At 39.3% G+C, this 57,671-nt stretch carries 50 protein-coding genes, 1 tRNA gene and 1 pseudogene (1 of these 52 running past the window's edge); 24 read left to right on the forward strand and 28 right to left on the reverse strand.

The features are described from left to right. Nucleotides 1-4,802, reverse strand: a 4,802-nt coding sequence (locus WNY98_RS16765) for an Ig-like domain-containing protein (RefSeq protein ID WP_342878448.1), incomplete at its 3' end; no start/stop codon positions are given. A gap of 361 nt (nt 4,803-5,163) precedes the next feature. Here WNY98_RS16765 and WNY98_RS16770 point away from each other — a divergent pair. Continuing rightward, nucleotides 5,164-6,399 carry a TMEM143 family protein gene (locus tag WNY98_RS16770; protein WP_342878449.1) on the forward strand — a complete coding sequence of 412 codons (1,236 nt, stop codon included), beginning with the start codon at nt 5,164-5,166 and terminating at the stop codon, nt 6,397-6,399. Nucleotides 6,400-6,476: 77 nt separating this feature from the next. Here the strand turns inward: WNY98_RS16770 and WNY98_RS16775 are convergent, their stop codons facing one another. From WNY98_RS16775 to WNY98_RS16795, 5 genes are all read right to left on the reverse strand, one after another. Further along, nucleotides 6,477-9,623 carry a CusA/CzcA family heavy metal efflux RND transporter gene (locus WNY98_RS16775; protein WP_342878450.1) on the reverse strand — a complete coding sequence of 1,049 codons (3,147 nt, stop codon included), beginning with the start codon at nt 9,621-9,623 and terminating at the stop codon, nt 6,477-6,479. Between the two features lie 8 nt (nt 9,624-9,631). Then, complete coding sequence (locus WNY98_RS16780) at nt 9,632-10,879, reverse strand: efflux RND transporter periplasmic adaptor subunit (RefSeq protein WP_342878451.1); 1,248 nt, start codon at nt 10,877-10,879, stop codon at nt 9,632-9,634. Continuing rightward, on the reverse strand, nt 10,876-12,138 hold the full coding sequence (locus WNY98_RS16785; RefSeq protein WP_342878452.1) for a TolC family protein: 1,263 nt from the start codon (nt 12,136-12,138) through the stop codon (nt 10,876-10,878). Before WNY98_RS16785 ends, WNY98_RS16780 begins: the two co-directional genes overlap by 4 nt. Nucleotides 12,139-12,270: 132 nt before the next feature. Then, nucleotides 12,271-12,579: a hypothetical protein gene (locus WNY98_RS16790; RefSeq protein ID WP_024600694.1), complete on the reverse strand. Its 309-nt coding sequence runs from the start codon at nt 12,577-12,579 to the stop codon at nt 12,271-12,273. A gap of 73 nt (nt 12,580-12,652) precedes the next feature. Next, nucleotides 12,653-13,471, reverse strand: a complete 819-nt coding sequence (locus WNY98_RS16795; protein ID WP_342878453.1) for an AraC family transcriptional regulator — start codon at nt 13,469-13,471, stop codon at nt 12,653-12,655. 112 nt (nt 13,472-13,583) lie between these two features. Here WNY98_RS16795 and WNY98_RS16800 point away from each other — a divergent pair, with 112 nt between their 5' ends. After that, on the forward strand, nt 13,584-16,670 hold the full coding sequence (locus WNY98_RS16800) for a beta-galactosidase (protein WP_342878454.1): 3,087 nt from the start codon (nt 13,584-13,586) through the stop codon (nt 16,668-16,670). 56 nt (nt 16,671-16,726) lie between these two features. Here the strand turns inward: WNY98_RS16800 and WNY98_RS16805 are convergent, their stop codons facing one another. After that, entirely contained in the window at nt 16,727-17,173 is a 447-nt protein-coding gene (locus WNY98_RS16805; RefSeq protein ID WP_170072678.1) for a DoxX family protein, read from the reverse strand. Between the two features lie 361 nt (nt 17,174-17,534). Beyond that, nucleotides 17,535-18,680, reverse strand: coding sequence for an iron-containing alcohol dehydrogenase (locus tag WNY98_RS16810; protein ID WP_197186107.1), 1,146 nt, complete (start codon nt 18,678-18,680; stop codon nt 17,535-17,537). 184 nt (nt 18,681-18,864) lie between these two features. Between WNY98_RS16810 and WNY98_RS16815 the strand changes: the two genes are divergently transcribed. Continuing rightward, complete coding sequence (locus WNY98_RS16815) at nt 18,865-19,749, forward strand: AraC family transcriptional regulator (protein WP_076925329.1); 885 nt, start codon at nt 18,865-18,867, stop codon at nt 19,747-19,749. A gap of 24 nt (nt 19,750-19,773) precedes the next feature. Here WNY98_RS16815 and WNY98_RS16820 read toward each other — a convergent pair whose 3' ends face one another. Both WNY98_RS16820 and WNY98_RS16825 read right to left on the reverse strand, forming a co-directional pair. Continuing rightward, entirely contained in the window at nt 19,774-20,592 is an 819-nt protein-coding gene (locus tag WNY98_RS16820) for a hypothetical protein (RefSeq protein WP_197186108.1), read from the reverse strand. 193 nt (nt 20,593-20,785) lie between these two features. Next, on the reverse strand, nt 20,786-21,205 hold the full coding sequence (locus WNY98_RS16825) for a VOC family protein (RefSeq protein WP_002962853.1): 420 nt from the start codon (nt 21,203-21,205) through the stop codon (nt 20,786-20,788). A 273-nt stretch (nt 21,206-21,478) separates the two neighbouring features. On the opposite strand from WNY98_RS16825, the gene WNY98_RS16830 reads away from it, so the two are divergent. From WNY98_RS16830 to WNY98_RS16845, 4 genes are all read left to right on the forward strand, one after another. Then, nucleotides 21,479-21,784, forward strand: a complete 306-nt coding sequence (locus WNY98_RS16830) for a hypothetical protein (RefSeq protein ID WP_002962854.1) — start codon at nt 21,479-21,481, stop codon at nt 21,782-21,784. Continuing rightward, nucleotides 21,781-22,170, forward strand: coding sequence for a hypothetical protein (locus WNY98_RS16835; protein ID WP_342878455.1), 390 nt, complete (start codon nt 21,781-21,783; stop codon nt 22,168-22,170). The genes WNY98_RS16830 and WNY98_RS16835 overlap by 4 nt, the downstream gene beginning before the upstream one ends. Nucleotides 22,171-22,339: 169 nt before the next feature. Then, complete coding sequence (locus WNY98_RS16840) at nt 22,340-22,822, forward strand: DUF3015 domain-containing protein (RefSeq protein ID WP_024589733.1); 483 nt, start codon at nt 22,340-22,342, stop codon at nt 22,820-22,822. Nucleotides 22,823-22,901: 79 nt separating this feature from the next. Continuing rightward, nucleotides 22,902-24,740 carry a DUF4105 domain-containing protein gene (locus WNY98_RS16845; protein ID WP_342878456.1) on the forward strand — a complete coding sequence of 613 codons (1,839 nt, stop codon included), beginning with the start codon at nt 22,902-22,904 and terminating at the stop codon, nt 24,738-24,740. A gap of 11 nt (nt 24,741-24,751) precedes the next feature. Here WNY98_RS16845 and WNY98_RS16850 read toward each other — a convergent pair whose 3' ends face one another. Both WNY98_RS16850 and WNY98_RS16855 read right to left on the reverse strand, forming a co-directional pair. Next, nucleotides 24,752-25,573 (reverse strand): sterol desaturase family protein, encoded by an 822-nt coding sequence (locus WNY98_RS16850; protein WP_342878457.1) that lies wholly within the window; start codon nt 25,571-25,573, stop codon nt 24,752-24,754. Beyond that, nucleotides 25,570-26,016, reverse strand: a complete 447-nt coding sequence (locus WNY98_RS16855) for an SRPBCC family protein (RefSeq protein WP_342878458.1) — start codon at nt 26,014-26,016, stop codon at nt 25,570-25,572. The genes WNY98_RS16850 and WNY98_RS16855 overlap by 4 nt, the downstream gene beginning before the upstream one ends. A gap of 97 nt (nt 26,017-26,113) precedes the next feature. Here WNY98_RS16855 and WNY98_RS16860 point away from each other — a divergent pair, with 97 nt between their 5' ends. From WNY98_RS16860 to WNY98_RS16870, 3 genes are all read left to right on the forward strand, one after another. Further along, nucleotides 26,114-27,118 carry an AraC family transcriptional regulator ligand-binding domain-containing protein gene (locus WNY98_RS16860; RefSeq protein WP_342878459.1) on the forward strand — a complete coding sequence of 335 codons (1,005 nt, stop codon included), beginning with the start codon at nt 26,114-26,116 and terminating at the stop codon, nt 27,116-27,118. A 100-nt stretch (nt 27,119-27,218) separates the two neighbouring features. Further along, the gene (locus WNY98_RS16865) at nt 27,219-27,992 is read left to right on the forward strand and encodes a transporter substrate-binding domain-containing protein (protein ID WP_197186113.1); all 774 of its coding nucleotides are present in this window, start codon (nt 27,219-27,221) and stop codon (nt 27,990-27,992) included. A 347-nt stretch (nt 27,993-28,339) separates the two neighbouring features. Further along, complete coding sequence (locus tag WNY98_RS16870) at nt 28,340-29,437, forward strand: polysaccharide lyase family 7 protein (protein WP_197186114.1); 1,098 nt, start codon at nt 28,340-28,342, stop codon at nt 29,435-29,437. Here WNY98_RS16870 and WNY98_RS16875 read toward each other — a convergent pair whose 3' ends face one another. Continuing rightward, nucleotides 29,438-29,839: an NUDIX hydrolase gene (locus WNY98_RS16875; protein ID WP_309169021.1), complete on the reverse strand. Its 402-nt coding sequence runs from the start codon at nt 29,837-29,839 to the stop codon at nt 29,438-29,440. It abuts the gene before it with no gap. Between the two features lie 182 nt (nt 29,840-30,021). Between WNY98_RS16875 and WNY98_RS16880 the strand changes: the two are divergent. From WNY98_RS16880 to WNY98_RS16890, 3 genes and pseudogenes are all read left to right on the forward strand, one after another. Then, a pseudogene (locus WNY98_RS16880) lies at nt 30,022-31,906 on the forward strand (propionyl-CoA synthetase). Nucleotides 31,907-32,081: 175 nt separating this feature from the next. Next, complete coding sequence (locus WNY98_RS16885; protein WP_342878460.1) at nt 32,082-32,939, forward strand: MBL fold metallo-hydrolase; 858 nt, start codon at nt 32,082-32,084, stop codon at nt 32,937-32,939. A gap of 181 nt (nt 32,940-33,120) precedes the next feature. Then, the gene (locus WNY98_RS16890; RefSeq protein WP_342878461.1) at nt 33,121-33,354 is read left to right on the forward strand and encodes a hypothetical protein; all 234 of its coding nucleotides are present in this window, start codon (nt 33,121-33,123) and stop codon (nt 33,352-33,354) included. A 182-nt stretch (nt 33,355-33,536) separates the two neighbouring features. On the opposite strand, the gene WNY98_RS16895 is transcribed toward WNY98_RS16890, so the two are convergent. The 3 genes from WNY98_RS16895 to WNY98_RS16905 all read right to left on the reverse strand — a co-directional run bounded on the left by WNY98_RS16895 (nt 33,537) and on the right by WNY98_RS16905 (nt 35,438). Next, nucleotides 33,537-33,881: a PDZ domain-containing protein gene (locus WNY98_RS16895; RefSeq protein WP_342878462.1), complete on the reverse strand. Its 345-nt coding sequence runs from the start codon at nt 33,879-33,881 to the stop codon at nt 33,537-33,539. A 377-nt stretch (nt 33,882-34,258) separates the two neighbouring features. Then, nucleotides 34,259-34,387, reverse strand: coding sequence for a hypothetical protein (locus tag WNY98_RS16900; protein WP_342875810.1), 129 nt, complete (start codon nt 34,385-34,387; stop codon nt 34,259-34,261). 133 nt (nt 34,388-34,520) lie between these two features. Continuing rightward, on the reverse strand, nt 34,521-35,438 hold the full coding sequence (locus tag WNY98_RS16905; protein WP_216351716.1) for a LysR family transcriptional regulator: 918 nt from the start codon (nt 35,436-35,438) through the stop codon (nt 34,521-34,523). Nucleotides 35,439-35,518: 80 nt separating this feature from the next. Between WNY98_RS16905 and WNY98_RS16910 the strand changes: the two genes are divergently transcribed. The 4 genes from WNY98_RS16910 to WNY98_RS16925 all read left to right on the forward strand — a co-directional run bounded on the left by WNY98_RS16910 (nt 35,519) and on the right by WNY98_RS16925 (nt 39,111). Next, the gene (locus WNY98_RS16910; protein ID WP_342878463.1) at nt 35,519-36,658 is read left to right on the forward strand and encodes an alkene reductase; all 1,140 of its coding nucleotides are present in this window, start codon (nt 35,519-35,521) and stop codon (nt 36,656-36,658) included. Between the two features lie 382 nt (nt 36,659-37,040). Next, on the forward strand, nt 37,041-37,298 hold the full coding sequence (locus WNY98_RS16915; RefSeq protein WP_197186119.1) for a hypothetical protein: 258 nt from the start codon (nt 37,041-37,043) through the stop codon (nt 37,296-37,298). A gap of 376 nt (nt 37,299-37,674) precedes the next feature. Further along, the gene (locus WNY98_RS16920; RefSeq protein WP_197186120.1) at nt 37,675-38,439 is read left to right on the forward strand and encodes a DUF6515 family protein; all 765 of its coding nucleotides are present in this window, start codon (nt 37,675-37,677) and stop codon (nt 38,437-38,439) included. Nucleotides 38,440-38,610: 171 nt separating this feature from the next. Continuing rightward, nucleotides 38,611-39,111 carry an RDD family protein gene (locus WNY98_RS16925; RefSeq protein WP_076925276.1) on the forward strand — a complete coding sequence of 167 codons (501 nt, stop codon included), beginning with the start codon at nt 38,611-38,613 and terminating at the stop codon, nt 39,109-39,111. 90 nt (nt 39,112-39,201) lie between these two features. Here the strand turns inward: WNY98_RS16925 and lptG are convergent, their stop codons facing one another. Both lptG and lptF read right to left on the reverse strand, forming a co-directional pair. Next, nucleotides 39,202-40,269 (reverse strand): LPS export ABC transporter permease LptG, encoded by a 1,068-nt coding sequence (gene lptG, locus WNY98_RS16930; RefSeq protein ID WP_342878464.1) that lies wholly within the window; start codon nt 40,267-40,269, stop codon nt 39,202-39,204. Next, the gene (lptF, locus tag WNY98_RS16935; RefSeq protein ID WP_007587281.1) at nt 40,266-41,378 is read right to left on the reverse strand and encodes an LPS export ABC transporter permease LptF; all 1,113 of its coding nucleotides are present in this window, start codon (nt 41,376-41,378) and stop codon (nt 40,266-40,268) included. The genes lptG and lptF overlap by 4 nt, the downstream gene beginning before the upstream one ends. A 309-nt stretch (nt 41,379-41,687) precedes the next feature. On the opposite strand from lptF, the gene pepA reads away from it, so the two are divergent. The 3 genes from pepA to WNY98_RS16950 all read left to right on the forward strand — a co-directional run bounded on the left by pepA (nt 41,688) and on the right by WNY98_RS16950 (nt 46,713). Continuing rightward, nucleotides 41,688-43,199: a leucyl aminopeptidase gene (gene pepA, locus WNY98_RS16940; RefSeq protein WP_024604878.1), complete on the forward strand. Its 1,512-nt coding sequence runs from the start codon at nt 41,688-41,690 to the stop codon at nt 43,197-43,199. Between the two features lie 158 nt (nt 43,200-43,357). Then, nucleotides 43,358-43,804 (forward strand): DNA polymerase III subunit chi, encoded by a 447-nt coding sequence (locus WNY98_RS16945; RefSeq protein WP_024600719.1) that lies wholly within the window; start codon nt 43,358-43,360, stop codon nt 43,802-43,804. Between the two features lie 53 nt (nt 43,805-43,857). Further along, entirely contained in the window at nt 43,858-46,713 is a 2,856-nt protein-coding gene (locus tag WNY98_RS16950) for a valine--tRNA ligase (protein WP_342878465.1), read from the forward strand. 111 nt (nt 46,714-46,824) lie between these two features. Here WNY98_RS16950 and WNY98_RS16955 read toward each other — a convergent pair whose 3' ends face one another. Then, nucleotides 46,825-48,087 carry an outer membrane protein transport protein gene (locus WNY98_RS16955; RefSeq protein WP_342878466.1) on the reverse strand — a complete coding sequence of 421 codons (1,263 nt, stop codon included), beginning with the start codon at nt 48,085-48,087 and terminating at the stop codon, nt 46,825-46,827. Between the two features lie 294 nt (nt 48,088-48,381). On the opposite strand from WNY98_RS16955, the gene WNY98_RS16960 reads away from it, so the two are divergent. Beyond that, the gene (locus WNY98_RS16960; protein WP_024600722.1) at nt 48,382-48,705 is read left to right on the forward strand and encodes a hypothetical protein; all 324 of its coding nucleotides are present in this window, start codon (nt 48,382-48,384) and stop codon (nt 48,703-48,705) included. Here the strand turns inward: WNY98_RS16960 and WNY98_RS16965 are convergent. Beyond that, on the reverse strand, nt 48,665-49,879 hold the full coding sequence (locus WNY98_RS16965) for an HD domain-containing phosphohydrolase (RefSeq protein ID WP_024600723.1): 1,215 nt from the start codon (nt 49,877-49,879) through the stop codon (nt 48,665-48,667). The genes WNY98_RS16960 and WNY98_RS16965 overlap by 41 nt on opposite strands. Nucleotides 49,880-50,230: 351 nt before the next feature. On the opposite strand from WNY98_RS16965, the gene WNY98_RS16970 reads away from it, so the two are divergent. Then, a complete protein-coding gene (locus WNY98_RS16970) occupies nt 50,231-51,994 on the forward strand; it encodes a GNAT family N-acyltransferase (RefSeq protein WP_342878467.1) in 1,764 nt (587 codons plus the stop codon). A 107-nt stretch (nt 51,995-52,101) separates the two neighbouring features. Here WNY98_RS16970 and WNY98_RS16975 read toward each other — a convergent pair whose 3' ends face one another. From WNY98_RS16975 to WNY98_RS16985, 3 genes are all read right to left on the reverse strand, one after another. Continuing rightward, a complete protein-coding gene (locus tag WNY98_RS16975) occupies nt 52,102-52,806 on the reverse strand; it encodes an NRDE family protein (RefSeq protein ID WP_170072651.1) in 705 nt (234 codons plus the stop codon). 1 nt (nt 52,807) lies between these two features. Beyond that, a complete protein-coding gene (locus WNY98_RS16980; RefSeq protein ID WP_231616822.1) occupies nt 52,808-53,350 on the reverse strand; it encodes a hypothetical protein in 543 nt (180 codons plus the stop codon). A 196-nt stretch (nt 53,351-53,546) separates the two neighbouring features. Further along, a tRNA-Arg gene (locus WNY98_RS16985) sits at nt 53,547-53,621 on the reverse strand. A gap of 246 nt (nt 53,622-53,867) precedes the next feature. On the opposite strand from WNY98_RS16985, the gene WNY98_RS16990 reads away from it, so the two are divergent. Further along, a complete protein-coding gene (locus tag WNY98_RS16990) occupies nt 53,868-54,050 on the forward strand; it encodes a hypothetical protein (RefSeq protein ID WP_007587299.1) in 183 nt (60 codons plus the stop codon). Here the strand turns inward: WNY98_RS16990 and WNY98_RS16995 are convergent. From WNY98_RS16995 to WNY98_RS17005, 3 genes are all read right to left on the reverse strand, one after another. After that, complete coding sequence (locus WNY98_RS16995) at nt 54,047-54,859, reverse strand: phosphotransferase (RefSeq protein ID WP_342878468.1); 813 nt, start codon at nt 54,857-54,859, stop codon at nt 54,047-54,049. The genes WNY98_RS16990 and WNY98_RS16995 overlap by 4 nt on opposite strands. A gap of 3 nt (nt 54,860-54,862) precedes the next feature. Continuing rightward, entirely contained in the window at nt 54,863-55,480 is a 618-nt protein-coding gene (gene pnuC, locus WNY98_RS17000) for a nicotinamide riboside transporter PnuC (RefSeq protein ID WP_342878469.1), read from the reverse strand. Nucleotides 55,481-55,680: 200 nt separating this feature from the next. Beyond that, a complete protein-coding gene (locus WNY98_RS17005; protein WP_342878470.1) occupies nt 55,681-55,932 on the reverse strand; it encodes a hypothetical protein in 252 nt (83 codons plus the stop codon). A gap of 107 nt (nt 55,933-56,039) precedes the next feature. Between WNY98_RS17005 and WNY98_RS17010 the strand changes: the two genes are divergently transcribed. After that, entirely contained in the window at nt 56,040-56,279 is a 240-nt protein-coding gene (locus tag WNY98_RS17010; protein ID WP_024600730.1) for a DUF2960 domain-containing protein, read from the forward strand. 19 nt (nt 56,280-56,298) lie between these two features. Here the strand turns inward: WNY98_RS17010 and alr are convergent, their stop codons facing one another. Both alr and dnaB read right to left on the reverse strand, forming a co-directional pair. Further along, nucleotides 56,299-57,378, reverse strand: coding sequence for an alanine racemase (alr, locus tag WNY98_RS17015; RefSeq protein ID WP_342878471.1), 1,080 nt, complete (start codon nt 57,376-57,378; stop codon nt 56,299-56,301). Next, nucleotides 57,378-57,671: the final stretch of a replicative DNA helicase gene (gene dnaB, locus WNY98_RS17020; RefSeq protein WP_024600732.1), read on the reverse strand. 1,086 nt of this gene lie beyond the right edge of the window; only the last 294 of its 1,380 coding nucleotides appear in the window; the start codon falls outside the window, past its right edge; it ends in the stop codon at nt 57,378-57,380. Before dnaB ends, alr begins: the two co-directional genes overlap by 1 nt.

Below are 57,671 nucleotides of genomic sequence, written 5' to 3' on the forward strand. Positions count from 1 at the left end.
ATGCTTACCGTAACCGTTTGGCCATCTTCAATATCGGTAACTGTACCGCGCACAACGATTGCTTCACTTTCGCCGTTACCGTTAATAACACTATCCGCTGTTTTATCAATGCTGGTGGTGATTACTGCCGTGTTATCAAGCTCTACCGTATCTTCAGCGCTAACAGGGTTACCTGCTAAATCAGACGCTGTTGCAGTCGCGGTTAATGTACCGTCATTTAGGCTACTTGCATCAATTGGATCTGTGACATATTCACCATTAATTACGGTTGCAAGCACTGCAATCACTGGGTTTATTCCATCGCTCAATGTTACGGTAACCGTTTGACCATTTTCAACGTCGGTAACCGTACCGCGTACAACAATTGCGGCGCTTTCGCCGTTACCGTTAATAACTGAGTCGTCTGTTTTATCAATGCTGGTGGTGATGGCAGCAGTGTTATCTAATTCAACTGAATCTTGCGCTGTTACAGAGTTACCAGCTAAATCAGACGCTGTTGCGGTCGCGGTTAATGTGCCGTCGTTCAATGCACTAGCATCAATTGGATCTGTTACATATTCACCGTTTTGAACAGTTGCTTGTACTTCAACTGGTGGGTTAACGCCATCGCTAATGCTTACCGTAACCGTTTGGCCATCTTCAATATCCGTAACTGTACCGCGCACAACGATAGCGTCGCTTTCACCATTGCCGTTAATAACACCGTCGGCTGTTTTATCAATACTGGTGGTGATGGCAGCCGTATTATCAAGCTCGACTGAATCTTGTGCTGTTACAGGGTTGCCTGCTTTATCAGATGCAGTCGCAGTAGCGGTTAATGTGCCATCATTAAGGTTGCTTGCATCAATCGGATCGGTCACGTATTCACCGTTTTGAACCGTAGCCTGTACTTCAACTGGCGGGTTAACACCATCACTGATTGTAACGGTAACCGTTTGACCATCTTCAATATCCGTAACTGTACCGCGCACAACGATTGCTTCACTTTCGCCGTTGCCGTTAATAACACCGTCGGCTGTTTTATCAATGTTTGTGGTTATTGCAGCGGTGTTATCAAGCTCGACTGAATCTTGTGCTGTTACAGGGTTACCTGCCTCATCCGATACGCTTGCTGTAGCGGTTAATGTGCCGTCGTTTAGATTGCTAGCATCAATTGGATCTGTGACATATTCGCCGTTATTAACAATTGCTTGTACTTCAACTGGCGGGTTAACACCATCGCTAATGCTTACCGTAACCGTTTGACCATCTTCAATATCGGTAACTGTACCGCGCACAACAATAGCTTCACTTTCGCCGTTACCGTTAATAACTGAGTCGGCTGTTTTATCAATACTGGTGGTGATGGCAGCGGTGTTATCTAATTCAACTGAATCTTGCGCTATTACAGAGTTACCAGCTAAATCAGACGCTGTTGCGGTCGCGGTTAATGTGCCGTCGTTCAATGCACTAGCATCAATTGGATCTGTTACATATTCACCGTTTTGAACGGTTGCTTGTATTTCAACTGGCGGGTTAACACCATCACTGATTGTAACGGTAACCGTTTGACCATCTTCAATATCCGTAACTGTACCGCGCACAACGATAGCGTCGCTTTCACCATTGCCGTTAATAACACCGTCGGCTGTTTTATCAATGTTTGTGGTTATTGCAGCGGTGTTATCAAGCTCTACTGAATCTTGCGCTGTTACCGGGTTGCCAGCTAAATCAGACGCTGTTGCGGTCGCGGTTAATGTGCCATCGTTAAGGTTGCTTGCATCAATCGGATCGGTTACGTATTCGCCGTTGGTCACTATTACCGTTGTGGTTACTGCTGGGTTAACACCATCGCTAATGCTTACTGTAACCGTTTGACCGTCTTCAACGTCAGTAACCGTACCGCGCACAATGATAGCGTCGCTTTCACCGTTACCGTTAATTACTGAATCGGCTGTTTTATCAATACTGGCGGTTATTGCAGTGGTATTATCTAGCTCCACTGAATCCTCAGCGCTAACAGGGTTACCTGCTAAATCAGACGCCGTTGCAGTGGCGGTTAATGTGCCGTCGTTCAATGCGCTTGCATCAATAGGATCTGTTACATATTCACCGTTTTGAACGGTTGCTTGTACTTCAACTGGCGGGTTAACACCATCACTAATTGTAACGGTAACCGTTTGACCGTTTTCAACGTCGCTAACCGTACCGCGCACTATAATTGCGGCGCTTTCGCCATTGCCGTTAATAACACCGTCGTCGGTTTTATCAATACTGGTGGTAATGGCAGCGGTGTTATCTAATTCAACTGAATCTTGCGCTGTTACAGGATTGCCTGCAGCATCTGAGACGTTAACTGTGGCTGTTAATGTGCCGTCGTTTAGGCTGCTTGCATCAATAGGATCTGTTACATATTCACCGTTTTGAACGGTTGCTTGTACTTCAACTGGCGGGTTAACACCATCACTAATTGTAACGGTAACTGTTTGACCGTCTTCAACGTCGGTAACGGTACCGCGAACAACAATTGCGGCACTTTCGCCGTTACCGTTAATAACACCGTCGTCGGTTTTATCAATGCTGGCAGTAATAATTGCTGTATTATCTTGCTCAAAAGAATCTGTAGCTTGCGAAATATTTCCGGCTGAATCAACAACACTTGCAGTCGCTGATATATCACCGTCTACCAATGCTGATATATCAACATCAGATAATTCATAACTACCATTTTCAACGATAGTTGTAACTTCTACTTTATTGCCTGCTGAATCTGTAAAGATAATAGTAACTTCTTGACCATCTTCAACACCATTTATAATACCGCTTAGTGATAATTCAGTATTTTCAGAACTACCATTAATAATGCCATCTTCAGTTTTATCAATTTCTAGGGTAAGAGTACTTTGTGTATCTTTTGAAAAATTAACACTTTGCGTTGCTTCGTTTCCTGCTGCATCAAAAATACTAATTTCAGCTGAAATTTCACCATCAAGAAGTGACTCAATATCGCCGCTAATTTGCCAGTTACCATTTTCATCAACTTGTGTAGTAACAACTACTTGTCCATTGTTACTATCTGTAAATGTAACAGTAACTAACTGTCCTGGTTCAATACCTGAAACAGAGCCGCTTAGAGTTACATTATTTTGTTCCGCACTATTAATAATACCGTCTATATCTTGCGCTATTAAGTTAGCAGCAACCGAGCTGTCGTATTGAGTTTCATCGGAGGCATTTGCTGGGTTTCCAGCAGAATCTTGTGCTGTTGCAGTGGCTGATATTGTTCCATCATTTAATGATGAAATATCAACACCCGTTAGTTCATAAGCACCATTAACAACAATCGCTGTTACTGTGATTGGAGGATTTACACCATCACTTAAAACAACAGTGACTGTTTGGCCATCTTCAATACCACTGACGGTACCTTTAATAGTAACGTTTGTATCTTCTTCGCTATTTATTACACCATCTTCGGTTTTATCTATTTCAACCGTAATCGCAGCCGTTGCATCTTGAGTAATCACTTGCGTAGTTGTTGCGGCATTACCAAGTAAATCTTGAGCTTCGGCCGTTGCGCTAATTTCACCATCATTTAAAGTCGAAATATCAACATCTAATTGATATTGACCATCGATTACGACAGCTTCAACAATAACTTCATTACCCTCTGAATCTTTTAGAATAACTGATACTGTTTGACCGTCTTCAATACCTACGACAGTACCAGTTATATTAACTAAATTTTCTGAACCACTTATTACGCCATCTTCAGTTTCGTTTACTTCAATAGTAATAATCGCGGTGGTATCTTTTAAGAAAGTTTTTTGAATTTGAGTATCATTTCCAGCTTCATCTATAGTGCTGACTAGTAAAGTAAAGCTACCATCTGCTAAATCTATAAATGGCTCAGGACCAATACTCCATTGACCATTAACTACTGTTGCTTCATAGGTTGCAACTACATTCCCTTCAGAATCAATTATATCAACGGTTACTAACTGTCCATCTTGAACATCTATAACTTCACCAGCAATTTCTAATGGAGTATTTGTATTTAAACCATCTTCAAAATCAATAAATATACTTGCTTGCGTGTCTTTAATTTTTGTTTCGCTAGCTGAGTCATCTTCACTGCCGCCGACTAAAGAAACCCTTGCGGTTACTTCACCGTCATTGAGTCCTGTAATATCAATATTTTCTACAGACCAGAAACCATTTTGAACTTCGGTTGTTATTGTTATTTCATTACCGTCTTGGTCGCTCAATATAATTTGAATCAACGTACCATCGGCAACATTTTCAACAGTGCCTGAAAACTCTAAAGCAACAGCATCATATTTATTTATATATATACCGTCACCGCCTAAACGGCCCACGTTAAATACAGGATCTCGCGTAAACTCAATAAAATTTGGATCTTCTTCTTTAGCCGTTGCATCTGGTGTGGTTTCATAACCAGAATCAGGTACTAATTCCTGCGCTTGACGCGAAATTAATTGAAGCACCATTGCTGCTTGGCTTCCATCAACTCGGCTAGTTTGAGTAGCATTATTGTCAACACTGAGTTGTTCAAACGAAGCATTTTGCCCTAAATCTGTAACAAGCTGTGCTATAATATCTTTTGGAACGATAAAATTTTGATCGCTCTCAGGAAATATAAGTTCGTTACCTTCAAGTTCAATAGCGCTACTATTTAATATTGGTAGGTCTCGTAATTCTTCTGGAACTGAGTCAACTTTAACCCAGTCACCATTTTCCATAACGATCCAAATATTATTTAGTAGCTCAACAATTACAACAGCTTGATTTATATTTTCCAAAATAGATCCTAGGCAATTTACAAAATTAGGTTAAATTAAACGACAATTTATTTGTCTTATAATACATGATAAAGCATTACAAAAAAACAATTTTAAATTACATTAATTTAACATCGTTATTGCTATATATTTATATATAACCAGTATTACATAATTAACAAACAAGAATAAGTAATTCTTTATCACTAACAAAAAAAACAAAACAAAACTAAAAGCTTACTTTAATTCAAAATAAAACATACTTTATAATTTTTTACTTGTACTACTAACATTTAAATTAAATAGATCGAACTCAATTAGTTAACAAAGTATAATAATAACGATCTTTAAATTTAATATGTATGAAAGCAGTCAAAAAAATATGCAAAACTCGCGTTTTATTCCGTTCAGAAAGCAAGATATTGTTGATATATGTAGCGAAGAGCTTAATAGCAGCACACAACAGACATCGTTTAAACAGTTTTGTGATTTATTAGTTAGCCTTATTCATTACGACTACCACACGGTACTTGAAGCACTTAAAAATAACTACGCGCCATTTAACCCTAATAGTGATACCCGCATACTTACTCTAGTCTCTGCTGAGCAAAAAGCACAATGCCAACATGAATTTGCTAAAGATTTCGCTAAAGTATTAAACGCTGCTAATTTTGAAGTGATCACCAATGAAGACTTACAAGACGCATTAAATGAAGAGTCACTATTTAAGGTGCGCCTTGAGGTTGAGTTTGACGACTTTGAAGAAGTGGTATTTTATCGCCGTGGCGAGTCGCAACTCACTGAAACGATTACCAGCTTTTGGGGCCTTCGTAAAAAGCCGCTGCACTTTACTAATTACGACCGTGTTGCTGTGTTTATTCGCTTTAAAGATAGCGCTTATTTTAAAGCTAAAAATAAAACGCCAATGGGATTTGAGCCAAGTTCAACCATAGTAAAGCTGTTTCAAAATGTACCAAAGGCCGATCTCGAAATGCTATTTCCTAATAGTGAAGTACGTATGCGCCCTATCGATAAAGCAATTATTGGCTCATCGGCTTTAGTTGGCGGTGCAGTGGTACTTATTACCAAACTTGGTGCATCAATTGTATTATTGCTTGCTCTGTTTGCTTTTTGGGGTGGCTTTAGAAGTGAAGCTGTAGAAATGACCCAACAACATTTTATTACCTTTGCTATTGGCATGGGAGTATTTGGCAGCTTTATTTTTAAAGAATGGAGTAAGTTTAAAAACCGTAAAATTAAATTTATGAAAGCGCTTAGCGATAATCTCTACTTTAAAAACCTCGATAACAACGCGGGTGTTTTTCACACGCTTATTGATGCTGCCGAAGAAGAAGACATAAAAGAAGCCCTGCTTGCTTATACTTTTTTATTAAAATCAGAAAGTGGCTTAACCGCACAAACGCTTGATGAACAAATAGAGCATTGGTTTAAAAGCAAATATCAGTGCGATCTTGATTTTGAAATTACTGACGCGCTTGAAAAGCTGGTACGTATGCGTTTAGTAACGTGCACTAATGACGTGTATAGCGCAATAAGTTTAGACCATGCAAAAGCTATTCTTGATGAGCGCTGGGATAACCTTTTTCAATATAATTAACCAGTACGGTTTAATTAATAACAAAAAAGCAGCTGAAACTTCAGCTGCTTTTTTATTACATCATTAATAGCTAGTATTTAAGCTAATTCAGCCTCTTTTTGCTTATTAAACTTCGCATGCACTAATTTATAAAGTGCAGGCAATATTAATAGCGTAAGTAGAGTTGATGAAATAATACCGCCAACTACCACGGTTGCCAGTGGTCTTTGTAGCTCAGCGCCAGTACCTGTATTTAGCGCCATAGGGACAAACCCTAAGCTTGCCACTAAAGCGGTCATTAATACTGGACGCAAGCGCGAAAGTGCACCGGTTTGTATCGCATCAATTAAACTAAGCCCATCGGCTCTTAATTGTTTAATAAACGACAGCATAACCACACCGTTTAATACGGCTACGCCACTTAGCGCGATAAAGCCAACGCCTGCCGATATTGATAACGGCATATCGCGTAGCAATAACGCAAGCACGCCACCGGTAAGCGCAAGTGGTACGCCGCTAAATATAATTAACGAATCACGCAGCGATCCAAAGGCGCTGTACAATAAGCCAAATATAAGTAATAAAGTAACCGGCACCACCAGCGATAAACGCTTACTTGCTGATTCTAATTGCTCAAACGTGCCGCCATATTCAATCCAATAACCACTTGGTAAATTAAGATCTGAATTTAAAGCCGCCTGCGCATCACTTACAAAGCTTGCTAAATCGCGCCCTTCTACGTTTGCAGTAACAACTACATTACGTTTACCGCTTTCACGGTTTATTTGATTGGGCCCTTTTTCAATGCTGATTGTCGCCACTTCGCCAAGCGGTACAAATGCAAGGTCTGGGTTAGCACTTTTTGGCACTGCCACCGGCAAACGCGCAAGCTGTGTTATATCCCTAGACCAGCGTTCATCCAAACGCACTAATAACGAAAAACGTTTATCGCCCTCAAAAATAAGCCCTGTTTGCACACCGCCTACCGCAGCGCTCACACTTTGCTGTATATCGGTTACGGTTAAACCTAGTAGCGCCATATGATCGCGAAGCGGCGTAACCGAAAGCGTAGGCAAACCTTCCATTTGCTCAAGGCGTACATCGGTTGCAGCGGTTATGTTTTGCACCAAGGCTGTGGCTTTTTCGCCGTACTGTTTTAATGTTGATAAGTCATCGCCATAAATACGCACTGCAACATCGGCGCGCACACCGGCTATTAACTCGTTAAAGCGCATTTCTATCGGCTGCGTAAATTCATAGTTATTACCTGGCACTTCATTTACTAAATGGCGAATTTGCTTAACGAGTTCTTCTTTAGATAAAGTAGGATTTGGCCATTGATCGCGCGGTTTTAACATTAAAAAAGTGTCGGCAACGTTAGGTGGCATCGGATCGTTTGCTACATCGGGCGTACCAATTTTTGAAAATACTTTTTCAACTTCAGGTATGGCTAAAATGGCTTGCTCTAGCTCTTTTTGCATTTTTACCGATTGCTCAATACCGGTACCGGTAATACGCAGTGCATGCATGGCTATATCGCCTTCATCTAGCTGCGGTAAAAACTCAGCGCCCATATTTTTAACTTTAAAGCCAAGTGCAATCACTAAAATACCCGCAATACATACCATCACCCACGGTAACTTAAGCGATAGACCAAGTAGCGGTTTATAGCCTTTTTTAATACCACGCATAACTGCATTTTCGCTTTCACTCACCTTGCCACGTACGAATACCGCAATAGCGGCAGGTACAAAGGTAACGGCAAAAATAAGTGCGCCAACTAGTGCTGCAACAACGGTAAATGCCATTGGCTGAAACATTTTGCCCTCAACCCCGCTCAGTGCAAATAACGGTAAATACACCAGCATAATAATTAAAATGCCAAATACTGCAGGGCTGAACACTTCTTTAGTGGCGGCGGTTACCACATTTAAACGCTCGTTTAATGTAAGCAACCTGCCATGTTTATGCTGAGCCATACCGAGTTGACGCAGGCAGTTTTCAACCACAATAACAGCGCCATCAACAATTAAACCAAAGTCGATTGCGCCTAGACTCATTAAATTACCCGATACCCGATTACCCACCATGCCTGTAATGGCAAATAACATACTAAGCGGAATAACCATTGCCGTAATCAATGCGCCAGTTACGTTACCCAGTAGTAGCAGTAAAATAACAACCACTAATACAGCACCTTCGAACAGATTAGTTTTTACAGTTTCTATGGTTTTATCAACAAGGGTTGTACGGTCATAAACAGCCTCAACCACAACACCTTCAGGCAAGCTTAGCTGTACGTCTTTGAGTTTATCTGCCATGGCTTTTGCAACTACGCGGCTGTTTTCGCCAATTAGCATCATGGCAGTACCGAGTACGGTTTCTTCACCGTTATAAGTGGCTGCGCCTGTTCTGAGCTCTTTTCCTAAACGCACGTTAGCCACATCCTTTATGCGAACGGGTGCATCATCTCGCTTAGCAACAACCGTGTTGGCTATATCATCAATGCTTTTTAATTGCCCTGGTGAGCGCACTAAATATTGCCCATCAAAGCGCTCTATAAATCCGGCACCTTGATTGCTGTTATTTAATTTAAGAGCAGTAATAACATCGCTTAGCGTGAGCTTGTAAGCGAGTAGTTTTTCGGGCATTGGCGCTACTTGGTACCGGCGCTCAAAGCCACCTTGGCTGTTTATTTCGGTAACGCCTTTCACTTTTAAAAGCTGCGGGCGAATAACCCAATCTTGCAAAGTACGTAAGTCTTCTGCACTAAATGGGGTTCCATCGCCTTTTAATGCGTCTTTATTTGCATGCACCGAGTAAATAAAAATCTCCCCTAGGCCACTGGCAATTGGCCCTAAGTTTGGCTCAATATTGGCAGGTAAGTCTGAGCGAATACTTTGAATGCGCTCACTAATTTGCTGGCGCGCCCAGTAAATATCGGTGCCTTCGTTAAAAATAACGGTTACTTGCGAGAGCCCATAACGCGAAATCGAACGAGTATAATCAAGCTTTGGTATACCCGCCATCGCAGTTTCGATTAAATAGGTAATGCGCTGCTCGCTCTCAAGCGGGGTAAAACCAGGCGCTTTGGTATTTATTTGCACTTGCACGTTAGTAATATCGGGTACGGCGTCAACCGCTAAGTTTTGTGTGTTGTATACGCCAAATCCTGCAAATAAAAGCGTTAGTGCAAGCACCATCATGCGGCGTTTAACCGCAAAAGAAACTATCCAGTTAATCATGCTGTCTCCTAGTGTGAGTGGCTAGCGCCGCTTTTTAAAATATCTGCTTTTATTACATAACTGTTCTCAGTTACGTACTCACTATTAACAGAAAGTCCTTCTAACACTTCAACCCATTCACTATTTTTAGCACCGAGCTTTACAGCGCGTACTTCAAAAACATTACCGTTTTTAATAAACACGCTAGATTTACCGTTAAATTCCTGAATAGCAGTCGCTTTAACGCGTACAGCCGCATTTATATTTGCAGTGCTAATATCGCTATTAACGTGCATGCCTGGTCGCCAATGCCCGTCTGGATTTTTAAGCTCAACCCGAGCGCGCGCAATATGCCCGCCGCTCATCATTGGCGCGATAAAAAACACCTCGCCTTGCGCGTTTAAATGATGGTGTAAGTCGTACACTTTAGCGTTTTGCCCTATGGCTAACTTTTCAATATTTTCAGGAAATGCCGATAGCTCTACCCATACGGTTTCTAAGTTTACTATTTGCATTAGCGCATTATTTGCAAGCTCACCGCGCTTTAAATATTGCTCAGTAATAACACCCGTTATAGGACTTTTTATGATGTAATTTTGCAGTGTTTCGCGGTTAGTTACGCTTGCAAGCTTGTCACCTTTTTTAACGTTTTGACCAATGCTGACAAATATATCGTTAACTAAACCGGTGTAAGGCGCCATTACTTCAACAGTGCCGTGCGCGGTTGGTGCTATTACACCAAATAAAGTATCCATCAGCTCAACACTGCCTGACTGAGCAAGTTGGGTTTTAATACCTGCGCGCTCAATTGCTTGGGTGCTTAGTGTGGTGCGCCCTTCTTCTTGCTCATAATGATAATTTATTTTAGCCCCTTTATAGCGTGCCATAACGTCAAGTTTAAATGAGTGCGGCTCGTTTACACTTACGGTACTTACTAAATAGTCATCTTCTGCTTTAAAGCGAATAAGCTGTGGTTTTTCACTTAAACGCTGCACATTAATAGTTACGCTTAACTGGTTTATATCAACGGCTTTATTATTATCAAAACCATATATTCGCAGCTCCGTATTACCTGCAAATTGCGTTAATTTAAGCTCTAAATCAAGTTTGTTATTGGTTAGTAAAAATCCGCCGTGAGGACCTTTTTCTGCGTGTTCATCTTTATGACCTTCTTCGTGACTTTCTTCATGATTGTCGTCAGATGCCATAGCCGTGCTACTAAATAGCGAGAATGCAAACAGCTGGGTAATTAATAATGCGATAAGAGTTTTATTCATGATTGATGAGTCTCAATTAAAGGTTGGCCAGTTAAACGCTCAAGGGTAAGTAGCACTTGGTACAGCTCGCTATGAGTGGTGATAAGTGCGCGTTTAGAATCAAATAAAGCTTGTTGAGCGTCGAGTAATTGCAGTACCGAAATTTGCCCTTGCTGATAGCTTTTTAAGCTTTGCTTTATAAGCGTTTGTGCTTGTGGAATTACCTGCTGTGTCAACAGCTGTGCTTGCGCAGCTTTACCTTGGTAATACGCGTACAAGGTGCGTATTTGCTGGCGAAGTTGAATGCGTAACTGCCCTTGCTGCTCATTCAGCAGTGCAAGCTGGCTTTGAGCCGCCTCAATATTCCCGCTGTTAGAATTACTCAGTTGTAGCGGCATAGAAAACGAAAATACAAACGAGCTGGCATCTGTTTGTTGGTTATAACGCACGCCGCCGCTAAGTGTTAAATCACTTTCCCCGTTTGATTTTTGTAGCGATAAGTTAGCCGTTTGCTGCATATATTGCTGCTGTAACAAAGCAAAGTCTGGTGCTGTATTTACTGCATCAAGTAATGCTTGCTCATTTTTAAGCTCTGTAACTGTAGATAAATCCCCAGCATAATAATCACTCACTAGCGGTTCTTGCCAAAGCTCATTAAGTGCTAAGCGCGAGCGTTCAAATTCACTTTGTAGCATTGCAGTATTTAAATCTACTTGGCTTAATGCATAGCGCATACGTGTTACATCAGCTTGTGAAACCGCACCCGCTTCAGCGCGTTTTTCTATTGCTTTAAGCGCCTGCTTAACAGTACTTTTACGTTCCTCATTTAAAGCTATTAACGCCTGAAATTTAAGTACTTGGTAATAACGCTCAGTAGTAGTAGCAAAAAGCGCTAAGCGCGTATTTTTATACTCAATTGTTTGCGCTTTTATATTTGCAGTCGCGTAATTAACGCGGTTCTGGCGTTTATCGCCAAGCTCTATTAATTGACTCAGTGCAAGTGTGTACTGCGCCCCCGAAAATGCATGGGAGCCGTGGGTCCCTAAAAAATTTTCAGCTTCAAAACTCATCTCTGGATTAGGTGCAAGCGCAGCCTGGGTTTTAAGCGCACTCAATATTTTTTGATGATAAGGGTAGCGTTTAAGCTGTAAGTTTTGCTGCTCAGTATTTGTAAGCGCTTGCTTAAGGGTTAATACTTTTTGATTTTCGCTGTTAGCAAATGCGCTAAATACAGGCAATACGCACAGTAGCGCCACCAGCGTTATTGGTTTTTTATTCATATAGCGTGTCCGTTTTTAACAAACAGTGGGTGTGTTACAAATCGTAAGCACCCTAAATAGGCAAAATAGTACCTTTAACGCATATAAGCGCAGGCAATAAAATGCACTGAAATTATCTAAAAAATAATTAAACTAGCTAAGTGAATTAGGTGGCGGAACATCTGGCGGATAATTTAAGCCTTTGTAACAAGCTGGCTGCGTTGCTTGGCTTTGCTCAGGACTTATTGGATGATTTAGCGTACTGTAGTAACCACAGTGGCAATGTTGATGGGCATGAATTTCAGTAGGTGATTGAGCGTCTTCATCTTCTAAACTTGTTTGAGAATGAATATGGGTAACGTGATCGACTTCTTCTTGTAAATGATACACGGCCGCGTCACAGCTAATAAAGCTGTGTACAAGCACTAGGAGTATCACGACTAAAAAGTAGTTTGAGCGCATTGCGACCTATAAAATCCAAAAATACAATTAACAACGCACGCACAATACATTAAACACTTCAAAAAGTAACGAGCTACTTTCTATACATTGATGGCGACACACCTACCGACTTCTTAAAACGTTTGGAAAAAATAAAAATATTTGAATACCCCACATAACTTGCCACATGCGAAATTGGCCAAGCCGTGTTTAACAGTAAGTTTTTAGCACGTTCAATGCGTAAATGAATAAGTTGTTGTATTGGGCTTTTACCAAATAGCGCTTGGCATAAACGGTGTAAATGCGGCGATGAGTAATGCACATGCTCGCACATTGCCTCTATTGTCCAATCAAACTGTAAGCGCTTATCTACCTCTTCAAACAAACTAATTAAACGGTTATGCGCCGCACCCTGTGAGTTATTTTGCAGCGTAGCATTTAAGTAATGACTTAAAATAGGCATGACGCTTTCGCGTAAATTAGCATTAGGCTCGCTATATAAAAGCTCCATAGCAAGGTGTAACGGCTCAAGCTTTTGATCGGTTAACACCAATGCTTGCGCTAAATTTAAATGCTGCCAACGTTTAGTGTTTGCAAGGTTTAACCAAATAACATCCCAATGTTCAGCATCAATTTTAATTTCAAAGCTTTGCTTAGCGGGTAGCACAATAAGTGTATTGGCATTAAGTGTGTACTGCTCATTTTGTGTTGTTAATTTACCCTGCCCAGCAAGTGTATAAAAAAGTGTATGTTCTAGCGGTGCTGAGCGTGCTACGCAATAACGACCCGATAGGTTTGAGCAACCCGCAAGTGCTATTTCAAGGTTTGGTATTTGCGCGAGCGTTTGTGAATCAATAAAGCGTTCTATACAGCGCGGACCAATATCGAGTATATCTTTAATGTTATAGCGCATAATTACAATGATAGTTTTGGATAAATAAAAGAGAGCTTTAAGCATAACCCTTGCGATTATTTTTAGCTATATTTAGCAAATTATAATTGCCCGCTTATGCAATAGGATAAACATGACCTCTTTAGAGCACATAATTAATCGCCGCGATTGGGAAAACCCAATTTCAGTACAAGTTAATCAAGTAAAAGCGCACAGCCCACTCAATGGTTTTAAAAGCGTTGAACATGCCCGTACTAACACACAATCGCAAAAGCAAAGTTTAAACGGTCAGTGGGATTTTAAATTATTTGATAAACCCGAAGCGGTCGATGAGTCGTTGCTAAGTAAAACACTAAACAGCGACTGGCAAAGCATTACAGTGCCTTCTAACTGGCAATTACACGGTTTTGATAAACCTATTTACTGTAATGTTAAATACCCGTTTGCAGTTAACCCGCCTTTTGTACCAAGCGATAACCCTACAGGCTGTTACCGCACTGAATTTACGATTACGGCGGATCAATTAGCTCAGCGTAATCATATTATTTTTGAAGGCGTTAACTCGGCGTTTCACCTTTGGTGTAACGGGCAATGGGTGGGCTACTCGCAGGATAGCCGCTTACCAAGCGAATTTGATTTAAGCAAACTGTTAGTGGCTGGCACCAACCGCATTGCGGTTATGGTTATTCGCTGGAGCGATGGCAGTTACTTAGAAGATCAAGACATGTGGTGGCTAAGCGGTATATTCCGCGATGTTAACTTACTTACAAAACCACAAAAACAAATACGTGATGTGTTTATAACCCCCGATTTAGACGCTTGCTACCGTGATGCAACGCTACATATAAAAACCGCGATTAATGCGCCAAATAACTATCAAGTAGCAGTGCAAGTTTTTGATAACGAGCAAGCACTGTGCGAGCCACAGATTCAAAGCACTAACAATAAACGTGTTGATGAAAAAGGCGGCTGGAGCGATGTCGTATTTCAAACAATTGATATACAAAGCCCTAAGAAATGGACCGCCGAAACCCCTTACTTATACAGCTGTGTTGTAAGCCTGTTAGATGAGCAAGGCAACACTGTAGATGTAGAAGCCTACAACATTGGCTTTAGAAAAGTAGAAATGCTTAACGGGCAGCTTTGCCTAAACGGCAAGCCGCTACTTATTCGCGGCGTTAACCGCCACGAGCACCACCCTGAAAACGGTCATACAGTTACTACCGCCGATATGATTGAAGATATTAAGCTGATGAAGCAAAATAACTTTAACGCCGTGCGTACTGCTCACTACCCTAACCATCCACGCTTTTACGAGTTATGTGACGAGCTAGGTTTATACGTAGTAGATGAAGCCAATATAGAAACCCACGGCATGTTTCCTATGGGGCGTTTAGCGAGCGATCCGCAGTGGGCCGGTGCATTTATGTCGCGCTATACGCAAATGGTTGAGCGCGACAAAAACCACGCCTCAATTATTATTTGGTCATTGGGTAACGAATGCGGGCACGGTGCAAATCATGATGCTATGTACGGCTGGTCAAAAAGCTTTGACCCCTCTCGCCCAGTGCAATACGAGGGCGGCGGCGCAAATACAACGGCTACCGACATTATTTGTCCAATGTACGCCCGTGTAGATACCGATATTGAAGACGATGCGGTACCTAAATACTCTATTAAAAAATGGTTGAGCCTACCGGGTGAAACTCGCCCACTTATTTTATGTGAATACGCCCATGCAATGGGTAACAGCCTAGGTAGCTTTGACGATTACTGGCAAGCATTTAGAGAATACCCACGCCTGCAAGGCGGCTTTATTTGGGATTGGGTAGATCAAGGTTTATCTAAAACAGACGAAAACGGTGAGCATTACTGGGCTTACGGTGGCGACTTTGGTGATGAACTAAATGACCGACAGTTTTGTATAAACGGCTTATTGTTCCCAGACCGAACACCGCACCCTAGCCTGTTTGAAGCTAAATACAGCCAGCAACATTTACAATTTACATTGCGTGAGCAAAATCAAAACCAATACACCATTGATGTATTTAGCGATTACGTATTTAGACATACCGATAACGAAAAGCTTATTTGGCAGTTAATGCAAAATGGCGTGTGTGTTGAGCAAGGCGAGCAAGTACTTAATATAGCGCCGCAAAGTACGCACACGTTAACGATTAAAACTAAAACAGCGTTTGAGCAAGGTGCGCAATATTACCTTAATTTAGATGTAGCACTAATTAACGACTCACACTTTGCAAGCGCTCAACATATTATGGATACGGCGCAGTTTAAGTTAATGAACAGTAATAATTTAAACGATAAATCATTTACACCAACCTCCAAGCAAAGCGCTATAAATATTAGCGAAACCGATTCTCACCTAAGTATTGAAAACGATAAGTTTAAACTTGTTTTTAGCAAGCAATCAGGGCTTATAGAGCAGTGGTTACAAAACGATACTCTGGTTATTAGTAGCCCACTGGTTGATAGCTTTTATCGTGCGCCACTTGATAACGACATTGGTGTAAGCGAAGTAGATAACCTAGATCCTAATGCGTGGGAGGCTCGTTGGTTGCGTGCAGGTATAGGGCAATGGCAGCGCACATGTAGCTCAATTCACGCAGTGCAATCAAGTGTTGATGTACGTATTACTTGTGTATTTAATTACGAGTTTAACGGCGTGCTACAGGCTCAAACACAGTGGCTATATACACTAAATAATACCGGTAATATTAGCCTAAATATTAACGTGCACTTAAACGATACCCTGCCGCCAATGCCGCGTATAGGGCTAAGTACAACGCTTAACAAGCAAAGCGATACAAAAGTAAACTGGCTAGGTTTAGGGCCTTTCGAAAACTACCCAGATCGCAAAGCCGCAGCACGTTTAGGTTATTACAGCTTGAGCTTAAATGAGCTACATACCCCGTATATATTCCCAACTGATAATGGACTGCGTAGCGATTGCCAATTACTGAGTATTAATAATTTAACCGTGACTGGCGCGTTTTTGTTTGCAGCTAGCGAGTATTCTCAAAGTATGTTAACTCAGGCGAAACACACTAACGAACTAATTGCTGATGATTGCGTACATGTGCATATTGATCATCAACATATGGGCGTGGGTGGTGATGACTCGTGGAGCCCAAGCACCCATAAAGAATATTTACTTGAGCAAAAGCAGTATAGTTATTCTTTAACTTTTTCAGCTAAATAGGTTATTTAAACAAAAGCAGCGGCCAAATTAGCCGCTGTTTTTTAAATTTATAAACGTTATTTATTAGCTAGTTTTTTAGCTAATACGTTATCAAGCGAAAAACTTCCCGCTCCTTGAATGGCAAGTGCAGCCATTACAACAAGTAACGTTAACGCATATTCGTAGCCATTGTTTGCCATAAACAAACCATTACTAATATGCACGCTAAAAATAGCAATTAGCATAGTAAAGCCAGCAATAACCGCTGCTGGGCGTGTTAATAAACCAATAACCAAGGCAATACCACCAAAAAACTCTGCACTACCGGCCATCATTGCTAACCAGTAGCCTGGCTCTAAACCAATACTCGCCATCCATTGACCTGTACCTTCAAGGCCATAACCGCCAAACCAAGCAAATAATTTTTGTGCACCATGCGCAGCTAAAATAAGGCCCACAGGCACTCGTAAAATTAATGCTGCTGCGCCTGCTTTTGAGCTAAGTAATGTGTTTAGTAATTTCATGAGTTTTAGTCCTGTTTAATTTATTTGAGCGTTAGATTTCTTCTAACCGTTGAGCACAGTTTACTATCATCATTTGCAAACATTAATACCAGCATTATTGGTTAATTATCAATGCAGTGTTTTTAATTTATTTAATACCAATTCGCTTAATTAAGTGATCTATTTTGAGGATGGAAAAACGTGTTGATAACTAGGCAAAAAATTTGCTATTTAGTTGTTCTAAATGAGAATTTTTTAACGCAAATAGCGATACGTTTAGCCCCGCAAAATGATTAAGTATTATTGCGGATTGGTATAACTCACAAAAAAGCCGCTAGCTTTAAACGTTAGCGGCTTTAAGTTTTAAGTTACTTTAAAATGATTAAGCAACAGCTTGCTCTAAAATTTCGCGGCTTTCTTTAAGCGTAATAGCTTGGTTTTCACCAAGTGCTAGCATGCCATGCGCTTCAAGTTTGCCAATAATGTTGTCAATCGCAGCGGCTTTATCATCGCCATGCTCAGTAAGCACAGTTGCTACGTCAAGGCTGTGGTAAAACGCTTCAATTGCTTCAATTGTTTTCTCAGCTAAGTCGTCAGATTGCTCAAGACCAAATACGTTTTTACCCATTTGCTCAAGCTTTGCTTTTTTAACTGCAAATTGGTTGCGTAGTAAAGAAGGCTGAACAATAGCAAGTGAACGAGCATGATCAACACCGTAAGCAGCTGTAAGTTCGTGGCCAATCATGTGTGTTGCCCAATCTTGCGATACACCAGAACCAATTAAACCATTAAGTGCTTGGTTAGCTGCCCACATAAGGTTTGCACGCCATGCATCGTCTTGGTTTTCAAAGTTATCGCCCAGTGTTTTAAGCGTTCTTAATAGTGCCTCTGCGTAACCTTCTTGAACCAATGCTGTTTCAGGGAATGTTAGGTACTGCTCACAGGTATGAACCCATGCATCTACTAATCCATTCACAAGTTGGCGCTGTGGTAATGTTTTCATTACATCAGGGTCCATAATCGCAAATTTAGGAAGTACTTCTGGTGATGCAAACGGTAGTTTTTGCTTCGTTGCTTCTTTGCTCACAACTGAGTTTTGGTTAGACTCTGAACCCGTTGCAGGCAATGTTAATATTGCACCAATTGGTAATGCACTAGTAATAGTGTGCTTACCAGTAGGAATATCCCAACCTTCTCCATCATAAACTGCAGATGCTGCAATGTATTTAACGCCGTCGATTACTGAACCGCCGCCTACACCTAGTACAAAGTCGATGCCTTGTTCTTTACAAATTTTTACTGCTTGGTCTAGTACTTCTATAGTTGGGTTAGCGCCTACACCCGAAAATTCAACCCAGTCAAAGCCTTCAAGTGCTGCTGCAACTTGGTCGTACACGCCGTTCTTTTTAATTGAACCGCCGCCGTACACTACAAGTACTTTTTGATCCTTTGCGATCAAATCAGTTAGTGAGGCAATTTGTTCTTGGCCGAACTGGATAAGTGTTGGGTTTACGTAGCTAAATTTCATTATTTTGCTCCTAGGTGACGGTTAAATACTAAATATAATGCTTAGTTACTCACTAAGCTAAACTTCAATGAGTGCATATTAGTGGCAAAACAAACATAAAAAAAGCCCAATAACTCGCAAAAGCTTGCCTAAAACTGTCAACATTGATATTTTAAGCAAAATCCGTACGATAGTAGATGCTTTAATGTCCTCAATAGCCAACATGATGCAAAAATTTGCAGAGCACAATAATTTACTTAACTTTGAAGGCAACATGGAAACCATTATTCCAGGTGTGTATTTTCATCGTGCAAGTAAAAGCTCGCCGCGCCAGCCACTTATATATAACTCAGGTATTATTATTGTTGGGCAAGGACATAAAATAATTCACTTCCCTGATCATCAAATAAAGTATGGCGAAGGTGACTACCTTGTTTTAGGTGTGCCTGTACCACTTGAGTGCGAAGCTTTTACCGATAACAACCTGCCTGTTATGGGTATTGTTATAGATATAAACCCGGTAATGTTACATAAATTAGTAAACCAAATTGGTACACATAAGCCATTCACTACTGGGCAAATGAGTGGCGTTCAATCGGCTAAAATAGATGGTGCAATGGAGCAAGTAACCCACCGTTTACTTAGTGTGCTTAATAACCCCATTGAGGCTGACGTTTTTGGCGAAGATATAGTAAAAGAATTGGTATACCGCGTACTTTGTGGTCCACAAGGACATACTTTAATAGGGCTTGCTATGCATGATGGGCATTATGCGCGTATCGCCCGTACGCTCTCAACTATGCACAGTAGTTATGCCAATCAAATTACAGTTGAAGGATTAGCTGAAGATGTAAACATGAGCGTATCATCGTTCCATCGTGCTTTTAGGCAAGTAACGTTTGAGTCACCTTTGCAGTATTTAAAAAAAGTACGCTTAGCTAAAGCTAAAGAGCTTATAACCACTAGTGGAAGCAAAGCCAACGAAGCCGCATTAAAGGTTGGCTATACGAGCCCATCGCAATTTAGCCGCGAATTTAAACGCCACTTTAATAAAACACCTAGTGAAATGTTAACTCAACTACATAGCTAAAGATAATGGTCTTAGAGATGTAAATTAACCGAGCGAGTTAATCTTAAGCACTGCTTTTTTGGTGTTTAGCAAAGCTTGCTTAGTAAATTGGCGATTAATAAGTTGGCTAAAAATAATAGTAAATAACGTTGAGCAAATGGCAGCTGTTGCGTACACCTGCCAAATCATAAAATTATGTTTTAACATAAACGCAATCACCGCAAAAAATACACATCCACCTAATGAACCAATAATACCGCCATTAAGAATTTTAAACGTTGAGGCTTGTTTGTCACTAAAGTGGGCAACACTGCCCATTACCGCCAAAATAACCGGAAAGGTAGAGATTAACCCGCTCCACGCAGACCCTATATGCTGTGATATAAACGTAACAAGCACGATAAAGCTCGTCACTAATATCATTTTTACCGGAAGCTCCCAGCGGGCATTTAATGGTTTTGCATCAACTGATATATTTAGCTTTGTAGAGATAATAGTTAAACCGAGTAAAATACAAAGCGAAACCACACTCGCCACAATAATATTCACTGGTAAAAATAAAGTAATAACGCTAAATACACACCAAATACTTAACGCTGTAAAAAGCGATTTAAGCATTCCAAACCTTCGTGATACAACCAAGTAACTAAAACAAAATAAACCTATGCCGCTCATTCCATATAAAGATGCCACAGCAGAGTTTGCAGCAAATAATTTACCTTGCTCTAATGCTATAAAATAAGAAATAGGCCCAGAGGTAATAGGCAAGCCAGGAATTATGCCGCTAACAAAACTACCAAAGCGTTTTTGGGCGAATGTTATTAGTAAAATAAGCAAAGGTGCAATTATGAGTTTAAGCAGCATAAATAACAATAAAGTATGAGAGTTTAAATTAAGTCTACGTGTCTATACCTACATTGTAGAGTGAATAAAAATCATGTATGTAGCGTAATTTTTTTCACCTGTAAGTATTAACTAATTTATCAAAACACTGATTAATAGTTATAAAAAAACCACTTATTAAAGTGGTTTTTTAGCTTAACTTAAACAACAGCATTTATACTTTTTTAAATAAAACCTCTGGGTTTACCATGGTTTTCATTTCAAGCACATTGCCATTTGGATCTTCAATAAAAAACGTTTCTTGCTCAAACTCATCACCAATAAAACGGCGGTATGGTTTATCTAGGTATTCAATACCCGCATCTTCAATACGTTTTTTTAATCCATTAAATTCATCTTCAGATAAGTGAATCCCAAAGTGAGGTACTGCTACAGCTCCCATATCAACATCATGGCGAACTGTTGGTAAGCGCTCAACACTTTGGTGCAAGGTAAGTTCATTACCCCAAAAGTCTATATCTACCCAGCGACCTTCTTCACTGTTACCGGTTTTACAGCCTAGTACGTCACAATAAAACGCTTTAGCCACTTTTAAATCGCCAGCCGGAATAGCCAGATGCAAACAGTTAGACATAAATAACCCTTGGTTAACACTTTAATACATTAAATTATCGCCATTATACATAATTTGTGATTTATAGGACATTAACAACGATACTATTAAGCATATTTAATACCTAAAAGTCGTTTAAAAAACATGCTTTTTAAATGTGTAATTACTTATAACATTTATTTGTTAGAGAGTATTAGAAAGCGCAAAAGGATTAGTTTAAAATGCGCCGCTATGATTAAATTCTTACTTTTAAAATTCATTACTTTCTTTTTAGGCTTTGTAGCTTGCTTTGCTATGCACACTACTTTTGCACTGCCTTTAGTAATTTCTGCTGCGCTAACGGGGCTTATAGGCTCGTTTATTCCCTTTCCTGCGCGTTATAAAAATCATCCTTATGCTGCAATTTATGCTGGTAGCTTTGCCGGTATGTGTTCAACCCATTTAATTACCAGTTACTGGGAAATTGCTATTATTTCGCTTATTGGCTCAAGTTTGTATGTGCTTACTATGAATATGTTTACTGGCTTTGGCGGTAAGCTTGGCAGTGTTGCCTTTGCTAGTGTGGCACTTTTTGTATTAGCTAAAGGAATTGTATTATGAGTATTAAATACCCGTTACTTGTACTGCTTGGTGCCTTTTTAACATTTTACTTGGCTAAACATAGCCGCTTTGATGGGGTTAGAGCGTCGTCTTCACTTTCCATTATTGCTTATTTAATTTTTAGCGCTTTAAATTTGAACTCCGATTTATACGCAATTGTATTTTTTGGCGGCACATTCATAGGTATGAGCGCCCCACATCGATTTGGTATTTATACCGTAGCAAGCTCATCTATTTTGTTTTCAATATTATTTGAGTTCCTTGTACCAAAACTTGACGGCTACGGCGGTGCGTTGGGTATTAGTGCATTTTTATCTGTATGTATCTGCCATACTTGTATTTTGTTAGGTGCCCCAAGAAGTAAAAAACCGCCACCAGTTAAATAAAAAGTGGAAACTAGGCTGATTTTTATCCTGACATTAACTTTAATATATTTAAAAATTAGAGTGTAAAATATTCATGTTTTAGCCTGTTCCTTTTTTCTGCAAGTCTGTTAGAATCTTCCGCGAACTTTATTTACCCTAAATAAAGACAATCATATATGGATTTATGAAAATGAAAAAACTAATCGCAGTAGCAGCTCTATCTTTACTTCCTTTCTCAAACGCAATGGCTGACCAAGATATTGGTTGTGGTCTTGGTTCTATGTTATTTGCAGGTCAGCAAGGTAAAGGCGTTAAAATTTTAGGCGCTACAACAAACGGTACATCTGGTAACCAAACTTTTGGTATCACTTTTGGTACTCTTGGTTGTGATGGTACTGGTACAGTAACTTCTTCAGAAAAAATCGCTTTATTCATTGACGGTAACATGGAGCAACTTGCTCGTGATATGTCAAAAGGTGAAGGCGAAACTTTAGCTACTCTAGCTGAAGCTTGGGGTGTTGCAGATCAAGATAAAGCAGCGTTCAATAAGCTTGCTCAAGCACAGTTTTCTTCAGTATTTACTTCTGAAAACGTGACTTCACAAACAGTTTTAGAAAACCTAAACACTGTTCTTGCAAGTAACGCACAACTTGCTTCTTATACTCTTTCTTAATCAGCTAAATTAGCCGGTTTTATACGTATAAATAAAGCCGCTGGAGTATTTCTCTAGCGGCTTTTGTAATTTAGTGATTATGAAAAAAATATTATTTGGTTTACTGCTCGCACTTTTTAGTACTTACTCAAACGCTCAAAGTATTGAAACAAATACATTAGCAACACACCCTTACTGGCTTAAATTAGGTCACTACCGCGGGGCCATATTTGGTGATTGGAAAAGTGAAGTAGACAGTGCTGAGTTTTTTTTATCTCCTACAGGTAAAACAAGCCCATATGACGAACTTAAAGCCACTATAGCCGCATTTAGTGGTAAAAATACTGACCCAAAAACAACACAATATCGTTGTCAGTTTCCTGCACGTTATAAATGGCTAAAAACAAAAATTAAAAATAACTGGCCCGAACTTAATTGCCCAGAGCTACAGGCGTGGCAAAAAATAATAAACCCTAGAGGGGTTACGTTAGTTTTTCCAACTGCATTTATGAATAGCCCATCATCAATGTTTGGCCACACTTTACTTCGTATTGATGCAAAAGATCAGACTCGCCATAAAGAGTTGCTCGCATTCGCAGTTAATTTTGCAGCAGAACCAGACGGCTCAGATAACGCAGCTATGTATGCACTAAAAGGCTTGATTGGCAGCTACCCTGGTAAGTTTTCACTTATGCCGTACTATAAAAAAGTACGCGAATATAATGACTTAGAATCTCGTGATATTTGGGAATATAAACTTAATTTATCAGAGCCACAGGTAGAGCTCATTTTATTGCACTTGTGGGAACTACAATTAGCTACATTCGATTACTTTTTTATTGATGAAAACTGCTCTTACCAATTACTTGCATTATTACAACTTGCGCAAGAGGACCTTGATTTAACATCGTCATTTAATATGCAAGCTATTCCATCAGATACCGTTGCAGTACTAAGAAATAACAACTTATTACAAACACCTAATTACCGCCCTGCTTTTGGTACTAAGCTATACCATTACTCTACTCAGATGACTGACGAACAACTTGATGATGCAAGAGAGTTAATGCAAGGTGGCTCTCTCAATACTCGTAATTACTCACAGTCGCAATTAGTCGCTATATTAGAAATGGCGTATGAATGGTTAAATTTTGAGTTTTACGATAAAGCATTAAATCGTGAAGAAATTGCCCCGCGACTAACTAAGCTACTCCTAATGCGCAGCAAATATAAAGTAGCTTCGCCATTTACTAAGCCAAGCCGCCCTATTGCTTCTCCAGAGCAAGGTCATGGTTCTTCTAAAGTATCGCTAGGTAGGGTACAAAATAATAACCAAGCAAACCTTACAAATTTTGGTTATAGGCTTGCGTATCATGACTTACTAGATAGGCCTGAAGGTTTTATAGCGGGTGCACAAATTAGTTTTTTTGATTTGGAAACCTCTATTACTGACGAAGGAAATGCAGATATTGAACATTTTTACTTATTAGATACTATGTCGCTTGCACCCGATAACCGCGTATTTGATAGCTGGTCGTGGAACTTTAAAATGGGCTTTGACCGACAACCAAGTGACAGTAAACGTTTAGGCCGCTTTTTTACAAAAGGAGGTTATGGTAAATCTTATGGCGATCCTAATAATGTACACGGCTATATTCTTGGTCAATTTGAGCTAAATACAGGCGATATAACCGACCGACTTAGTACAGGAATAGGCAGCGAAGCCGGTGTAATTTGGCAAATAAACAATAACCATAAACTCGCTTTAACTGGCAATATATTATGGCTAACTGATAACGCAGCAAGTAAGCACAGCGAAATAGCTGTAACATGGAATTACGCTGTTTCTCGCAATGTATCGCTGCGCAGCAAATTACAGCATGCTCAATGGCATAGCCATAATTCATCAATGAGTTTAGCTATACAGTTTTACTTTTAACTTATTCAACATTATTTATGTTTAATGCTACTTGTAGGGTAGCCAAATAGCACTCTACATTTAGCTTTTATTCCTGATGCCTTATAAACACTTTTAAATAAGTGCTCCCACTGATGAAATGTAATAACGACTGGGTTATTGCTATTAAGCTGCCCTATAATGCCGTATTTACAAGGCTTTGATTTATCTTCTTCTACAAAGGTGCCAAATAACTTATCCCAAATAATAAGTACACCTGCAAAATTTTTATCAAGGTAACCTGCATTTATTGCGTGATGAACTCGATGATGCGAAGGCGTATTAAAGACTTTTTCAAACCAGCCTAACTTACTCACTATTTGAGTATGTACAAAAAATTGATACGCCAAATTTAATGCAACCACGCTAAATACTGTTAGCGGTTCAAATCCAATTAAAATCATAGGTAGCCAAAACATCCACATACCGGCTACGGGGTACATTAAGCTTTGCCTAAATGCGGTGGTGAAATTCATTTTAGTTGAACTATGGTGCACCACATGTGCAGCCCACAACCAATGAATATGATGCGATGCTTTATGAAACCAATAATACAAAAAATCTTGCAGTAAAAATGCAAATGCAATACTTAATATACTCACTTCAATATCAAACAATCTATAGTCATACAACCAATTAAATAAAGGCATTAATAGCAGTAACTCAATAGCATCGGCGCCTTGGTGCAATAGTGCTAACACTGTATTTGCTAGGCTATCTTTTATGTCGTAATAGCGCTTAAACTTAATAAACTCAGAGCAAACAAATATCAAAAATAATGGACTCAGAGCGAGTAAAATAATTTCTGAGTTCATGCTTTACCCACCAAAAAATAATTATTTAAATTGTTTAACGCTTGGGTTATATCTTTTGTAATAACATATTTAAGTAATGCATTTGGCATCCACCACGGAGCTGAGCAGCTTATGCAATAGTTAAGTTCGGTAACTAAAGTATTGATGTATTTATTTGCAATGAGGTATATATCGCCTCGATGATTAGCTACTGGTTTATCGCCTACTATTTGATAACTGATATGATTTTGATCGGCACTGATTATTTGCTCTGAAAACGTTATTTTACCTATTTTTACTTGCCTAACAGATCCTTTCCCGCCTTCTATTTGCCCTTCGTTTTGTGCTTGTAGCAGCTTAAATTTGGCATTAAAAAATCGATGCAACTGTTGATGATCCAATAGTGTGCTTATTATTTGCTTTGGCTGTGCATTAAGCGTTTGTTTAATTGTTATAAGTATCATTTTTACAGCAAGAGGTTATTAGGCATTCAACTAGCATATAAAAATTTAACGTGGCAAACTTGCTAATACACGACTATTTTTTAGCTTTAGATGACAAATGCACACATTAGCTGATCATTACTTTTCAAGTATTCTTGATTACTTACAAGCGCAAGGCATTAATACTAAAACGGCTTTGCACGCTATTAGCTTTGACGAATTTAGTAATCAGCATACCCATCAATTAGCGCCGCGTATTAGTTTAAATAGTTACAATGCTTTATTAGTTTATGGCAAGAAAACACTTAACGACCCTCTTTTTGGTTTTACCCTAGGTCAGCAAATTCGCACTGCTGACTACGGCGTTTTAGGTTACTTAATTGAATCAAGCGATAACTTAAGCAGTGCCATTAAAGCATTGTTAAGCTACGACAGCTTGGTGGCTGATATTGGTAAGGCCAAGTTTGAACTAAATACTGATACAGCAACTATTCGTTGGATTGCTCATCAAAGTTGTAATGAGCATGTAGTTTTACGAAACATGACCGCGTGGGTAAGTGTAATTCGCCAGTTAATAAACTTAACGCTTTCGCCAAGTAGTATTAGTTTCACTTATAATTGGTTGCCATTGCAAAGACGCGCCCTTGAATCATGGTTTAAATGCCCTGTAAAAAGCAGTGCTGAATATAATCAAATTAGCTTTCCGAGCCATTATTTAACGCTGCCCTTTAAAACCGATAACGCCATTATTAATTCTACTTTTAAGCAATTGTCAGAGCAGCAACTCTCTAATTTTAAAAGCCAGCAGCGTATTGACGATAAAGTTAATCAGTTACTTACAGCTAAAACCACCTTGCAAAACTGTAACCTAATAGGCATAGCTGATGCACTCAATTTAACACCCCGAACGCTACAACGACGCTTAAAAGAACAAAACTTAACCTTTGCTCAGTTACTTGAAAAAGAACGTAAAAAACGTGCAGATACATTAATAGCCAGCATGCCACTTGCTGATTTATCTAATATTTTAGGATTTAAAGATCAAAGCTCTTTTAATCGCGCATTTTTACGCTGGCATAAGTGCTCGCCATTAAAATTTACAAAAAGCGCTAAATCAAAGTAAGGTGCTAATGCTGTTTATTTACATTAAATAAACATAAAATGTATACCTTTTAAGCAGCACTCTTTACACTAGCGATAATATTATTTAAAAAGATTTGTTTATGTTAGTGCGTGTTGTATTTAGTGCCTGTGTATTTATGTTTTATAGCGCCATATGTAACGCAGACCCCGTCACATTTATAGCTGAAGACCTTCCTCCTTATCACTTTAAAAATCAGCAAGGTGAAGTAAGCGGCGCTTTAGTCGACATTGCCAAAGCCGTTGTGAAGCAAACAAACTTAACCGCTAATTTTGAAATAATGCCTATGGCCCGCGTTTTTAAAGAGCATCAAACAAGTACCAACGCGATAATGTTGTCTTTGTTAAAAACCCCAGAGCGGATTAATAAATATACGTGGTTAGGCGAAGTGTACTTCGCAGATGCCTATTTAATTAGTTTAAAAAACCATGTAGATGAAGTCGTTCACTTAAATTTTGCTAAAGAGTATAAAGTAGCAACCATTCGAGGCTACCTGAGTGAGGCCTACTTAAAGCAAAAAGGCTTTACCGAAAACAAAAACTTGATACTGGTCAGCTACTATAACCAACTTTGGCAAATGCTTTATAAAAACCGAATCGACTTTGTAGTAACTAATACACTTACACTTGATAACGAGTTAAAAAGCCTAGAACTCGATCCTAGCCTAATAACAAAACGAATTCATTTAAGCGATCTGCCCTCTTCACTTAATTTTGCAGCAAGTAAGCAACTTAATCCTAAAACAGCTAAAGCACTCTCTGACGCATTAAATAATATTAAAGAAAATGGTGAATACCGTGCCATTTTAAACAAGTGGCAACTTTTATTACCAAACACGACTAACTTGCAGCACTAACCATGGTTAAAGCCCGACATTAGTTATTGGCAGTGGTTATTTAGTTATTTGCTGAACACAGCAAAGCGAACTACAAAATTAATACCCCCCGAAAAAACTACACTTTAGCGCCAAAGGCCACGTTAAACATCATTAAGAGAATAGCCAAGCACATAAAAAATACATACCCCAAACACCTCCATAAAAGCCGTTAAAAAACACCTCAACCAAATTGGTATAACAAAAAATCATTTAAAAAATATTTAACTTTACCAATTGGTAAGTTTTAATTGTTAAATTGGTATGCTAGATTGAGATTAAACGATGCCTGTACCGCACAATTTTTACTTCATCACACAGAGACAATAATGATAAAAAATACATCCACATTTAAACTTACGGCTTTAGCCGTTATCACCCCTTTACTTTTTACCGCTTGTTCAAGTACCCAAAGCACTAATCAGCAAAGCGATGCGCCTGTACCTGCAACAAAGTTTGATTTATCTCACTGGAAAATAAATGTACCAGTTGATTTAAACAACGACGGTAAAATTGATGAAATAGATGTAGAAGAAATTCAGACTTACGCACACCCTGATTTTTTCTATCTTGATGATAAAGGCTACATGGTATTTACCTCCCCTAATAAAGCGCTTACAAGTGCCAATTCTACTAATACCCGTAGTGAACTTAGACAAATGATCCGTGGATCAAATACTAAAATTAAAACTAAACACTCTAAAAACAACTTTGCTTTAGCTGTTCACCCGCTATCTGATCGATTTGGTTCTGTTGGTGGAAAAATGGAAGCAACGTTAAAAGTAGATCACGTTGCACTTCGTGCGACTGATCCTGATAAAAAAGCGGCTTACTCGGTTGTTGTAGGGCAAATTCACGCAGGTAAAGATCAGGCACTTATTGATACCAAGCTTGGTTATGGCTGGGGCAATGAACCACTTAAAATATATTACAAAAAATGGCCAGGACATAAAACAGGCTCAGTTTTTTGGAACTACGAACGTAACTTAGCTAAAACAAATCCTGACCGTACAGACATTACTTACCCTGTTTGGGGTAATACATGGGAAAACCCTAACGAGCCAGGCAGCGCCGGTATTGCACTCGGTGAAGAATTTAGCTACACGGTAAATGTGTATAAAAATGTTATGCACCTTACATTTAGCGCACAAGGCAAAGAAGACGTTAACTACTCTATTAATTTAGGTAATAACGTAGATGCTTATGGCAAAGTAGATGAAAAAGACCATCCACATGGTTACGCTGCAGATTGGCATTACTTTAAAGCCGGCGCTTATAACCAATGTAGTACTAAAAGCGCGAAAGGTATTTGGTACCCTGGTTGTTTAGGTACTGGCGATTGGACTAAAGATAAACAAAATGGCGATTACGCTCAAGTAAGCTTTAGTAAACTAGAGTTGAGCCCTGCGACACCGCCAACAAAATAACTAGGCTAGTACAACCTCAGATAAGTAATTTTTTAGTGATGTAAAAAGTGGCGTTGGTAGATTATTAATATCGCACCAGCGCCACTTTAAACATTTATTAGGCTCTTTAAGCTCAGGCTCTCCGCCCTCAAAATCAGCTTTTACATACAACGTAATATAGTGTTTGTTCTCTGCCGTAAAAATATCATTGGTAAAATCAAGCTTAGTAATTTTACTTACCTTTAAACCTGTTTCTTCAAACACTTCACGTATTGCACATTGCTCAACACTTTCACCAAACTCTAAATGCCCTCCAGGTGTTGCCCATGTATTAGCACCGTGCGCGCCAATGCGCTCACCTAGTAAAATTGTGTTTTGATGCTTTATAATAACCGCAACCCCTACTCTTACTGCATTACTCATATCGTCTTTTCTCTTATTTTTACTGCCCGCCATGCTGAACCACACGCTTTGTATTGTCAATTTGGTATTTTTAAAACCAGTATATTGATTAACTTTTAGCCGACCAAGGTCGAATAGCTTGCTTACTAAAAAAAGCCTACATTTTGTAAGGTCTCTCACACACACTAGCCTAGGAGCCTTATATGTCAGGCGAATATCAACAGCAATATAATGCATTTAAACAAAACCCAGCCCAATTTTGGCTCGAACAAAGTAAAAATATTCCATGGTATAAAACTCCCACAAAAGCATACACACAAGACGACGATGGGCTTTATCATTGGTTTAGCGACGGGCAATTAAACACCAGTTTTTTTAGCGCTAGACCTGCACGTTATTGCCGGATTTGGCGAGCAAACTGCACTGATTTACGACTCCCCAGTCACTAATACAAAGCAAACTTATAGCTACTCACAACTACAACAAGAAGTTGCTAAATTTGCAGGCGTAATACAATCGTTAGGCGTTACAAAAGGCGACTGCGTTGTTATTTATATGCCAATGATCCCACAAGCTGTTATTGGTATGTTGGCGTGCGCTCGCCTTGGCGCTATTCATTCGGTGGTATTTGGTGGGTTTGCTGCACACGAATTGGCTGTACGCATTGATGATGCCAAGCCCAAACTTATACTTAGCGCCTCATGCGGTGTTGAAGTAAACAGCGTTATTGAATACAAGCCACTTATTGATAACGCAATAGACTTAGCTGCGCACAAAGTAGAACACTGCGTTATTTATCAGCGTCCACAAGTAACCGCCACTCTTAAGCCTAAACGAGACATAGATTGGACTCAGGCAATGCAAACGGCTGCAAGCGCAGATCCGGTGCCTGTAAATGGAGATGATCCGCTTTATATTTTATATACCTCAGGCACGACAGGCACACCCAAAGGCGTAGTACGCGAAAATGGCGGTCACGCAGTGGCAATGCAATACAGCATGGCAACCGTTTATGGTATGAAGCCCGGCGACGTATTTTGGGCAGCGTCTGACATTGGCTGGGTAGTTGGGCACTCTTATATAGTTTACGCACCGCTAATGTATCGCTGCGCGACCGTATTATATGAAGGTAAACCCGTTAAAACGCCCGATGCTAGTGCATTTTGGCGCGTGGTTGAAGAATATAAAGTAAATGCATTATTTAGTGCCCCCACCGCCTTTAGAGCAATCAAAAAAGAAGATCCAAATGCCGATGGTTTTAATCAATACGATACCTCAAGCTTAAAACGTTTATTTTTAGCTGGCGAGCGGTTGGACCCTCCCACTTACGAGTGGCTTAAAGAAAAAACCAAACTGCCAGTGCTCGATCATTGGTGGCAAACAGAAACCGGCTGGGCTATTGCTTGTAACCCTGTAGGGCTTGAGTACTTAGCAACAAAACCTGGCAGCTCTACCGTGCCTACTCCAGGTTTTGAAGTGCGAATATTAGATATGGATGGCAATGAATGCGCAGCTAACGAGCAAGGCGCCGTGGTAATTAAACTGCCACTTCCACCGGGTTGCCTACCAACAATTTGGCAAGATACCCCGCGCTTTAAAGCAAGCTACCTAAATGAATACGAGGGTTATTATTTATCTGGCGATGGTGGTTATATTGATGAAGACGGCTACCTATTTATTATGGGCAGAACCGACGACGTTATAAATGTAGCAGGCCATAGGCTTTCTACCGGCGAAATGGAAGAGATAGTAGCCGCGCACCCTGCTGTTGCTGAATGCGCTGTTTTTGGTGTGAACGATCCTCTAAAGGGGCAACTTCCTATGGGAATGATCGTGCTTAAAAATGATTTTATGGGCTCAAGTACCGACGTAGAACAAGCGCTTGTTTTAAGTGTTCGTAATCAGATTGGCGCTATTGCGTGCCTTAAAAATATAGTTAGCGTAGATAAGTTACCTAAAACTCGCTCGGGTAAAATACTGCGTAAAAATTTGCGCCAATTGGTTGATGGCGAAGAGCTACAAATACCTTCAACCATAGATGATGCCAGTATCTTTGAAGAAATAAACCAACAACTAACGCAAAGATAAACCCAACCAAGCTATCTAAAGCCATTTTTATAATGGCTTTTTATTTCATCCTTATATTTGTTCCTTTTACTTAAGCTTAAGCTTTAATTTAACCAATAGTTGAAATTTTTTACTGCTTAATGCTTTCTTCTTTTAATAGCGTTATTAATTTAATCAATTTAAAAAGGAATGGTGTATGCCCCGCTTGCTACAAAAACTATTAACCACAGCCCTATTGTTTATAGGCTTTGCCACACAAGCCTATGAAATAGAAGACTTAGGAGATGGCTTACACCGCTTTATAGACGACAGACACCGCTCAGTATTTTTAATCACTCCTGAGGGTGCAATTGTTACCGACCCGCTTAACAAAAAAGCCGCCATCTGGTTAAACGAGCAAATTAAAACTCGCTTTAACGTACCGGTAAAATACGTAATTTATAGCCATAATCACAGCGATCATATTTACGGAGCCGAGGTATTTAAAAGCCCGCACACCACGTTTGTAGCACATAAACTTACCGCGCAAGATATTAAAAACACACAAATGAAAACGGTCATGCCCACTCTTACCTTTGATGATGAGCTGACTCTTAATTTAGGCAATTCAACGGTAAAGCTAAATTACCATGGTCCAAACGATGGGCGTGGTTCGGTTAGTATATTATTCGAAAAGCAAAAAACGTTGTTTGTAGTTGATTGGATAGTTATTGGCAGAATGCCGTGGCAAAAACTCTGGAGTTACGATATTCAAGGCATGATTAACTCAACTCAAGCAGTACTCAAATACGACTTTGATACTTTTGTAGGCGGACATGCCGACATTGGAAACAAAGCTAACGTAACACGCTACTTAAGTTATATAGAGCAGCTTTACAGCCAAGTAACCGCAGGCGCACTTGCAGGGCAAAGCCTTGATGAAATAAAGAAAAATGTAAAGTTAGATCAATTTAATGACTTTAAACAGTTTGATGCATGGTTACCGCTTAACGTAGAAGGCGTGTACGAGCGTTTAATGGAAGAGTCAGGCATGGGCTGGCGCAGCGATTTATAGGTTTTTTAGACCTTACTTTTTTGTGCAAATCTAATATTCAAATACAAAGGCATTAGCTTTAAATGCGCTATTGCCTTAGTGAACATTAGTAACATTTACACTCCACTTACGTTTATTGACAGCACTATACAAAAAAAGGTTTATCTTAAAGCTTATACAAAGCCAAAGAGGATAAATACCTATGAACTTATCTTTAAAAATTATTAGCGTAGCAGCAATAGCATTTACCATGAGTGGCTGCACTGTATATCAACATGGTCCCAGTGCACATAAACCACATAAAAAAGTCGTTAAAGTAGTTACTCCTGCCTTAGTAACCGAGCACAACTCTCCCAACATTATTATCGTAAAAGCCAAGCCCACAAAAGAGATCTGCACTAAACACGATGATCATTGGCATTGTAAGGCTCGATAAAAAACGCTTTGCTTAGGTAAAAGAAGTAAATTGCGCTTTTTATTAATACACAGTTGAGTGATATTGGCAGCGCTAACGTTGCCAATATTTACTGCGCCTAGTTCATTTACACAAACCCACGCTTTTGGAATAACCATGCTTTATAGGCTGGGGATATTTAAGTCTTTTAAAATTAATTAGGCTTACCAAGCATTCATAGGTATTTTTAAAGGTACTTGGCTACCATCTTCATTCTCTAAAAGTAATTGTAAAATCTCTCCAGACTCCTTGCGCATTAATTCCTTTGCTTCACTGGCAGGGCAACCTGGAATTTTACAGCCTTCTATAGAAATTATTTTCTGCCCAGCAACAATCCCTGCTTTTTCAGCGGGTGAATTAGGTTCTACTTTTTCAATAATAAATGACGTTATCGTCGGGCTAAAAAAACCATCAGATCCAACGTTCCCTAAAACTCCAAGTTTAACTTTCTCTGCAGCCAAGGCATTGAAAGAAGTAATTGAGATTAAAATAATTATGAATTTGAACATATGAACTAACACTCCATGTAAGTCTAACGTTAATATTTTTTACTATTTACAGTTTTAGCAAATTACTTAACACATTACTATCACTAAGTTTTTTATATTCTCAGCGTTAAATTAAATATTTTTGAGTATAAAAAACCGCGCTAAAGCTCTTTTAAAAGTGCCTTAGCGCGGTTTCCGTATTTCAAATTCAAATATTAGAAAAAGCGTATTAACTAAAATCGACCACCACTTCATAACGCCCAGGCATGTCGTTTACTTCGTATACCCAACCGTGTCGTTTTATTATTTTTTAGCTTAACTCCACCCCTAAACCGTAGCCAATATTGGCGGGCTTATTTGTGTTATTAGCAGTGTGTGGCGTATCCGTTTGTACGCTGCTATTTACTTATAGAGATCTCGCTGTGCAATATGCCATTACCTTGATAGCTTGGCTGACTGCTACATGCAGCAAGCGTGCAACTAAGTGCAAGTAAAAAACCGGTTGAGCGCTTTTTTAAATAAACCATTTAACTATGCCTAATCCGTACTATTACACATAGCTTATTAGGTCGAGGGTTAAGGAGGGGTTAAATGATTAAATCTAAATATTGGGTTGCTAATTTAGCAGTAAAAAGTAATCACTTTAGATATTTTACATCGTTATAAATTTTGTAGCTGCTCTATCAACCATTTATGAATTGGGCTGTTATTGGTACGCGGATGCCATGCGGCTATTACTTTAAATGTAGGAGGCAGAGCTTCTATTTTTAGCTGTTTAACTTTGCTATTTGGTAATAATCTTGATGGGTAAAACGCCAACATATCGGTTGTATGCAAAATGTCGGGCACCGCTGAAAAGCTAGGTACCGACATTACAATATTACGTTTTAGCCCTTGGCTTTCAAACCACTGATCGTGCGATCCGCGCAAATTAGCGCGCGATGGCGACACCACTAGCTGTGAATGCTTTGCAAATTGCGCCAAACTCAAAGGCTCGGTGTAAGTAGTGTTACCTACACCAGTAATACACAAATGCTGTTCTTCAAACAAGGTGATATAAGAAAGGTTGTCAGGTATAAACTCAGGAAAGCTTATCAGTAAATCAAGCTCGCCTGCCGTTATAAGTTGATTAACGTTGTCGGACGCAAAGTCGCGCACAATCAGCTTTAAACCTGGCGCTTCGCGGCGGGTAATATTAAATAATTGCGGCAATAAAGCCTGCGTGGCGTAGTCGGTTGCGCTTATGGTAAACACACCTTTATAAGTTTGCGGACTAAACAGCTCGGGCTCTAGTAACGATTCTAATTGCTTTAAAATATGATTAACAGGCGCCTTGAGTCCTTGCGCTTTAGGAGTAGCAACCATGTTATTACCTTGGCGAATAAACAAGCGATCGTCAAATAAGTCTCGTAGTTTTCGTAGTTGCTCACTAATAGCTTGTTGCGTTAACCCCATTTTTTTGGCTACTTGCGAAAGATTTTGCAGTTCTAATAAGCTACTGAGTACTCTTAACTGTTTTATATCGAGCCGACTAATACCATTCATAATTGTATGCTGCACAAAAAAGTGTTGTTTCAAATTGTATCCTTAAATCTCTATGCTGCCAATGTTGCTTAACCACTATTTAAGCCTTTGTTTGCTTTATAAGAGAATTTAAAATGAAATCAGAATTAGTTAATACCGCCCCTTTATTCTCATCAATTGAGCTTGGCCCTTTTACACTTAAAAACCGTATTGTGATGCCACCTCTTACTCGCTCTCGCAGCACTCAGCCTGGCAATATTCCTAATGAATTAATGGCTGAGTATTATGCGCAGCGGGCATCGGCTGGTTTTATGGTTACCGAAGGCACACAAATAGAACCTCGTGGACAAGGCTACGCTTGGACCCCAGGTATTCACTCACAAGCACAAATTGAAGGCTGGAAAAAAGTAACACATGCAGTACATGCTAAAGGCGGTGTTATTTTTGCTCAGCTTTGGCATGTAGGGCGCGTATCGCACGCCACACTACAACCAAATTCAGGTAAACCGGTTGGCCCTTCAGATATTATTGCTGACAATGTAAAAGTATTTATTGAAACCGCACCTGGTGAAGGCGCATTGGCTGACCCAAGTGAGCCTCGTGCACTAAGCACTATCGAGGTTGGTGAACTGGTAAACATGTATGCGCAAGCTGCACGTAATGCTCTAGAAGCAGGCTTTGATGGCGTAGAGCTTCATTGTGCTAATGGGTATTTAGTTAATCAGTTTATTTCTGAACATACTAATAACCGTGACGATCAATACGGTGGAACGCTTAGTAATCGCCTGCGCTTTTTAAAAGAGATAGTTGAAGCGGTAAGTGACGTTGTAGGCTCTGATCGTTTAGGTGTTCGCTTTGCTCCTTTATTTGAAAGCACAGATGAAACACGAGTGTATTTAGGACTTGTTGAATCAAAGCCTCATCATACTTATGTACAAGCCGTTAAAGTGCTTGAGCAAGCAGGTATTGCTTACTTATCAATAGCGGAAGCTGATTGGGAAAATGCTCCTGATTTACCACAAGAATTTTATAAAGCAGTACGAGCTGAATTTTCAGGTCGCATCATTTATGCTGGTAAATACACAGTAGAAAAAGCGGTGCGTATTTTAGGTGAAGGTTACGGTGACTTATTTGCATTTGGTCGCCCGTTTATAGCTAACCCTGATTTACCAGAGCGTATAGCAAATAATTGGACGTTTAACGAAGCCGATGCAGCCACTATGTATGGCGGCACCGAAGTGGGTTATAGCGATTACCCTTTTTATCAAAAGTAACTAGGGTCTAAAGTATATATGGAATTGGTATAGAACCGATACGGCTTTATAACAGGTAGCTTAATTAAGCTACCTGTTTTGAGATGAGACAACTATGTTGATAACACAGCTAAAATCTTGTTATTAGTTGCTCTCTACAATTGCTATTTTATTGCTCTACCTTCTACATCTATACAGCCATATATCAGTCATTTTTTAATAAAGTGAGCGTTAGATTTAATCTCTCAAATTGATTAAGTATTACTGTGAATTGGTATTAGCGTCAAGAACAGTAAAGATAAGTAAAAGGGTGTAAAGCCTCTCTACAGTTGCCCTTACATGCAGTTGGCATTCAGTTTCAACCATCAATACTAGCCATGTTAACCACAAACGAGGCAATATTATGAAACTTACATTTATACTACCTGCACTATTAGTTATTGGCACTTTATCTAGTTCTGCATTTGCAGCACCACATGATAGATATACAAAGCAAGAATATAAAAAGGTTCAGCTAAAACGAGAACTGAAAAAAATTAACCAAACTAAGGTAATCAAGTACGTGCCAGCTAAAGTTGTTAAAAGAAACGTTAATAACACAGCATTTGTTAAAGTTAATGTCATAACCTATCACCCAAGCCTTAAGTTTATTAAAAGATAAATGCACCCTTTAAAATATAAAGTCATGTTTGCGGCAATAAACAACGCGCCGCAAACTCAGCTTTTTACACCACTTAAATTCTATTATTGGTATTACCCCATCTAAAACACGCAGAAATAACGTTTTTAAGACCCAGCAAAAGAATCCAAGTGTATAATTTAATAGCAATATTATTAAAATATTTCTCATAATATATAAACTTACAAAGAACAAATACCCCTCTAAAATCGTCAAAAACAACTAAGTATGTCAATAACTGTCAGTAAAATGTAAAAAGCTGTAAGGACCGTCTCTGAAACTACCACATATCAGTTGCCATTCAGTTTAAGGCGTTAATATTGAACTTAGTTATGTAACAACATAAACGAGGCATACTATGAAACTTACTTTTTTACTACCTGCACTGCTCGCTATAGGCGCAGTATCAGGCTCTGCGCTTGGAGCACCAAACGAGCGAGAGAATGATAAAAGCTTTAAACGTGATCACGACAAACGTGTTGAATATAAACGCGATGAACGCCGCCATGAAAAAAAGCAGCGCATTGAGCATAAAAAAGAAAAACGAGAAGACCGTAAGCAAGAAAAACGTAGACTCGCTAAGTACAAGCAGGAAAAGCGTGAACAATACCGCTACAACCAGCGCAAATATAACTACTTAACAAACCATAATAATTCAGTCGCTTACAGACAAAATCGATTTATAAACCATTTACCACGCAATAGCGCATCGATTAGATTTAATGGTATTTCGTTTACGTTTAACGACGGCCTTTACTACCGTAAAGCTAAAAGAGGCTACCACGTAGTTACGCCACCTAGAGGCCTGCGTATAAATACGCTACCAAGAAATTACAGGCACTTTAAACACCATAATACGACTTACTACACTTATCAAAATGTGTACTACATTGCTGATAATAATGGTTATACGGTCGTTGATGAGCCACCAACCCGTCTTAACCAGGCAATAAAAGTGGGTAATGTGAATGACTATAGCTTGGGCCAAACATACGACTCATTACCTCAGGCAGCACAGGCCGTAATAATTAACTCGCAGCAGTATTTTAAATACGGCGATATTTATTTTTTACCGCAAATAAGTGGTGACGACATAAAATACCTTGCTATTAAGCTAGGTTAAATCCGCTATAAATTAAAAGGCCTTGCAACCAATAGCAGGGTCCTTTTTATTTCTCCTGTAGGTAATAACCCAAAGCAATAAAATCAATTCCCCCTCTAAGTATTAACATGTCTTAGTATTTGTAAGCTTTTTTGCTAAACTAGCTCGCATATTAATAGTGAGAGTGTATTTATGTCGGGTGAGTTTCCACGTGCTGGTTTTTGGCGCCGTTTTGCGTCGTTAGTTTACGATACGTTAGCCATTATTGCGTTTGCGATGTTAACTGTAGTGCTGTATTTATTTGCTGTACAAGGGCTTATTTCTCTCGATGTAATTAGTTTAAATGGCGCAGAGGATGTGTCTGCCTTTATTCAAAATTCAAATCTTCTTTCGGGTATTCGTACCGCTCTTTTAATTATTGTTACCTTAGTATTTTTTGGCTACTTTTGGACTAAAAGCGGGCAAACCATTGGCATGCGTGCATGGCGTTTAAAAGTACAAACTCTTGAGGGTAATTTAATTAGCTGGCCGCAATCAATTATCCGCAGCATTAGCGCTTTACTCGGTTTAGGTAATTTGGTGGTGTTAGTCGATTTTAAAAACAAAAAAGCACTGCAAGATTACATCTCTAAAACAGAAGTTATTGCGCTTACTAAAGAAGAAAACAGACGTATTTATAGTGAGCTTGATTAATAGCAACTTTTCAAATCGTGAGTTAAGCAGTAGTTAAAAAGCAAAAAGGGTGACCACTGGTCACCCTTTTCCATGCTTTGAATAGGTACTCTATACCCGTTTATTCATCAAATATGTCGCAAAGCCTATAAATATAATACTGGGTAATACCGCCCCTATAATGGCAGGTATTTGGTAAACCATAACGACAGGGCCAAATATTTCATTAGTTAAATGAAACACGATCCCCGTTACAACGCCCATAATAATACGCGCACCCATTGTTACTGTACGCAACGGGCCAAATATAAACGAGAGCGCCACCAGCAGCATTACCGCAACAGATACTGGCTGCATCAACTTACGCCATAGAGCAAGCTCGTAGGTACTTGTGTCTTGTTCGTTTTGCTCTAAGTAACTTAAATACGACCAAAGCCCAGTAAATGAAAGTGACTCCGGTTTTACCGAAACAACCCCTAACTTTTCAGCTGTGAGTTGCGAAGGATAAAACTCTTCTGGTAATTGCTCTGTTGTGGTTTTTTCGCTAGTAATAATAACCTTATTTACGTCACGAAGTAGCCAGCCTTCTTTTCGGCTTAGTGCATCTCTTGCTTTAGTAATTTGGGTAAGCTCTAACGATTTATCAAAGTGGTACATGTGTACCCCGTTGAGCCTGCCGTTTTCGTCTACATCTTCAATATTAATAAAATTGCTGCCGTCTTTAGCCCATACACCCTTTTGTGTATTAAACACATCACCGCCATGTATTGCTTGGTTACGCATTTCTTTAGCGTGTAATTGCGCTTCAGGTGCACCCCATTCGCCAAGTGCCATCATACATACAGCCATAAATACGGCGGTTTTCATCACTGAGCCAATTATTTGTAAGCGCGACATACCAGCGGCTTGCATTACTACAAGCTCGCTGTTTGAAGCAAGTGCCCCTAAACCCGTTAAGCCACCAATTAGCGCAGCCATCGGAAAAAACACCACTAAATCGCCAGGTATTGTGTAAAGCGTGTAAAGCATTGCGGTCATTAAGTCGTAACTGCCGCGCCCTACCGACTTTAACTGGTCGATAAATTTAATTAAGGTGCTAATACCAACAAGTACCAATAATGCAAAGCCGGTAGTTTGTAAAATACTGCGGCCTAAATACCAATCAAGCGTTTTCATCATGAGCCTAACTCCCGCTTAGTTACAACGGCTTTAAGCCAAGCGCCCAGTGGTCGCCCTTTTATAATTAATAACCCACCTATAAACAAGGCACTTAGGTGAATCCACCACAAGCCGATTGAAGGCGGGATTTTGCCATCTTCAACAGCAAATTTAGCGGCATTTAGTAAAATAAAGTAGCCTAAGTACAAGCTAATAGCAGGCACTAGTTTTGCAAATTTACCTTGGCGAGGATTAACCACACTTAGCGGTACTGCCAGTAAAGTAAGTAGTGGGATTGATAGCGGAATAGCGAGTCGCCATTGCCATTGAGCAATAGATTCAGGTGTATTTATAGCCAATAATTGGTTAGTTGGCACAGCCTCTAATTTACGGCGTTGATGCTCTATTTCTTGTTCTCGTATTTGTACGCTGTAACCATCAAATTCTGTTAAATTAAGTGCAGGCGTTGTGCCATCTGTTTCGTAACGTTTACCGTCTGTTAGTACTAGCTGTTGCTCACCATTTACGGCTTCAACCACAACACCTTGCTGTGCATATACTAAGCGCGCTAGATTACCTTTTTCGCTATCAGGTAACTGTGCAACAAATACCTTATTGAGCTCTTTGCCGCCCTTTTCAATATTATGAATAAACACCACGGCTTTTTCGTTACCGGTTTCTTGGAACCGCCCAGCCCTGAGTGCAGACAACCCCGCATCGGCTTTAGCTTGTTCTTTTAATTGGTACTCTTGCTCACTTGCCCACGGCGCTATATACATAGTCAATGCAGCGGCTAGTATGGCAAGTCCAACGCTTGATATAAGCGTTACGCGCACAACATACCATTCACTTACGCCACAGGCTTTAAGTACGGTCATTTCGCTATCGGCGTAAATACGGCTGTAAGCCAAAATAATGCCTAAAAATATACTCAGCGGAAGTATTAGCGAGGCTAGTTGTGGAAGCTTTAGTGCAATCATCGATAGCACTAATTTAGCAGGAATGCTGCCCTCAGAGGCATCACCTAAAATACCAACTAACTTTTGTGACAAAAATATTGTCATTAAAGTTAAAAATACGGCGACCTGCGATTTTAAAACCTCAGCGGTCAAATAACGGAAAATTAGCAATGCTCGCCCCTGTTAAACATGGAATTTCACTACGATAGTGAGAATTGAATAGTTAAATAGCTATTTTACCCAATTAATACCGGCAAATAGGCTATTATTATAAGCCATCAAATTTAATTATCCTACCTAAGTGCACGATATAATGTTGCATTAGTAGCCCTTAAGCATATAAAGTTCAATTACACAGTAAGAGTCTAGCAAAATCAGCTAAAATAAGAATTATCCTTACATAAGTTACGTAGATAAGACTAGAAAATACTTTTTTAGCCCCAACTTACTAACTTAAATGACTCAAAATCAGGAGTGACAATGGAATTTAACGTAAAAAGTGGTAGCCCAGAAAAACAGCGCAGCGCATGTATTGTGGTTGGCGTTTACGAGCCACGTAGGTTATCCCCCATTGGTGAACAACTCGATAAAATTAGCGATGGTTATATCTCTAATTTACTTCGCCGTGGCGATTTAGAAGGTAAGCCAGGCCAAGTTTTATTATTGCATCATGTACCCAATGTACTAAGCGAGCGCATATTGCTTGTTGGTTGTGGTAAAGAGCGCGAGCTTGACGATAAGCAATATAAACAAATTATTTCTAAAACTATTAATACCTTAAACGAAACGGGCTCTATGGAAGCAGTTTGCTTTTTAACAGAGCAACACGTTAAAGGTCGCGACACTTACTGGAAAGTACGTCAAGCAGTAGAAACAACACAAGATTGCTTATACACGTTTAACCAATTAAAAAGTAAAAAAGTAGACCCTCGTCGTCCACTTCGTAAAATGGTGTTTAACGTACCAACTCGACGCGAACTAACGATTGGCGAAAGTGCTATTGAGCATGGTTTAGCCATTGCTGCAGGTAGTAAGCTGTGTAAAGACGTGGCTAATATGCCACCAAATATTTGTAACCCAGTGTACTTAGGGGAACAAGCACAAGAGCTGGCAACTAATTTTGACAATATCACCGTTGATATTATTGGCGAAAAGCAAATGGCAGAACTAGGTATGAACTCATACCTAGCTGTTGGCCGCGGTAGTGATAACGAATCAATTATGTCGATTATTAACTACAAAGGCGCCGCTGACGACCAAGCCCCTATTGTACTTGTTGGTAAAGGCTTGACGTTTGACTCAGGCGGTATTTCATTAAAACCAGGCGAAGGCATGGATGAGATGAAATACGACATGGGCGGCGCTGCTGGTGTTATTGGTGCAATGCGCGCACTTGCACAAATGCAATTGCCAATTAACGTTATTGGTGTTTTAGCTGGCTGTGAAAATATGCCTGGCTCAAACGCATATCGCCCGGGTGATATTTTAACAACAATGTCGGGCCAAACAGTTGAAGTGTTAAACACCGACGCTGAAGGTCGTTTAGTATTGTGCGACGCACTAACGTACGTTGAGCGCTTTAACCCAGATACTGTTATTGACGTGGCAACACTGACAGGCGCTTGTATTGTAGCCCTTGGCGCGCATGCAACTGGTTTACTATCAAACCATAACCCACTTGCACACGATTTGTTAAAAGCGTCAGAGCAAAGTGGCGACCGTGCATGGCAGTTACCGTTATGGGATGACTATCAAGATCAACTAGATAGCCCATTTGCTGACTTTACAAACTTAGGTGGACGCTCTGCAGGAACAATTACTGCGGCATGTTTCTTGTCTAAATTTACTAAAAAGTATAATTGGGCGCATTTAGATGTTGCTGGTACAGCGTGGCGCAGTGGCGCTAAAAAAGGCGCAACGGGTCGCCCTGTTCCAATGCTTACTCAGTATTTACTAAATAGAGCTGGTGTAAGTGAAGCAGCTCAAGATTAAACGTTTAGTTTAAATTAATATCTGTTTATAAGGCGCCGTTTGGCGCCTTATTTATTTGTGTATTAATTGAAGCAAACCCCGTTATATGGCAGAATCTGCCTCTTAATTTATGTATATCAATTTGGTATACATTCAATGTCATGGGAAACCCCGATACAATGAACATGAACGCTAAATTTTTCGTTCTAAAGCAACAAGATGAGTTAACAGCTAAGGCTGACGATCATTTTGCTTTGGCTGCTCAAATTGCGGCCGATCAGTATCGAAATGGGCAGCGTGTGTTTATTTGTGTTAACGATAATGAAGCAGCCTGTGCCATTGATGAAATAATTTGGGCATTCGATCCAGATAGTTTTGTGCCACATAATTTACAAGGTGAAGGCCCTAAAGGCGGCGCACCTGTAGAAATTGGTATTACGCCACCTGTTGGCAATCGTAAAGTTTTAATTAACTTGGCTACTCAGTTACCGGATTACATTCGTCGGTTTAACCAAGTTTTTGATTTTGTACCCGTAGAAGCAGCTGCTAAACAGGCAGCCCGCGAGCGTTTTAAAAAGCTACGCCAACTCGGTGCCAATCTCACCACGCAAGATATTAATAGCTAGCCAATCAGGCAAACTAACCAACTAATTTAAGTACTTATTTAAGGTTCTGTGTAATGGATAAAACCTACAATCCGCAAGATATTGAACAGTCTCTATATCAAGACTGGGAACAAAAAGGCTACTTTAAGCCATCTGGCAAAGGCGTACCATATTCAATTATGATTCCGCCGCCAAATGTCACTGGTAGCTTACACATGGGCCACGCCTTCCAAGACACAATAATGGATACCCTAACGCGTTTTAAACGTATGCAAGGTAACAACACATTATGGCAAGTAGGTACTGACCACGCAGGTATTGCAACGCAAATGTTGGTTGAGCGTAAACTGCATGCCGAAGAAGGTAAAACACGCCACGATTTAGGCCGCGAAGATTTTATTAATAAAATCTGGGAATGGAAAAAAGAATCTGGCGGCACTATCACCAAACAACTTCGTCGCCTTGGCGCATCGGTTGATTGGGATCGTGAACGCTTTACAATGGACGATGGCCTATCTGAAGCCGTTAAAGAAGTGTTTGTACGCCTTCATAAAGAAAACCTAATTTACCGTGGTAAGCGCCTAGTAAACTGGGATCCTAAATTACACACTGCTATTTCTGATCTTGAAGTTGAAAACAAAGACAAAAAAGGTCACATGTGGAACTTACGTTACCCACTAGCTGATGGCGTTACAACACAAGACGGAAAAGACTACATTGTAGTAGCTACAACCCGTCCAGAAACCATGCTTGGCGACTCGGGTGTTGCAGTAAACCCAGATGACGAACGCTACATAGATTTAATTGGTAAAGAGATTTTATTACCAATCGTTAATCGTCGTATTAAAATTGTTGCTGATGAACATGCCGATAAAGATAAAGGCACAGGCTGTGTAAAAATAACTCCCGCGCACGACTTTAACGATAACGAAGTGGGCAAGCGTCATCAAATGCCGATGATCAACATTTTCGATAAAGACGCCGCTATTTTAACCCAAGGTGAAACATACACCTTTGACGGTAAAGAGCTTGAGTTTGATGCACCAATTCCTGAGCGCCTACATGGGCTTGACCGTTTTGCTGCGCGTAAAGTGATTGTGACAGAATTTGAAGAACTAGGCTTACTAGAAAAAATTGAAGATCATGGTTTAACCGTACCTTACGGTGACCGCTCTGGTGTTGTAATTGAGCCACTACTTACCGACCAATGGTATGTACGTGTTGCACCACTTGCAGAACCTGCAAAAGACGCGGTTAAAAACGGCGATATTCAATTTGTACCTAAGCAATACGAAAACATGTACTTCTCGTGGATGAACGACGTACAAGATTGGTGTATTTCACGCCAGCTTTGGTGGGGTCACCGCATCCCAGCTTGGTACGACAATGAAGGCAACGTATTTGTTGGTCGCGACGAAGCTGAAGTACGCCGTGAAAACAACATTGCAGACAGCGTAACGTTAAGCCAAGACGAAGACGTACTTGATACGTGGTTCTCGTCAGCACTTTGGACTTTCTCTACACAAGGTTGGCCTGAAAATACCGATGATTTAAAAACCTTCCATCCGTCTGACGTGCTGGTAACTGGTTTTGATATTATTTTCTTCTGGGTTGCGCGCATGATTATGATGACGCTGCACTTTGTGAAAGACGAAAATGGCAAACCACAAGTTCCGTTTAAAACCGTGTATGTAACGGGCTTAATACGTGATGACAATGGCGATAAAATGTCTAAGTCAAAAGGTAACGTACTTGACCCACTAGACATGATTGACGGCATTGAACTTGAAGACCTAGTACAAAAACGTACTGGTAACATGATGCAGCCAAAACTTGCCGCTAAAATTGAAAAAGATACGCGTAAAGTATTTGCAGGCGGTATTGAGGCACACGGCACCGACGCCCTTCGCTTTACACTTGCTGCAATGGCATCTACCGGTCGTGATATTAACTGGGACATGAACCGCCTTGAAGGTTACCGTAACTTCTGTAATAAATTATGGAACGCGAGCCGTTACGTATTAATGAATACAGAAGAGCAAGACTGTGGTTTTGCAAACGATGCACAAAAAGAGCTTTCATTAGCTGACCGCTGGATTTTAGGTCAATTTGAGTCAACAGTTAAAACATACACTGAGCACCTTGATAACTACCGTTTTGACCTAGCTGCTAACACGCTTTACGAATTCACTTGGAACCAGTTCTGTGATTGGTACTTAGAGCTAACTAAGCCGGTATTATTTAAAGGTAATGAAGCGCAGCAACGTGGTACACGTAATACACTTATTACCGTACTTGAAAGCTTACTGCGTTTAATGCACCCAATGATGCCGTACATCACTGAAACTATTTGGCAGCGTGTTGCACCACTTGCAGGCCTTGAAACAGAGAACACCAGCATTATGGTTCAGCCGTTCCCTGTATATAACGAGGCAAGCGTTGATGCTAAGGCAATGGAAGATTTAGAGTGGGTTAAACAATTCATTTTAGCTATTCGTAATATTCGTGGTGAAATGGATATTAGCCCAAGTAAACCGCTTAGCGTTTTACTTGCTAATGCATCGAGCGACGACGTGCGCCGCATTGAAGAAAACAAATCATTTTTAGCATCACTTGCAAAAATTGAAGAGTTTACAATGCTTGAAAACAAAGACGGGGCACCTGCATGTGCAACGTCTTATGTTGGCAACCTTGAGATCATGATCCCAATGGCAGGCTTAATTGATGTGGAAGCCGAACTTTCACGTATTAATAAGCAACTCGAAAAAGCAGAAAAAGGCCTAGCACAAGTGCAAAACAAACTCGCTAACGAAAAGTTTGTTAATAATGCGCCTGAAGCCGTACTTGCTAAAGAAAATGCAAAACTAGCTGAGTTTAGCGATGCTAAAACTAAGTTACTTGAGCAAAAAACTAAAATAGAAAGTTTATAAGCTTTCGTAAAATGCCTATTAACACTATTTAATAGGCATTAAAAAAGCCGCTCACTTATTGAAGTGAGCGGCTTTTTTGTGCCCTGTGATTAACCACAAGACACTTCTACATTAAAATTTGTAGTTGTACTGAGCGCCAAGTAATACCGCGTGGCCTTTAGACTCGAAGCCCCATTGGCTGCCTGAGTCATCTGCTTCAGTAAAGGTTTGAGTTTTACCACGAATAATACTCACGCCTAAATCTACATTTGATTGCTTATCGATTGTGTAATTACCACCAAACGAGAACCAAAAGCGATCGGTATCTGGAATAGAGATAGAAAGGTGTGTTTGCGATACTGGAGACTCATCAAATGCTACACCAGCACGAAGTAATAAGTCTTCGTTTAGTTGGTAATCAGTACCTACAGAGTATCTGAAAGAGTCATCAAACTGCTCTTGCTTTTCAAACGCAACAAACTTATCACCAGTTGGTAGTGTCACTTGTGCTTCTAGTGACTCAAAACTGCTCCAACCTGTCCATAATACACTGTAATGTAAGCCTAACTTGTCATTTAGCTGATGTGAGCCAGAAAACTCAGCAATAGCTGGTAGTGTTAGATCAACAGCACCTGGAAACTTAGCACCACCAGTACCGTCTACTGGTAACTCGTTTGAGAAATCACCATCAAATGTGATGTCTGTTTCGCTGCGATAGTTAAAACCAAAACGGCTGTTATCATCTAGCTGGTACATTAAACCAACGTTTAAACCAAAACCAGTATCATCACCTTGAAGATTTACTGCATCAGCACCAAAATCAATACCGCTTGCATTAGCACCCACTTTACGAATAACAGTTGCATCAGCATAAATAGCGTTTAAACCAATACCAAAGCTGAATTGCTCAGTTACTTTATAAGCAACGCTTGCATTAAGGTTAACAGTAAAGATTTCTGTTTCGCCAGCAATTTGGCCAGCTACATATTCGTCGTTAAATTCTGTAGATAAACCAAAGTTAGAAAATGCGCCAAAACCAATCGATACTTTATCGTTGTAAGGCATAGTAAAGTAAATAGCAGGTACTACAGCACTTGGTGCAATGCTGTCGTCATCTAATGCACTTGGGTTAATACCGTTATTAGTACTTTCGCCTTCGATACTTACATCTGGAATTACGCCAATAGCAGCAACACTCAGTTGCTTGTCTTTAAATAAAGTCATTAGTGCTGGGTTACGTGCAACTACAGATGCATCGTCTGCGATAGAAGCTTCACCAGCGTATGCACGGCCTAAACCCGATGCATTTTGCTCTGATAATTGAAACGCAGCTGCAAAGCTATCAGCTGAAACAAATGCAAGCGAAGCTGCTATAAGAGTTTTAGAAAATTTCATTGTTGAGTCCTTAACCAAACTGACCGTCTGGGTACTATGTGTGTTGTTATTAGGATTTAAAACTTGGCTACACTACCTTAATTTTTTGTAAAAAACTCTATGAAAGTGTCAAAAAATAGCAAAAAACCCGGTTTTTAACCACATTTTAACGACAAATTAACGGTAATTTAAAACTCATCGGACTAGAAGTGTGCTATTAGAGCAAACACTCTAACTGTAATTAATTATCATTTAGATTGACTTGGGTTTAGCGGCCACTTACACTCATTATAAAATCGCAAAGGAAGTGAAACTGTGATCATTTTATTTATTATTACAGGGCTAATATTTTGTGGGGCGAGTGTGTTTTGCTTTTACAAAGCAAACTACTGCGCCTGTACTCAAGCAGGACAATGCGATAATCCCGTAAACCATTATTGGCTAGGGGCAATGTTAAATGCGTTGATCTCTTTAGCCCTGTGTTGTTTTGCATTGCACGTAGAGCTAGGCACTTTGCTATGGTTAACACTGATGGGAAGTTGCTTTTTGGGTGCATTTATTTCAGCAAAACAAACTAAAAAAAGGCAATGCAGTAAGGCTAATTCAACAAATGCTCTTTTAGCAGGCGAGACAAATTAATCTGATAATCTAAGGGCTTAACGCTTGATAGTATTTTAAGCTCTTGGGTGTGCTCACTTAAATCAATGTCTTTTGGTGTAACATGATGATTGTGCTTAGCGTTATAAAATAGCTTAATTTTAGGCTTAATAGGATTAAGTACATTTCCCTCAAGCACTAGCGCTAAACGCTCATTCGTTAATTTTACAATAGTCCCTACCGGATGAACCCCTAAACACTTTATAAACCGCTGCACTAACTCACCATCAAACAAGTGTTTATTGGCTAATAAATAACGTAATGCATTAATAGGTTCATCACCATCTTGATGCATTCTATCGGCAGTCATTGCATCGTACACATCTACAATTGCCATTATACGCGCCGGACGACTTAACTTTTCAGCCTGCAGGCCTCGCGGATAACCAGATCCATCTAAGCGTTCATGATGATTTACTATCATATCAAGCATAAGGGGTGTTATACCCTTCTCGCCTTTAACTAAACCCAAACCTTGTGCTACATGCTTTTTAATGACTAAGAGCTCATTATTAGTAACCTTAGTTGGCTTTGAAAATATACCTTGGGGTAATTTAGCTTGGCCTAAATCATGAAGTAACGCCCCCATTGCAAGCTCTTGTACAACAGCCTGCTCATACCCTAAGTATTTAGCAAATACAGCGGTAAAAATGGCGCAGTTGATCATATGCCGCCAGTTATAGCTGTGTTTATCTTTTATACGAGTAAGAATAGTCATGGCGTTAGCGTTACGAAAAACTGAGCTGACTATTTCGCTGGCTATTTCATCAAGCACTTTTATATTAACACTCAGGCCAGATGTTAAGTCACCGTATAACGACTGTAGCTTTCGACCGTGCTGATCGTAATTTACACTCGCTTTAGCAAATTCTTGTTCGATTGAGATTGCTATAGGTGTTTTTTCTGCTTTTTGTTGGCTATTAGATGTTTTAGGTTTGCTTTGAGGTTTATATTTGGCAGGAACTGGCGCATCACCTTTAGTAAAATCAATCAGTAGCTCAAGCACACCTTCAGAGACTAAACGCTTAATAATAGATCTATCGCGTACCAAGCCACTGGTCTTAATTTTTATGCTATTGATCCCTTCATGTTGCTTAGTAACGCTATCAACGTACATACCAGGAGTAAGCTCGGACACGGGCAAAGTAATTAGCATAAAGGCGGGATTTTTCTATTAAGGAATATGTACCTTAAATAGCATTAATTAAGCCTAAAAGTCTAGTTTTTGAGTTGTAAGTAGTTATATATAACTAAAACTATAATTTACAGCCTTATTAGAGCTGTAATGTAATTCTGATTATCTTAATTTTTAATAATTAAATGCTTTCTCTCAACTACACTGAAGTGTTTACCACTAAAAAACATGTGATTTAGCTATATAATTTATCTAATCATTATAAAAAAGCGAACTTTATTAACCTTTCTTGAACATAATATTGTTTTGCCTCGGTCTCAATATACACAGCACTTAATAACAACTGCTTTAAATTCTTAAGAGTACTAATATATGACAAAACTAAACCAACCCGTATCAAACCTAAGTGTGGCTGCAATAAACACAGCCTCGCCTTTGGGTCATATATTAAAAGTAGCCGCTCCACTGCTTGATAGCCTATTGGGTATAAATAAACTGCGAGATATTTACCTCTCTAATAATTTATCGGGTTTGGATAAACAAGAATTTAGTGAAAAGCTTTTAAATGTATTAGGTATTAACGTACTTGGTGCACAAGGTGTTATTAACAAAATACCAAAGCAAGGCCCTTGCATAGTGGTATGCAACCACCCTTATGGCATGGTTGAGGGTGTAATAATTGCAAAATTACTCACTCACTATCGCAGTGATACAAAAGTAATGGCTAACGTTGGCTTAAAAATATTTAAAGAAATTAAAGATTATTTTATTTTTGCTAATCCACTAAAACCAAAAGCAGCCATTAATACCAGCGCAATTAAACAGTGTTTTAGTCATGTTAAAAATGATGGCCTACTTGTGGTTTTTCCTGCAGGCAGAGTGTCATTTTTTCAATCAGAAAAGCAACGTGTAACCGACGGAGAGTGGAATCGCTTAGCAGCTCAACTAGCTTTAAAAACAAAAGCACCTTTATTACCTGTATTTATTAGTGGTCAAAATAGCTCTATGTTTTACCGTTTAGGACGTATTTACTACCGATTTAGATTATTAATGCTAATACGTGAATTACTTAAAATTCAAAAAAGGTCCATTAATTTAGGTGCTAGTAATTTACTTACACCCAAGTTATTAAATAAATTTGAGAAAACTGACGACATTAACGATATTGCGCGCCTGCTTTGTTATTTAAATGATGAACGCTTTGTAACACCTTGGCAAGACGATGCGCAATCAATGCAACTAAAAGCGATTATGCAGGATGTTGATAAAACAAAAATGACGAGTGAACTTGCTAGCTTACCAAACGAGCAGCACTTATTAGACTTTAAAAGTTACTCCGTTTATTACGGTTATCAAGATCAAATACCTAATTGTGTTACTGAAATAACACGCCTTAGAGAAATAACCTTTCGTACATTAAACGAAGGAAGCGGCGAGCCATGTGATACCGATAAGTTTGACGCAACTTACATGCATTTATTTATTTTTGATCATAAAAATGAAGAGATCATTGGAGCTTATCGAATTGGACAAACTGATTTATTACAAAAAAATAGCGACGTGAGCGCCCTTTACTTATCCCAAATGTTTAATTTTGAACCCTCTTTTATTAATCAACAACAACCCTGCCTAGAAATGGGTCGCTCGTTTATAGTTCAAAAACATCAAGGCAGTTACCATGGCTTATTACTGTTATTTAAAGGGATAGGTGCATTTATGGCGCAAAACCCACGTTATAGGACTTTATACGGCACAGTTTCACTAAGTAAACTTTATGACCCTCGTTCTGTCGCAATTATTGACCATGCAATGGTTAATAATAAAAAAGGTGTTAACGCCAATACGCCTTTTAATAATAAAATTCACCCTGAGTTTGAAGACTTCATTAGCGATCACACATTAAACATAGATCATGTATCAACATTGGTTATGGGAATAGAAGAAGATAAAAAAGACATACCGATTTTATTAAAGCAATATCATAAGCTAGGCGCTCAATTTCATTGTATGGGAATTGACAGTAACTTTAATCACACCCCAGGATTACTTTTAAGTGTGCACCTACCAAGTGCGCCTGAAAAGCTACTTAAGCTCTACCTTGGTGATAAAAAAGATGATTATATAAATCACTCATAATTTTATCTGCTGCATTAATACAGCAGGCAAAAATAAAGCAACAAAAAAGTCGACGCAATTAATTGCGTCGACTTTTTTAGTTATGTAATAGCTATACGAATACCTAGTTAAGCTGCAGCCACTTTTAAACAAGTAATGCTACTGATGAGCTGAGATTGCTTATCAAAATAATTAAAACGTATAGTCTTACCAACTTTAATATGACTAATACTGACTGTCATTGCGTCTTCTCTTTGCATATTTACGCCATATTGGCCTTGCTCGGCTTTGCTGTAATGAAATGCTAAAAACTGCTCACTTTCGGGATGTCTTACGTCAATAAGTTGCTTAAATTGTTGTTTACGCTTTTGTGTAACTGTTTCTAGCTCAACGCCAGATGACGTTGCAAGCGATTCAACTTGGCAATCGATTAATTGTTTTGTGTCCCACCGAACAAAAACGATGTGACTATTATTTAGGGATAATTTATCCGGAAAAATACATAATTTAAAAGGCGCATAACCTGATAAATCCATATTTTGTAATTGAGACAATGCAGGGGTTTTGTTGCTCAGTAAATGTGGGATTAAAAGACCTCTACTGTGCTTTACGGCAGTTATATCAAATACACTTTGATAATCGTTTAATAAAGCTAATGTTTGCCCCCAATGCGATACACCAAGCCAAGTACCTCCCCCTTGCGGATCGATCGGGTAAATTGCGTTACCTGTGTGCTTACTCGGGGCGATTGCCATTTCTCGCGTTTTTTGCTCATCACGATTAAAAAACAACTCGTAGCCATCATCAGTTAAGAAGTAACTTAAAGTGCACATATTAACTTTGCAGTGATTTTGATTGGCTTTTTTCTCTCAAAAAAGTGGCTGTACTTGGTGCTAACCCAAAGCTCTGGTCGAATGATGCTTTTTGTGCAAAGGTAATTTGTGAAATCATCGCATAGTGATGTACTGCATGGCTTCCTACAAATATAAGCTCTCGTGCTAATGAGGTTGTTACAGTTTGTACATTTTTACTTTTAATTGATACTTCGCTTGAAAGTAACAGCGGTTTATTAAAATCATCTGTACTTAGCTGTTCAATCCACGATGCTATCTCGGCAATTTTTTTTATCGCTTCGCAGGGGTTACTTTCAATATTACTGCCGCGTAGGCGACTATCGTAATCAATATTATTTATATCAAAACCCGTCATTAAAGATTGGTAATGATCGATAATGTGGCGCATATGTGACCCAGCTGAACTAATGAAATTAGGAGCAACGATTTGCGAATAATCCTCTTTAGTTACACTTTCAAGATAAGTATGACCTTGAGCGAGTATTTCTAACTGACTATTTAACATTGAATCGGTTTTCCTCATTTATAATTTCGTCGTGTATGCATACATAACGTTAGATAACATTTTGAATAATGCAATTTTGCATTGTATAAATAACTAGAAAGCTGTTCTTACAATAAAATTTCAAAATTTATGCAGTAATACATTTTTATATACAAAAGTAATTAATGAAAAGCTAGATAATATAGAGAGGGATATTAGTAGATGTAAAAGCAAATGGCGCTCTCGGTAGGGATCGAACCTACAACTCAGCCTCCGGAGGGCCACGTGATATCCATTTCACCACGAGAGCACATTTGTTGCCTCCACACCAACTCGCGATATCAGTGCTTTAGCATCAGCAATGATAAAGAGATCTTTAAATAAATACCAGTAACATCAGCTTATATGCTTATTAATTAAACTCTTTTAAATAAAACACTTCACAATGGCTTAAAAACACGCTATTTATTCTTATTGAATAAGAAACAGTAACGGTTTAGCAACATTGAAACTACGATTGTCGCTATGCGGATTAATTTAATACGAGGAAATAATGATGAGTTTAATGTCTACTGAGCAAGTTGCTGAGTTTTTAGGTGTAAAAGTAGAGCGTGTAAAACGTCTTTCTAGAGAGAGTTTATTAATTGCTAAATCAGAAGATGAAAATGGCGAACCACAATTTGATACAGCCGAAGTAACTAAATACAAAGAGCTAGCCGAGCGCTTTGGTGGCCTTTAACATCTATAAAAAGTATTATTAACGAGTTTAGTTAGCTGCGCGCGTAACATTACAGATTTATTAGTTATGCCGCGCTCTTCGTACCAGCCAATACATAACACTAAAAAAAACAGCTTATAGTAATTCAGCTTATCTATTGAAAGATCAAACGTTTTTGTTTTATCGATGCTATTTTTATAGTTATTTAACAATGCACTTTCACTGCTCTCATTAAAATTAAAGCTCACTGCAAGAGCTGCCAAATCAAAATACACATCGTTAGTTTGTGCGTATTCAAAATCAATTAAATACATACCTGAAGCATTTACAATAATGTTGTCTTTTATTAAGTCGTTATGACAAAAACCTGCATTAAATGACATAGCCGTAACTGCTTTGAGTGCCTGCTCTATTTGAAGTTTATATTGCGTATATACGCCGGTGTTTTGATAAAAATGAAGCTCTTTAGCTATATCCATTGGCGCGGTAGACACTTTGTAATTGTGCACTTGAGCAAGTTTATTAATAAAGCTAAGCGTTATATCCGATTGCGCGCTCTTGCCTTCAATATAATTAAATACCGCACGACCGTTTTCTTTATCAAGCCAAATAGGCGCTGGACATATATTAAAGTCACTTAAAAAGCGCTGCGCTTCAAGGCCAATATTTGGCCAATGACTTTTATAACATTTTAATAAATACCCTTGTTGCTCGGTACGTATTAAAAAATTATCGTTACTAAAGCCATTAAGTAATCGCTCGCTTGAAACAATGCTTGTAGGCTCTATAAACGCACTACAAATTTTTACTAACTGAGTATGGGCAATCATTGATTAAAGCTGTGCTAGAGGCTTAGCTTGGCTTTGTTCGTACTCTTCGTACCAGGTTTTAAAGCCCCACGCTGCCATAATGGTATAAAATATAAAGAGTGCTAGCGTTGGGTAATAGCCTTTTTCGTAATATAAATACATAGAAGCTGCATCTATAACAATCCAGTACAGCCAGTTTTCGAGGACTTTTTTAGCAACTAAGTAAGTAGTTACTACTGCAAAACACGTTGTAAAGCTATCAAGATAAGCAAAATCAGCATGAGTATAGTTTTGCATAACGTAACCAATAGCTATTGCAGCTATAGTTGTTAAACTAATTAAAACAGCATGGCGATTCATCGACCACGATGTAATATTTAAATTTTCAGCTTTGCCTTTACGCCATACAACCCATCCAAATACAGCCATATACATATAATAAAAATTAAGTAATGACTCCATAAGTAATGCACCATTCCAGTACATTATTGTATAAATGAGTGTGCTAAAAAATGCTGCCGGCCAACACCATAAGCTTTCTTTTATTGCTAATAATAAATAAGCCATTGACAACCCTACCGCAATATACTCCCAATGCGACATTGCTGTAAAACCACTTAAGGTTTGTGTTAAAAAGTCCATATTATGCAGTTACCGTTTAGTTGTGCCGATTGTTATACCAACCTGCTTATATACGGGGTCTATTTAACGTTAAGAAAATTACGCTAGAGCTAGGCAAAAATTTTTGTATCTAGTTGTTCTAAATAAAAATTTTTAACGACGTTATAGTGCAATTTAATTCGTTAAATTGATCAAATATTTATGCAGGTTGGTATTATAGGCTATTCAGGCGATAAGTCGCCAGAGAGAAACTTACATACAAAAATAGCTTTACCAAATTCTTCATATGAGCGCTTAATTTCGATATTTAATACCTGCATTACTAAATCGTAATCACCAAAAATTTGCGTTGATAACGTGTTAGTAATCACTTTTAAATCATCGTATTCGTTTAATCTGTCAATAAACCCTTGTATAAACGGGATATAGTCTTGGTGAAGTGGGTATTTACTGATCTCTACTGATAATTTCATTTTCGACTCTTTATTTTAATTACCGATTACAACAAGTCATTCAATGCTAGAGCCGTTATTAAATACAGTGTAAAATCGCTGCAACACTCAATTGAAATGAGCTTAATATGGCACGTAGAATAACCTACAAATATAAAAACGAACCGCGCGAGATTAATTTCGCTAAAGATAAATACCACGACATGTATCAAGCAATTGCTGCCGCTGAAGGTATTGATCTGACTAATTACTTAAGCATGGTACAGCAAATAGAAATGACCTCAAAAGGGTCTGCCTCTGTTCGTAACTTTCGCGACCAAGAATTTGCCCGTATGGGCTTTAGCGATATTTACTTTATAAAAGAGTAAATACAGCTTTATAGCTGTGTCAACGCTGATACTCATAACTTACGCGTGGTGTAATATTACATAATAGCTCGTAAGGGATAGTATCAGCGCATAGTGCTATTTCTTCAACTGGTAGCTCAGGGCCCCACATAGTAACCCTGTCGCCAACTCTAATATTATACTCATTAGAGCCTATATCTACACTAATCATATCCATTGCTACACTACCGACAATACCATAACGCTGCTTGCCAATTATAACGGGTGTCCCCTCTTTAGCGTGCCGAGGATAACCATCGCCATAACCCATAGCCACAACAGCTAACTTGGTTGGTTTATCGCTTTTCCAACGACCACCATACCCGACCGCCTCATTAGCAGGCACATTTCGCACTGCAATTACGCGCGTAGTTAAGCGCATAACTGGTTTTAATTTATGTTGTTGCCCAATACTATTTGCCATAGGCGATACGCCATATAGCATTAGACCAGGGCGTACCCAATCACCATGACCATTTGGCCACGCGATAATACCCGCTGAATTTGATAAACAATGCGCTTGGTCAATACCATTCACTAAGTTATCAAATAACGTGATTTGTTGAACCGTTTTAGCATTATCAACATCATCAGCACACGAAAAGTGGGTCATTAAATTAACGGTATTTTTAGCGTTAGGTGTTTTTTGTAAGCGGTTATAAAACTCTTCAAACTGCTCTGGTGCAATACCTAGCCGATGCATACCTGTATTTACTTTTAACCAGCATGTTATTGGCGCATCGAGCTTTGCTTTTTCAAGCGCGGCTAATTGGTATTCATCATGAATAATAGTTTGAAAGTTATTAGCGAGTAAAATAGGCAAGTCGGCTTTGTTAAAAAAGCCTTCTAGTAAAACTATTGGCTTGGTTAAGCCCCCCGCTCGCAGAGCTAACGCTTCATCTATACGCGCTACAGCAAATGCATCAGCATTATTTAAATGCTGTGCAATCGTTACTAAACCATGCCCGTAAGCATTTGCTTTTAGCACTGCCATTACTTTGCTGTTAGGTGCAAAGCACTTAACTTGCGCTAAATTATGCGCAAGTGCAGCTAAATTAATTTCAGCAGTAGCTAAGCGCATTAGTAATCGTCATCTACCGCTGGTCCCGCGTAATTATCAAAGCGAGAGAACTGACCTTGGAATGTTAAACGTACTTTACCAATTGGGCCGTTACGTTGTTTACCTATGATAATTTCGGCAATACCTTTGTCGGTACTATCTTCGTTGTACACTTCATCACGGTAAATAAACATGATTAAATCGGCATCCTGCTCTATCGACCCCGACTCACGTAAATCTGAGTTAATTGGGCGTTTATCAGCACGTTGCTCTAGTGTACGGTTAAGCTGTGAAAGCGCAACAACCGGACATTT

Origin of the sequence: Pseudoalteromonas sp. AS71 (genome assembly GCF_038900275.1) — a bacterium.
GTDB lineage: Bacteria > Pseudomonadota > Gammaproteobacteria > Enterobacterales > Alteromonadaceae > Pseudoalteromonas.

Coding starts and splice junctions, on each gene's coding strand:
- WNY98_RS16865 (WP_197186113.1), top strand. CDS start 27,219: ATGTTAGTGCGTGTTGTATTTAGTGCCTGTGTATTTATGTTTTATAGC.
- WNY98_RS16845 (WP_342878456.1), top strand. CDS start 22,902: ATGAAAAAAATATTATTTGGTTTACTGCTCGCACTTTTTAGTACTTAC.
- WNY98_RS16770 (WP_342878449.1), top strand. CDS start 5,164: ATGCAAAACTCGCGTTTTATTCCGTTCAGAAAGCAAGATATTGTTGAT.
- WNY98_RS16950 (WP_342878465.1), top strand. CDS start 43,858: ATGGATAAAACCTACAATCCGCAAGATATTGAACAGTCTCTATATCAA.
- WNY98_RS16825 (WP_002962853.1), bottom strand. CDS start 21,205: ATGTCTAACTGTTTGCATCTGGCTATTCCGGCTGGCGATTTAAAAGTG.
- WNY98_RS16910 (WP_342878463.1), top strand. CDS start 35,519: ATGAAATCAGAATTAGTTAATACCGCCCCTTTATTCTCATCAATTGAG.
- WNY98_RS16840 (WP_024589733.1), top strand. CDS start 22,340: ATGAAAAAACTAATCGCAGTAGCAGCTCTATCTTTACTTCCTTTCTCA.
- WNY98_RS16980 (WP_231616822.1), bottom strand. CDS start 53,350: ATGAGGAAAACCGATTCAATGTTAAATAGTCAGTTAGAAATACTCGCT.
- WNY98_RS16870 (WP_197186114.1), top strand. CDS start 28,340: ATGATAAAAAATACATCCACATTTAAACTTACGGCTTTAGCCGTTATC.
- WNY98_RS16975 (WP_170072651.1), bottom strand. CDS start 52,806: ATGTGCACTTTAAGTTACTTCTTAACTGATGATGGCTACGAGTTGTTT.
- WNY98_RS16795 (WP_342878453.1), bottom strand. CDS start 13,471: ATGCGCTATAACATTAAAGATATACTCGATATTGGTCCGCGCTGTATA.
- WNY98_RS16995 (WP_342878468.1), bottom strand. CDS start 54,859: ATGATTGCCCATACTCAGTTAGTAAAAATTTGTAGTGCGTTTATAGAG.
- WNY98_RS16850 (WP_342878457.1), bottom strand. CDS start 25,573: ATGAACTCAGAAATTATTTTACTCGCTCTGAGTCCATTATTTTTGATA.
- WNY98_RS17010 (WP_024600730.1), top strand. CDS start 56,040: ATGGCACGTAGAATAACCTACAAATATAAAAACGAACCGCGCGAGATT.
- WNY98_RS17005 (WP_342878470.1), bottom strand. CDS start 55,932: ATGAAATTATCAGTAGAGATCAGTAAATACCCACTTCACCAAGACTAT.
- WNY98_RS16775 (WP_342878450.1), bottom strand. CDS start 9,623: ATGATTAACTGGATAGTTTCTTTTGCGGTTAAACGCCGCATGATGGTG.
- WNY98_RS16810 (WP_197186107.1), bottom strand. CDS start 18,680: ATGAAATTTAGCTACGTAAACCCAACACTTATCCAGTTCGGCCAAGAA.
- pnuC (WP_342878469.1), bottom strand. CDS start 55,480: ATGGACTTTTTAACACAAACCTTAAGTGGTTTTACAGCAATGTCGCAT.
- WNY98_RS16890 (WP_342878461.1), top strand. CDS start 33,121: ATGAACTTATCTTTAAAAATTATTAGCGTAGCAGCAATAGCATTTACC.
- WNY98_RS16855 (WP_342878458.1), bottom strand. CDS start 26,016: ATGATACTTATAACAATTAAACAAACGCTTAATGCACAGCCAAAGCAA.
- WNY98_RS16780 (WP_342878451.1), bottom strand. CDS start 10,879: ATGAATAAAACTCTTATCGCATTATTAATTACCCAGCTGTTTGCATTC.
- WNY98_RS16965 (WP_024600723.1), bottom strand. CDS start 49,879: ATGCTAATTACTTTGCCCGTGTCCGAGCTTACTCCTGGTATGTACGTT.
- WNY98_RS16835 (WP_342878455.1), top strand. CDS start 21,781: ATGAGTATTAAATACCCGTTACTTGTACTGCTTGGTGCCTTTTTAACA.
- WNY98_RS16990 (WP_007587299.1), top strand. CDS start 53,868: ATGAGTTTAATGTCTACTGAGCAAGTTGCTGAGTTTTTAGGTGTAAAA.
- WNY98_RS16875 (WP_309169021.1), bottom strand. CDS start 29,839: ATGAGTAATGCAGTAAGAGTAGGGGTTGCGGTTATTATAAAGCATCAA.
- WNY98_RS16955 (WP_342878466.1), bottom strand. CDS start 48,087: ATGAAATTTTCTAAAACTCTTATAGCAGCTTCGCTTGCATTTGTTTCA.
- WNY98_RS16970 (WP_342878467.1), top strand. CDS start 50,231: ATGACAAAACTAAACCAACCCGTATCAAACCTAAGTGTGGCTGCAATA.
- WNY98_RS16925 (WP_076925276.1), top strand. CDS start 38,611: ATGTCGGGTGAGTTTCCACGTGCTGGTTTTTGGCGCCGTTTTGCGTCG.
- WNY98_RS16895 (WP_342878462.1), bottom strand. CDS start 33,881: ATGTTCAAATTCATAATTATTTTAATCTCAATTACTTCTTTCAATGCC.
- WNY98_RS16945 (WP_024600719.1), top strand. CDS start 43,358: ATGAACATGAACGCTAAATTTTTCGTTCTAAAGCAACAAGATGAGTTA.
- WNY98_RS16785 (WP_342878452.1), bottom strand. CDS start 12,138: ATGAATAAAAAACCAATAACGCTGGTGGCGCTACTGTGCGTATTGCCT.
- WNY98_RS16900 (WP_342875810.1), bottom strand. CDS start 34,387: ATGGTTTATTTAAAAAAGCGCTCAACCGGTTTTTTACTTGCACTTAGT.
- pepA (WP_024604878.1), top strand. CDS start 41,688: ATGGAATTTAACGTAAAAAGTGGTAGCCCAGAAAAACAGCGCAGCGCA.
- alr (WP_342878471.1), bottom strand. CDS start 57,378: ATGCGCTTAGCTACTGCTGAAATTAATTTAGCTGCACTTGCGCATAAT.
- WNY98_RS16885 (WP_342878460.1), top strand. CDS start 32,082: ATGCCCCGCTTGCTACAAAAACTATTAACCACAGCCCTATTGTTTATA.
- WNY98_RS16830 (WP_002962854.1), top strand. CDS start 21,479: ATGCACACTACTTTTGCACTGCCTTTAGTAATTTCTGCTGCGCTAACG.
- WNY98_RS16920 (WP_197186120.1), top strand. CDS start 37,675: ATGAAACTTACTTTTTTACTACCTGCACTGCTCGCTATAGGCGCAGTA.
- WNY98_RS16790 (WP_024600694.1), bottom strand. CDS start 12,579: ATGCGCTCAAACTACTTTTTAGTCGTGATACTCCTAGTGCTTGTACAC.
- WNY98_RS16915 (WP_197186119.1), top strand. CDS start 37,041: ATGAAACTTACATTTATACTACCTGCACTATTAGTTATTGGCACTTTA.
- WNY98_RS16815 (WP_076925329.1), top strand. CDS start 18,865: ATGTCCTCAATAGCCAACATGATGCAAAAATTTGCAGAGCACAATAAT.
- lptG (WP_342878464.1), bottom strand. CDS start 40,269: ATGATGAAAACGCTTGATTGGTATTTAGGCCGCAGTATTTTACAAACT.
- WNY98_RS16860 (WP_342878459.1), top strand. CDS start 26,114: ATGCACACATTAGCTGATCATTACTTTTCAAGTATTCTTGATTACTTA.
- WNY98_RS16820 (WP_197186108.1), bottom strand. CDS start 20,592: ATGCTGCTTAAACTCATAATTGCACCTTTGCTTATTTTACTAATAACA.
- WNY98_RS16800 (WP_342878454.1), top strand. CDS start 13,584: ATGACCTCTTTAGAGCACATAATTAATCGCCGCGATTGGGAAAACCCA.
- WNY98_RS16805 (WP_170072678.1), bottom strand. CDS start 17,173: ATGAAATTACTAAACACATTACTTAGCTCAAAAGCAGGCGCAGCAGCA.